Origin of the sequence: Blautia sp. OM07-19, from assembly GCF_003481595.1 — a bacterium.
GTDB lineage: Bacteria > Bacillota > Clostridia > Lachnospirales > Lachnospiraceae > Blautia_A > Blautia_A intestinihominis.
In genome coordinates this window covers 57,672-115,342 of the sequence record NZ_QULA01000003.1, presented here as the reverse complement: position 1 = coordinate 115,342, position 57,671 = coordinate 57,672, and the positions used below count along the sequence as shown (strand labels likewise).

The window sequence follows — 57,671 nt, the reverse complement described above, 5'->3', positions numbered from 1 at the left end:
CTTGCGGTATCTCCCATCACAGTCGCTGATTTGACATTCCCTTGGCAGTACGCCCACCGACAGGCTTACTGCTTTGGTAGCTTCATGATACATCTACCGGGGCAAAGCTTACCCGGCAAGGTTTCTCACATAGTCGACACCAGATTCCTGATGTGTGAGTGCATCAGGGCTGATGAGCAGCGCTTAGGCTGCTAACGCGTACTGTTCGTCTGCGTTTATATTTAGTTTCCCGGTTGATACGCAGTCCAGGAGTCTGCGGATGGCTGCCTCAACTTCAAAGCCCCCGTCGAAACCAGTACAAGCCCCAAACGTTTGGTGAAGGCTGAGCCTCCTTAGAAATACTGGTAAACAGACGATGCTCTTGTTTTGACTGTTTCTTATTATATGCAATAAAAGTTCCAGTTGTCAAGGGGAAGACAAAATTTCCGATTAAATTTCTTTCTGATAAAAAATAATCTTGACAGAAAAGGTTAGGTGATGTAAACTTTTGATAGTTGAATCGAACTAACTGAACGGACGGGAGTGATAGAATGGAAGCACTGAGAGAGATAATCTTTGAAGACGAAATGGAAACGGAAGTGAATTCCTGCCGTGATCAGCAGTATCAGCGGAGTAATATGCAGAGAAGTGCGATCATGAACAGACTTCGCCAGGCTGGCTGCAGAATTACAAAACAGAGAAAAATCATACTTGATATTATCCTGCAGGAGGAATGCACCTGCTGTAAGGAAATTTATTTTCTGGCATCAAAGAGAGATCCTAACATCGGAATGGCTACGATATATCGCATGATCAATCTCCTGGAAGAGATCGGTGCCCTCAAGAGGAAACGCGCTTACCGCATCTGCAATGAGGAATCCCCGGTACATATCTGCAGTGTCAAGCTGGATGACTACACCAGCATCCTCCTGGACGGTGAGAAACTGCGCCAGGTGATCGAGAAAGGCATGGAATCTTTTGGCTATCTGCACGACAGACGGGTACGCAGTATTTCAATGGAGAGCGGCGAATAACCGCTTTCCATGCACCTTTTTATAGGAAAGTATATAAAAATCCATCAAAAAATCCCTTATATTTTTATACATAAATGAGAAAATTTCTCAGAAGTGCAAGTTAGGCTGGACTTTTATTTGACGCATATTATAATGGTTGTAATGTCAAGGGACGGAACAGAAACCTATCATCCCGATGACAATAAAATACACTACATTAATTAGTAAATAATTTTACAACAGGAGGTATAAGTATAATGATCAAACTTAACACAAAACACAGCGGACTTTTTGCAGCAGGAGTAGTATTCGGAACAGCAGGTATCAAAGTACTTTCCAGCAAGGATGCAAAGAAGCTTTATACCAACTGCACAGCAGCCGTTCTTCGTGCCAAAGACTGCGTTATGAAGACAGTATCCAAGGTTCAGGAAAACGCAGAGGATATCTATGCAGAAGCTAAGCAGATCAACGAAGACCGTGCCGCAGCAGAGGAAGCTTTTGAAGATGCAGCAGAGGAAGAAACTGTAGAAGAGACCACAGAAGAAACTGTAGAGACTGCAGAAGAAGAGTAAGAAATATCAAAAAAGAACACCTGTGGTAATCACTGCAGGTGTTTTTTATTAACAAACATGCGAGGAAAGATTATATGAAATTCAAAATAGAGCATCAGATCAAAGGCAGAGTCAGGATCCATATCTGCCAGAAGAGAATGACCTGCCGCCAGGCAGATCAGCTCGAATATTTTCTCAGCGGCCTGGAAGGCGTAACGGCTGTCAAAGTAGTAGAGCGTAATCAGGATGCGGTCATCTGCTACAATGGAGATAAACTGGCAATTCTGAAAGCGGTACAGAAGTTTTCATACGGTGCTTCCGAGGCTCCGGAGAGCTATCTCCAGAACTCCGGCCGTGAGATGAACAGCGAATACTGGGAAAAAATGGTAAATCATGTTGTGGTTCATTACGGCAAGAAGCTGTTCCTTCCAATGCCGGTCAGAACTGTACTTACCACATTACATTCTATGAAATATATTTGGAAGGGTATCCGCACTCTTGCAAAACGCAAGATCGAAGTATCCGTACTTGATGCAACAGCGATCGGAGTATCCATTTTCCGTGGAGATTTCTCGACAGCATCTTCCGTTATGTTCCTGTTAGGCTTCGGTGAGATCCTTGAGGACTGGACACATAAGAAATCTGTAGACGACCTGGCAAGAAGCATGTCCCTCAATGTAAGCAAAGTATGGCTTGTGACAGAGGGCGGAGAAGTCCTTGTAAATTCTGACCAGATCAAACCTGGCGATGAAGTCAAGATCCATATGGGAACCGTGATCCCATTCGACGGTATCGTTACAGCCGGAGAGGGAATGGTCAACCAGGCATCTCTTACAGGAGAATCCATGCCGGTTGTAAAACGCGAAGCAAGCTATGCATATGCAGGAACTGTTGTTGAGGAAGGTGAGATCACCATCCGTGTCAAAGAAACATCCGGTTCCACCAAGTTTGAGAAGATCGTTACCATGATCGAAGAAACCGAGAAACTTAAATCAGCAGTAGAGAGCAAGGCAGAACATCTTGCAGACAGCCTTGTGCCGTACACACTTGCAGGAACAGGACTTACCTACCTGCTCACCAGAAACGTGACCAAGGCACTGTCTATCCTTATGGTAGACTTCTCCTGCGCTCTGAAACTTGCAATGCCGATCTCCGTGCTTGCAGCGATCCGCGAAGCAAATGCACACAAGATCACAGTCAAGGGCGGCAAATTCCTGGAGGCAGTTGCTGAGGCAGACACCATCGTATTTGATAAGACAGGAACATTGACCAAGGCAAAACCGACGGTAGTAGACGTTGTTTCCTTTAACGGCGAGTCCAAGGATGATCTTCTTCGTCTTGCAGCCTGCATGGAAGAGCATTTCCCACATTCTATGGCAAAAGCAGTCATGGATGCGGCTAAGGACCGCGGCCTGACTCATGAAGAAATGCACTCTAAAGTAGAATATATCGTAGCACACGGAATCTCCACGACTGTAGATGGAAGAAAAGCCATCATCGGAAGCCATCACTTCGTATTCGAAGATGAGAAGTGCACGATCCCGGAGGGCAAAGAAGAAGAATTTGCAAGTCTTCCGCCGGAATACTCTCACCTGTATCTTGGTATCGAGGGTGAGCTGGCAGCTGTTATCTGCATCGAAGATCCGCTGCGTCCGGAGGCACCGGAAGTGATCCGCAAACTGCATGAAGCAGGATTTACACAGATCGTCATGATGACAGGCGACAGCGACCGTACAGCCAAAGCGATCGCAGCCAGAGTCGGTGTAGACAAATATTATTCTGAAGTACTTCCGGAAGACAAGGCAAGATTTATCGAGGAAGCAAGAGAAAGCGGACACAAAGTCCTGATGGTCGGCGATGGGATCAACGATTCACCGGCACTTTCCGCTGCAGATGTCGGAATCGCGATCAGTGATGGTGCAGAACTTGCAAGAGAGATCTCCGATATCACGATCGGCGCAGATGATCTGTCTGTTATGGTCACACTCAAAGAGATCAGCAACGGTCTGATGACCAAGATCCACAAGAACTACAGACGTATCATGGGTATCAACGGAACCCTGATCGCACTCGGTGTGACAGGCGTGATCCAGCCGACAATGTCTGCACTTCTTCACAATACATCCACACTGCTGATCGGTATGGATTCCATGAAATCTGTCCTTTAAAAAATAGCTGAAAAAATAAAAAAGTTAAATGCAAAAAACTCTTGACAGCACAGGTGAAATATAGTACTATCATCTTAGTTAGTTAGTTAGTTAGTTAGTTCTAACCAAGAGCGTAATATTTTACGGGTATGGAGACATATCCGTAAAATTTAAAAGCTAAGTTAGTTAAAACTAATCTATTTCCTGCGCGCAAAAGCGAGAATCAGTAAATCCTTTTTCCTTGCAGGAAGCATCATGAGCGAGATGGAGGTAACCAAATGTTAGAATCAGGTATTGTTGCGCATTGCGCTCCGACGCTTGCAGGGATAAAAACGGCAAATATGTTTAACTATCTGCCGGATGATATGGAGGATCTGCCAAGAGAGGTACAGGAAGAAAACCGTAAGCTGAATGGAAAAGGGGTTTATGTGGAAATACTGAGAACAGGCGAGAAGAGAGCACTGATCTACGTCTACCGGAAAAACAAGCTGGAAGCTGATCTGAACAGGGAAGGAGCCGAGAACATCCTTCAGACCTGTGGATACGAATGCCGGGGAACGGACTGCTGTCTTCGCAAACTTCAGGACCGCTTTTTTCAGTATGAATGCTTCCCTCATGAGGTGGGACTGTTCCTGGGATATCCTCTGGATGATGTGACAGGATTTATTGAACAGAAGGGAAAAAATTACAAGTGCTGTGGGATCTGGAAGGTTTACGGAGATGAGCAGAAGACCCAGGTGATCTTCCGGAAACTGAAGAAATGTTCAGAAATCTATCAGAAATTATTTGCCGATGGCAGAAGCATCCTTCAGCTCACCGTCGCAGCATGATCAAGAAAGGACAGGTAAAAGAATATGAGTAAAGTAGCAGTTGTATATTGGAGTTCTACAGGAAACACAGAGAGCATGGCAAATGCAGTAGCAGACGGAGCAAAAGAAGCAGGCGCAGAAGTTACTGTATTTGAGACAGCAGACTTTGAGGCAGCAAAAGTAGACGAATTTGATGCAATCGCATTCGGATGCCCGGCTATGGGAGATGAAGTACTGGAAGAAGATGAGTTCGAGCCAATGTTCAGCTCCTGTGAAGAAAAACTCTCCGGCAAAAAGATCGGTCTTTTCGGATCCTACGGATGGGGCGATGGAGACTGGATGCACAACTGGGAAGCTAAATGCAAAGAGGACGGAGCTGTTCTTGTAGCAGACGGTGTGATCTGTCAGGAAGAACCAGACGATGAAGCAGTAGAAAACTGCAAAGCATTAGGAAAAGCACTGGCATAAATCTACAGATCAAGGAGTAAAAAGATCATGAACTATTTGGAAATTGAAAAAGTCATCGGCCGTGAGATCATGGATTCCAGAGGAAATCCGACAGTAGAAGCAGAAGTAACCCTGATCGACGGTACCGTAGGAAGAGGAACAGCACCAAGCGGCGCATCTACAGGTGAATTTGAGGCACTGGAACTCCGCGACGGTGACAAAGCAAGATATCTCGGAAAAGGTGTTTTGAAAGCAGTAGAAAACATCAATACAAAGATCAGCGAAGCGATCGTTGGCCTGGATGCATCTGATATCTATGCAGTAGACAAGGCAATGATCGAGGCAGACGGCACAAAAGACAAATCAAATCTTGGAGCCAATGCGATCCTTGCAGTTTCTATCGCAACAGCAAGAGCAGCTTCCCTTGCACTGGAGATCCCGCTGTATCGTTTGCTTGGAGGAATTTCCGGAAACCGTCTTCCTGTTCCGATGATGAATATCTTAAACGGTGGAGCTCATGCAGCAAATACTGTTGACGTGCAGGAGTTTATGGTCATGCCTGTAGGAGCACCTACATTCCGTGAAGCACTGCGCTGGTGTGCAGAAGTTTTCCATGCACTTGCTGCACTTCTTAAAGCAGAAGGACTTGCTACTTCCGTAGGAGATGAAGGTGGTTTTGCACCGAACCTCGCAAGTGATGAAGAAGCGATCCAGTACATCCTCAAAGCGATCGAAAAAGCAGGATACGAGCCAGGCAAAGATTTCATGCTTGCCATGGACGCAGCTTCCAGCGAATGGAAAGGTGAGAAGAAGGGCGAGTACATCCTTCCGAAAGCAGGCACCAAATTTACTTCTGAAAGTCTGATCCAGCACTGGAAACAGCTTGTAGAGAAATATCCGATCATTTCTATCGAAGATGCCCTGGATGAAGAAGATTGGGAAGGCTGGCAGCTTCTGACCAAAGAACTTGGCGGAAAAGTACAGCTTGTAGGTGACGATTTATTCGTAACCAATACAGAGCGTCTGAAGAAAGGTATTGATCTTGGATGCGGAAACTCTATTCTGATCAAACTCAACCAGATCGGTTCTGTTTCTGAAACTCTTGAAGCGATCAAGATGGCACATAAAGCAGGATATACAGCAATTTCTTCTCATCGTTCCGGTGAGACAGAAGATACAACGATCGCAGATCTTGCAGTTGCACTGAATACCTGCCAGATCAAGACAGGAGCACCAAGCCGTACAGAGCGCGTGGCAAAATACAACCAGCTTCTCCGTATTGAAGAAGAACTTGGAAGTGCTGCTGTATATCCGGGAATGGGAGCTTTTAACGTAAAACGCTGAGCATTCAGAATATAACCTGGATCTTTTGGAAGTTTTTTATAAGAATCAAGAATACTGTCGTGAGAAAATGTTGCTTTTTGTGGATACTTTTTCTCTGCGGCAGTATTTTTTTGTGATAATAGTTACTATTTGTTGGATAATCAGTGGGGAAAGCAACAAAAATGGAAAAATTTATTGATTTAGGAATTTTCAGATATTGCAATCAAACCATCATTATATTATACTGTGCGTATAAGACTGGATAATAATGTATATGAGGTGATTCTATCAGTTACCAATGGGAAGGAATTTATAGAATGAGTAGAACATATCATCAGCGTGCCAGGATTCTGGTAGTAGATAATTCAGAGATCAACAGAGAAATGCTGAACGATATTCTGGGAGAGACTTATGAGATAAGGCTGGCTGGAAGCGGTCGCGAAGCTCTCGAGATTCTTGAGAAGGAACACTGGAATCTGGAACTGGTGCTGCTGAAGCTGGAAATGCCGGATATTGACGGCTATGAGCTTCTGGAGATCATGAGAGAGAAGATGTGGCTGGAGGAATTTGCCGTGATCGCCGTGATCGCGAGCCTGACTGCCGATGTCAAGAGAGCATACAGACTTGGGGTCTGCGACTGTTTCAGACTTCCTTATGTGACAAGCATCTTAAGTCATCGTATCGAGAATGCGATCGTCACACATGAGAAGGAGTACAGAGACTATCTGACGGGAGCCTATAACCGCCGCGGCTTTATTTATATGGTAGAGAAATTCCTGAATCACTGTGAGGACAGATCCAAATACGCGATCGTATTTTTTAATATCAAGAGTTTCAAGGCGACCAATGAACTACTTGGAATCAAGGAAGGCGACCATATCCTGGACAGCCTCTATGATGAGATAGAGCAGTCTTTCCTGAAACCGATCTATGTGGGCAGGATCGAAGCAGACCACTTTGTGAGCTTTGTAGAGCGTGACCGGATTTCCGGAGAGAAGCTGGCAGATTTCTGTGATCAGGTTTTTGATGTCAGCAATAAGAAGATCCGTGTGCACTGCAGATGCGGTATCTTTTATCTTAAGGACGAGCCGATGCCGGTTTCCGGAATGATCGACCGTGCCAAACTTGCGAAGCAGTACATTGTGGATGAATATCTCAAGCCATATGCGGTTTTTGACCATAATATGGATATGGCATATATTGACAATGCAGAGATCACAACAGAATTTGAGGAAGCGATCGCAAACGAAGAACTGGAAGTCTACTATCAGCCGATCGTAGATTCTGTGACAGGCAAGATCATGTCTGCGGAGGCTCTGATCCGCTGGATCCATCCGAAGAAGGGATTTATCTCCCCGGGGATCTTTGTGCCGAAGCTGGAGGAGGATGGTTCCATTTCCAAACTTGACCGTTATGTATTCCAGAAGGTACGTGCCTATATCCGCGGCAGATATGAGAAGGGACTGGAAGTCGTTCCTGTTTCCATGAACCTTTCCTGGATGGATTTTTATGATGAGACACTGATCGAGGAGATCATTGATTTCCTGGAGCATGCGGAATTCCCGTCCAGACTGATCCGTTTTGAGATCACCGAGACTTCTTATGCGGCACTCGAGGAGAATGTCGGCAATGTCCTCAACAAGATCAAGGAAAAGGGAGCCTGGATCCTTCTGGATGATTTTGGAAGCGGTTATTCTTCCTTTAATATGTTGCAGAAATTTTCCTTCGATATTCTCAAGATCGACATGTCCTTTACAAGAGAGATCGAAGCGAACTCAAGAGCAAGGAAACTGATCCCGCTGATCATAGAAGCAGCTCATGCACTGGATGCCAGAACAGTGGCTGAGGGTGCGGAGACCAAAGAGCAGGTAGAGTTCCTTAAGGAACATGGATGTGATTATATTCAGGGATATTATTTCTACCGTCCAATGAAAAAAGACGAATTTTCTGAGAAACTGGACCAGAATTCCTGAAATCGTTCACAAAACAAACATAAATCTCTGATAAGATGATAGCATTGAAATACAACAAAAGAAATTTTTTGATTGGAGGAATCAGAGATGGAAGCCCCGAAAATTCTTGTAGTAGATGATGAAAGCCGTATGAGGAAGCTGGTGAGAGATTTCCTGGAGAAGAAGAATTTCCAGGTACTTGAGGCAGGCGACGGCGAAGAAGCAATGGATATTTTCTACGAGGAAAAGGATATCGCCCTCATCCTTCTGGATGTCATGATGCCAAAGATGGATGGATGGGAAGTGTGCAGGGAGATCCGTAAGAATTCCAAGGTGCCGATCATCATGCTGACAGCGAGAGGTGATGAGAGGGACGAGCTCCTTGGATTTGACCTCGGAGTAGATGAATACATTTCAAAACCATTCAGTCCGAAGATCCTGGTCGCCAGAGTGGAGGCGATCCTTCGAAGGACCGGACAGGACGCAGGAGGCGATGTCCTGTCGGCAGGAGGGATCGTGATCGACAAGGCGGCACATCAGGCATCTGTTGATGGTGAGCCGATGGAACTGAGCTTTAAGGAGTTTGAACTTCTGACTTATTTCCTTGAGAACCAGGGGATCGCTCTTTCCAGAGAGAAGATCTTGAATTCTGTATGGAATTATGATTATTTCGGCGATGCCAGAACGATTGATACGCACGTCAAGAAGCTGAGAAGCAAGATGGGTGCGAAGGGAGAATATATCAAGACTGTCTGGGGAATGGGTTACAAATTTGAGGTGGATGAACAATGAGATTTTTCCACAAAGATTCAGATAAGAAGCGGAAGAACAGGAAGTTCCATCCGCTGCGCCGACAGATAGCAGTCCTGTTTATTGGACTGCTTCTTCTTTCTATGGTCGTGATCACCCTGATCAATGGGTTATTCCTGGAACATTATTATATCAGCCGCAAGACAGAAGTGCTGAAGGAAGCGGTAGAGAAGCTGGAGAACCTTGAGGTTGAGACAGATTCCGATGGAAACAGCAGTGCGGAAGTCTCGGATGAGATGTTCAAGGACTGTTCTGAGAACAACCTTACCTGGGTCATGGTCACAGCAGACGGACAGACGATCTGTTCTGTTGGAAGCAATGAGGATCTTCTGCAGGCCAGACTGGTCGGATATGTATACGATCTTGATCAGAAGAAGAACAAGGAGAAAGTTCTCCAGAAAAATGACAATTATGTGATCCAGCAGGTCAGTGACCGCTTTGCCAGAATGGAATATGTGGAGAGCTGGGGAGAACTGGGGAATGGATGCTATTTCCTGATCCGTACTCCGCTTGAGAGTATCCGGGAGAGTGTCGCGATCTCCAACAGTTTTTATTTCTATGTGGGACTTGGGATTATTGCTCTCAGCGGACTGGTGGTTTGGGTGATCACGAAGCGTATCACAAAGCCGATCAGTGAACTGACACAGCTTTCTACCAAGATGAGTGAACTGGATTTTGATGCGAAATATCACAGCCAGGCGGGCAATGAGATCGATGAGCTTGGCGAGAACTTCAACCGCATGTCTGAACAGCTTGAGAAGACGATCTCCGAACTGAAATCGGCGAACAATCAGCTGCTCAAGGATATTGAGAATAAAGAAAAGATCGACCAGATGCGTCAGGAGTTCCTGAACAACGTCTCTCATGAACTCAAGACCCCAATCGCACTGGTACAGGGATATGCCGAGGGACTGAAGGAAAATATTTCCGATGACCCGGAGAGCAGGGAATTTTACTGCGATGTCATCATGGATGAAGCGGCCAAGATGAATAAGCTGGTTAAGAACCTTCTGACTCTGAACCAGCTGGAATCCGGCAGGGATGAAGTTTCCATGGAGAGATTTGATATCGTAAGTCTGATCCGCGGAGTACTGCAGTCCATGGATATCATGATCCAGCAGAAAGAAGCGAAGGTAAGTTTCGAGGCATCAGAGCCGGTCTATGTCTGGGCAGATGAGTTCAAGATCGAGGAAGTTGTGACGAACTATACCAGCAACGCACTGAATCATCTGAACGGTGAGAAGGAGATCGAGATCCGTGTGATCCCGGAGGATGACCGTGTCAGAGTGACTGTATTTAACACAGGAACACCGATCCCGGAGGAGGATGTTCCGAAACTGTGGAATAAATTTTACAAAGTGGACAAGGCAAGGACCAGAGAATACGGTGGAAGTGGTATCGGGCTTTCTATCGTAAAAGCCATCATGGAAGGCCTGCACCAGCAGTATGGTGTACAGAATTATGACAATGGCGTAGAGTTCTGGTTTACGCTCGACCGCAAAAATGATTAAAAAAGAAGCAGATGTAAAGAAACCACTTTGCATCTGCTTCTTTTTGCGGTATACTTGGACATGATGATCAACATGAATAAAGACAGGATGTGAGATACGAATGATAGGTATTATCGACTACGATGCAGGAAACATCAAAAGTGTGGAGAAAGCACTTGCCTACCTTGGCGAAGAAACCGTTGTATCCCGTGACCCGCAGGTGCTCCTTCGGGCAGACAAAGTGATCCTTCCGGGAGTTGGAAGCTTCGGCGAAGCAATGGAAAACTTACATAAATATGGTTTGGTTCCGGTGATCCAGGACATGATAAAGAAAGGAACCCCGTTTCTTGGGATTTGTCTTGGATTACAGCTTTTATTTGAAAGCAGCGAAGAGACACCGGGTGTAGAAGGACTTGGGATCCTTAAAGGCAAGATCTTGCGTATTCCGCCATCTCCGGGACTCAAGATCCCGCACATGGGATGGAATTCCCTGCACCTTCAGAATAACGGAAGACTGTTTAAGGATATCCCGGAAGATACCCATGTATATTTTGTACATTCCTATTATCTCCAGGCAGAAGATCCGCAGATCGTGAAGGCAGTGACTGAGTACAGCACAACGATCCATGCTTCTGTCGAGAAGGACAATGTATTTGCCTGCCAGTTCCATCCGGAAAAGAGCAGCAAGTACGGACTTAAGATCCTCGAAAACTTTGCGAAACTTGAGAAGGAGGGGAACTGATATGTTTACAAAGAGAATCATTCCCTGTCTGGATGTAAACAACGGACGTGTGGTAAAGGGCGTTAATTTTGTAGATCTCAAAGATGCGGGAGATCCTGTGGAGATCGCCAAAGCTTACGATGCAGCCGGTGCAGATGAGCTTGTTTTTCTGGATATCACAGCATCCTGTGAAGAACGTGACACGGTTGTGGATATGGTGCGTCAGGTTGCGGCAAATGTATTTATTCCGTTTACCGTCGGCGGCGGTATCCGTACGGTAGACGATTTCAAGAAACTTCTCCGTGAGGGTGCAGACAAGATCTCTGTCAATTCCGCAGCGATCGACCGTCCGGAGCTTATCACAGAGGCAGCAGAGAAGTTCGGAAGCCAGTGTGTTGTCGTGGCGATTGATGCCAAACGAAGAGAAGACGGCGGCTGGAACATCTACAAACACGGTGGACGTCTGGATACCGGCATTGATGCCATTGAATGGGCCAAAAAGGTCGAGCGTCTCGGTGCAGGTGAGATCCTTCTTACCAGCATGGACTGTGACGGGACCAAAGCAGGATACGATATTGAACTGACCAGAGCGATCGCAGACGCAGTTTCTATTCCGGTCATTGCATCTGGCGGTGCAGGAACTCTGGAACATTTTTATGATGCACTGACAGAGGGCGGTGCAGATGCCGCGCTGGCAGCATCTTTATTCCATTACAAAGAACTGGAGATCCGTCAGGTGAAGGATTATCTGGCAGAGAGAGGGATTTCCGTTCGAAGATAAGAGGTGATAATACATGGCTCCTTTATCGGGAGAATGGCTGGAAGCATTAAAGGATGAATTCCATCAGCCATATTATGCAAAATTATATAAGACAGTTATGCAGGAGTATCAGACACGGAAGATCTTTCCTCCGGCAGATGATATGTTCAATGCATTTCATTTTACACCGCTGAGCCAGGTGAAGGTCGTGATTCTTGGACAAGACCCGTACCACAATGACGGACAGGCGCACGGACTGTGCTTTTCTGTCAAAAGGGATGTCGAGGTTCCGCCGTCACTGGTGAATATTTATCAGGAATTACACGATGATCTGGGATGCTATATCCCGGACAATGGATATCTGGAAAAATGGGCAAAGCAGGGCGTGCTTATGCTGAACACCGTTTTGACTGTCCGCGCACATCAGGCAAATTCCCACCGTGGGATCGGATGGGAGCAGTTTACCGATGCTGCGATTCGGATCTTGAATGAGCAGGACCGTCCGATCGTTTTCCTTCTCTGGGGACGTCCGGCACAGATGAAGAAATCCATGCTCAACAATCCGAAGCATCTGATCCTGGAGGCACCGCACCCAAGCCCGCTGTCCGCGTACAGGGGATTTTTCGGATGCCATCATTTCAGTAAGACAAATGAATTTCTGGTTCAGAACGGACTGGACCCGATCGACTGGCAGATCGAAAATAAAGCAGAACAGGAAAATAAGGAGTAAAAATGAGTCAGAAGAACAATTTAGTCAAAAACGCGTCCTTTCTGATGATCGCGGCAATGATTTCCAAGGTCATCGGATTATTATATAAGAGCCCGCTTTCTTCTATTGTAGGAAATATGGGCATGGGCTATATCAGCCTTGCACAGAATGCCTACATGATCCTTCTGATGATCGCTTCTTTCAGTATCCCGCAGGCAGTTTCCAAACTGATCTCCGAGAGGATTGCTTTAAAAGATTACAAAAATGCACAGAAGATCTTTCGCGGATCCCTGATCTACGCTGCGATCGTAGGCGGGATCGTGGCACTGGTATGCTTGTTTGGGGCGAGATTCATCATCCCGAGCAACCAGCCGAATGCCGTGCTGGCACTCCAGATCCTGTCTCCAACGATCTTCCTTTCCGGAATCCTTGGTGTGTACAGAGGATATTTCCAGGCATACCGAAATATGATGCCGACTTCCATCTCACAGATCCTGGAACAGATCTTTAATGCGGCAGTCAGCCTGATCGCTGCATGGATGTTTATCAAATATTTTGCAGACGGCAGTGATGGAAGTGTCGCAAAATGGGGAGCAGCCGGTTCTACTGTGGGAACGACTGCAGGTGTTGTAACTGCGCTGATCTTTATGCTCCTTGTATACGGAGTCAACCGCAGAGCTATCAAGAGAAGAGTGGCAGGAGATCATTACCATGAAGAGGAAACTTATGGTGAGATTCTGAAACTGATCATCCTGATCGTTTCTCCGATTATCCTGAGTTCTTTTATTTACAATATCAATGGTTATCTCAATGGTGTCCTGTATTCCGAGATCATGGGAAAACATGGCGTGGATTCCGATACGATCAGTATGCTTTATGCAGAATATGCGACTTATTTTATGAGTATCATCAACATCCCGCTGACACTTTCCAGTGCAGCTCCGACATCCATGATACCGGAGGTTTCTGCCCTGTATGCGACGGGTGACATTGACGAGACCAGAAGGAGAGTTGACCAGACAGTCCAGCTTTCTATGTTTATTTCCATTCCGTGTGCAGTCGGACTTGCCGTGCTTGCACAGCCGATCGTGTCTCTGCTTTTTGGCGGAACAAACGGTGTGGCAGGAAAACTCCTGATGCTTGGATCCTTTACGATTCTTCTGAATGGAATGTCAAACATTTCCAATGGTGTCCTTCAGGGTATCGGCAAGCCGAAGATCCCGATGATGACTGCAGCAGTGGCGCTTTTGGTCGATGTGATCGTGGTTGTATTACTTTTGATGTTTACAGATCTTGGCATTTATGCGCTTCTGGTGGCGATGATCGTCTATGCGGTCGTTGTCTGCGTGATGAATGATTTCTTTATGAAAAAATATCTGGATTATAAGAATCCGTGGAAGGCAGCCTATGTAAGCCCGATCCTTGCATCGGTTGTCATGGGTGTTGTGGCAGGTGCTGTATACTACGGACTGCATGTGATCCTGCCGTCAAACTTTATCTGCCTTGGCGTATCCATCGTTCTGGCAGCGGCAGCGTATTTCCTAGCTTATATTCTGGTTGACAAGACTGCTTCCGAGCGCCTTTCCAGAATGCCGGGCGGCGCTTATCTGGTAAGGATCGCAAACAGATTCCACAGATAAAAGGATATGACATAAAATATAATATTCAGGATCAAAAGCATTTTCGGACATGGTTTCGGAGGTGCTTTTTTTCTGCTACTCGGGCAGGAGAGCAACAAATTCTTGAAGTTGGTCATTGTCATTTGTAAAACTTTGTCGTATAATGTTACGGAATTCGATTTGAAAAAACACTTTTTAATAAGAAAGAACACGTTACACATTCATATCTGTATATATACAGTTTTATGACGAGGAGGTCGATTTATTGAATACATACACATTGGGAATTGATATCGGATCTACTACAGTAAAGATTGCGATTCTTGATGAAAACGATCAGCTTCTGTTTGCAGATTACGAACGTCATTTTGCAAACATCCAGGAAACACTGGCTGATCTGTTGGAGAAAGCCCATGCAAAACTTGGAGAGATGACACTCTGCCCGGTGATCACAGGTTCTGGTGGTCTGACACTTGCGAACCATCTGGAAATCCCGTTCGTGCAGGAGGTTATCGCGGTTTCTACTTCTTTGCAGAAGATCGCACCGCAGACAGATGTTGCGATTGAGCTTGGCGGTGAGGATGCCAAGATCATCTATTTTGAGGGTGGAAACATTGAACAGCGAATGAACGGTATCTGTGCCGGAGGTACAGGTTCCTTTATCGACCAGATGGCATCCCTGCTTCAGACAGATGCTACCGGTCTGAATGAATATGCAAAAAATTACAAAGCACTTTATCCGATCGCTGCCCGCTGCGGTGTATTTGCAAAGACGGATATCCAGCCGCTGATCAACGAGGGCGCAACGAAGGAAGACCTGTCTGCATCTATTTTCCAGGCAGTTGTAAACCAGACGATTTCCGGTCTTGCCTGCGGTAAACCGATCCGTGGTCATGTAGCATTCCTTGGCGGTCCTTTGCATTTCCTTTCCGAGCTCAAGACGGCGTTTATCAGGACTCTGAAACTGGATGATGAGCATACGATCGTTCCGGAGAATTCTCATCTTTTTGCTGCGATTGGTTCTGCACTGAATGCGAAGAAAGATGTGACGGTTTCCCTGACAGATCTTAAAGACAGACTGCGTCATTCAATCAAGCTTGACTTCGAAGTAGAGCGTATGGAGCCGTTGTTTGCGACAGAGGAAGATTACGAAGCATTTAACAAACGCCAGTCTTCTTACAAAGTTGCAACAGGCGATCTGGCAAGCTATAAGGGTAACTGCTATCTTGGTATCGATGCCGGATCTACCACGACAAAGACTGCACTGGTAGGAGAGGATGGAAGCCTTCTTTATTCCTTCTACAGTAATAACAACGGAAGCCCGCTCAAGACAGCAATCCGTTCTATCCAGGAAATCTATTCCAAACTTCCGGAAGGCGCAAATATCGCCTATGCATGCTCTACCGGTTATGGTGAGGCTCTTATAAAGGCAGCGCTTCTTCTGGATGAGGGAGAGGTTGAGACTGTATCTCATTACTATGCAGCAGCATTTTTTGATCCGGAAGTAGACTGCATCCTGGACATCGGTGGTCAGGATATGAAGTGTATCAAGATCAAGAACCAGACCGTAGACAGCGTACAGTTAAATGAGGCATGTTCTTCCGGCTGTGGTTCCTTTATCGAGACTTTTGCGAAATCTCTGAACTACAGTGTGCAGGATTTTGCGAAGGCAGCGCTTTTTGCACAGCATCCAATCGACCTTGGAACACGCTGTACCGTATTTATGAACTCCAAGGTAAAACAGGCGCAGAAAGAGGGCGCGGAGGTATCTGATATTTCCGCAGGTCTTGCGTACTCTGTTATCAAGAACGCGCTTTACAAGGTTATCAAGGTTTCTGATGCGACAGAACTTGGCAGGCATATCGTTGTACAGGGTGGTACTTTTTATAATGATGCGGTACTCCGAAGCTTTGAGAAGATCGCAAGCTGTGAAGCGATCCGTCCGGATATCGCAGGTATCATGGGTGCGTTTGGTGCGGCTCTGATTGCGAGAGAGCGTTATGAGACGGGCAAAAAGACAACAATGCTTTCCATTGACAAGATCAATGAGCTGAAATATACAACATCTATGGCAAACTGCCGCGGATGTACCAATAACTGCCGTCTGACCATCAATAAATTTACCGGCGGCCGTCAGTTCATCAGTGGAAACCGCTGTGAGAGAGGTATCGGCAAAGAGAAAAACAAGGATCATGTGCCGAACCTTTATGAATATAAATACAAGAGACTGTTTTCCTATGAGCCGTTAAGCCCGGATCAGGCAACCAGGGGACAGGTGGGTATCCCGCGTGTCCTGAACATGTTTGAGAATTATCCGTTCTGGTATACATTCTTTACCAAACTGAAATATGAAGTGGTGCTTTCGCCGACTTCTACCAGAAAGATCTACGAGCTTGGCATTGAGTCTATCCCGAGTGAATCAGAGTGTTATCCGGCGAAGCTGGCACATGGTCATGTGAGCTGGCTGATCAAAAAAGGTGTGAAATTTATTTTCTATCCTTGTGTTCCGTATGAACGAAATGAGTTCCCGGATGCAGTCAACCATTATAACTGCCCGATCGTTACTTCTTATGCAGAAAACATCAAGAACAATGTGGATGAGCTCAAAGATCCGAGCATCAAGTTTATGAATCCGTTTATGGCATTTACGACCGAAGCGATCCTGACAGACCGTCTGGTACAGGTATTTAAGGATATTCCGGCAGAGGAAGTAAAGGCAGCAGCTCATGCGGCATGGGAAGAACTTGCCCAGGCACGTAAAGATGTGCAGAAAAAGGGCGAGGAGACTCTTCAGTACCTTAAGGATACCGGACGAAGAGGAATCGTCCTTGCAGGCCGTCCGTATCACATCGACCCTGAAATCCATCATGGTATCCCGGATCTGATCAACAGTTATGGTATTGCGGTATTTACAGAGGATTCTATTTCTCATCTTGCAGAAGTAGAGCGTCCAATCCGTGTCAATGACCAGTGGATGTATCATTCCCGTCTGTATGCGGCAGCAAACTTTGTCAAAAAACAGGATAATCTGGATCTGATCCAGCTCAATTCCTTTGGATGTGGTCTGGATGCGGTTACAACAGATGAGGTTTATGAGATCCTCGATGGCAGCGGCAAGATCTATACCTGCCTGAAGATCGATGAGGTGAATAACCTTGGAGCGGCAAGGATCCGTGTACGTTCCCTGCTGGCAGCACTCCGTGCAAAAGATGCACAGCATAAAGAGCGTGAGATCAAACCGTCTTCTATCGAGAAGGTTGTATTTACCAAGCAGATGCGTAAGGATTATACGATCCTCTGCCCGCAGATGTCACCGTTCCATTTCGGAATCCTGCAGGCTGCATTTAATACCTGTGGATATCATCTGGAAGTCCTTCCGAATGATAATAAGCATGCGGTCGATGTGGGACTGAAATATGTAAATAATGATGCCTGCTATCCGTCTCTGATGGTAGTCGGACAGGTTATGGATGCGCTTCTTTCCGGCAAGTATGACCTGAACAAAACGGCTGTCATCATGTCTCAGACAGGTGGTGGATGCCGTGCGTCCAACTATATCGCATTTATCCGCCGTGCACTCAAGAAGACCGGCATGGAGCAGGTTCCGGTTATTTCCATCAACTTAAGTGGTCTGGAAAGCAATCCGGGATTCAAGCTGACGCTTCCACTGATCAAGCGAGTATGCTATGGTGCAGTGTTTGGAGATATCCTGATGAAATGTGTTTACCGCATGCGTCCGTATGAGGTGGAAGAGGGAATCGTCAACCGTAAGCATAAGATCTGGGAGCAGAGGGTGATCTCCTTCCTGACGGGAAGCAGTGTCAGCCACAGCCAGTTCAAGAAGATGTGCCATGAGATGGTACATGAGTTTGATATGATCCCGATCACCGGTGAGAAGAAGCCGAGAGTTGGTATTGTTGGTGAGATCCTTGTCAAGTTCCTTCCGGCTGCGAACAATCATCTGGCAGAACTTCTGGAAGCAGAAGGTGCCGAGGCAGTCTGCCCGGATCTGATCGACTTTATCAATTACTGTTTCTATAACCAGAACTTTAAGTGTGAGTTCCTTGGATTTAAGAAGAATACGGCTACGATCGCGAACTGGGGCATCAAAGCAATCGAATGGCTCCGTAAGCCGATGAATGAGGCACTGGCGCAGAGCCGTCACTTTACTCCGTCTGCGAATATCGCGGATCTGGCGAAGATGGCAGAGCCGATCGTATCTCCTGGAAACCAGACTGGTGAGGGATGGTTTTTGACTGGCGAGATGATGGAGCTGATCCATGGCGGTGTGCCGAATATTGTTTGTATCCAGCCGTTTGCTTGTCTGCCGAACCATATTGTGGGTAAAGGTGTTATCAAGGAGATCCGGAGGGAGCATCCGGAGGCTAATATTGTGGCAATTGATTATGATCCGGGTGCGAGTGAAGTTAACCAGCTGAATCGTATTAAATTGATGCTTTCTACGGCGCAGAAGAATCTCAGGGAGAAGCCCTGATGCCCATACTTTTGGAAAAGTATAAAACTTTTTGGTGTTAAATTTTTGGTTTTTTGATATTTGGGAAATATGAAAACCCTTAGGGGGAGCATCTCAGAGTCTGCGAAGGCCGAAGCTCCCCCTAAGAACCCCCTCCTTGGCCACGCGGTTTTGGCGTGGGGACGGGCGTGCGCGTGTCGCGCGCGTCGCCTTGGGTGTTGGTTTGAATAAAGTTAATAAAAAATGGGAGAGCACGCAGCCTATGGCTGCGATGGTCTCTCATTTTTGGTTGGAAAAGAGTTATGTCTCGAACCTCGCCCCACCCCGCACACCTCATCTCCGTAACATACATACCATCCACCCATCCAAACATTCCCCTTTACCATTTTCCTTCTGTCTGGTATACTTAAAATCAAATGCAAATCATACAGAAAGAGGAACAAAAATGGCAAAATATACATTAATGAAAACGGAGGGGCGTGCGAAGAGGGCTCAGTTTGAGACTGTGCATGGTACGATCCAGACACCGGTGTTTATGAATGTGGGTACGATCGGGGCGATCAAGGGAGCTGTTTCTACGCAGGATCTTTATGAGATCGGAACACAGGTGGAGCTTTCCAATACTTATCATCTCCATGTACGTCCTGGTGACAAGATCGTGAAGCAGCTTGGAGGACTTCATAAGTTTATGAACTGGGAGCGTCCGATTCTGACGGACTCCGGCGGATTCCAGGTGTTTTCCCTTGCAAAACTCCGCAAGATCAAAGAAGAAGGCGTACATTTCCAGTCACATATTGACGGACACAAGATCTTTATGGGACCGGAGGAGAGCATGCAGATCCAGTCCAATCTGGGATCTACGATCGCCATGGCATTCGACGAATGTCCGAGCAGCGTGGCAGACAGAGACTATGTACAGAAATCTGTAGAGCGTACCACACGCTGGCTGGCAAGATGTAAGGCAGAGATGGCACGTCTGAACAGCCTGCCGGATACCATCAATAAAGAACAGCTTCTGTTTGGCATCAACCAGGGAGCTGTTTACGAAGATATCCGTATCGAACATGCAAAAGAAATCGCCAAGATGGATCTTGACGGCTATGCGGTCGGCGGACTGGCAGTTGGTGAGACACATGAAGAAATGTACCGTATCCTTGATGAAGTCGTACCGTATCTTCCGCAGGACAAACCAACCTACCTCATGGGTGTCGGAACACCGGCGAATATCCTGGAGAGCGTAGAGCGAGGAATCGATTTCTTTGACTGCGTATATCCGAGCCGTAACGGTCGCCATGGTCACGTATATACCAACCACGGCAAGATGAACATGTTCAATGCCAAATACGAGCTGGATACCCGCCCGATCGAGGAGGGATGCGGTTGCCCGGCATGCCGCCATTACAGCAGAGCCTATATCCGCCACCTTCTCAAAGCAAAAGAAATGCTCGGAATGCGTCTCTGTGTTCTGCATAACCTGTATTTCTACAATCATATGATGGAAGAGATCCGCGATGCACTGGATGAAGGCAGATTTGCTGATTACAAAAAAATGCGTCTGGAAGGATTTGCAGCAGGAGAACAGAAATAACACACAAAATGCAGAAAAATACTTGAAGTAAAAGGCTTTTTTGTGTATGATAGTGTATAGTGTTCCTGAATAGCAGGAATGTAAGTTAGAACAGGAGGAATCATAAATGAGCAGCACAGCAAGCAGTACCGCAAGCATGGGTATGATGATTTTATGGATGGTTGTTATCTTTGGAGTAATGTATTTCCTGATGATCCGTCCTCAGAAGAAAGAGCAGAAGAGACTTCAGGCAATGCTCAACAGCATGGAAGTCGGTGACAGTATCGTTACCACAAGCGGCTTCTATGGAGTGATCATCGACATGACAGAAGAAGATGTGATTGTAGAATTCGGCAATAACAAGAACTGCCGTATCCCAATGAGAAAACAGGCTATTGCAGAGGTGGAGAAGGCAGAACAGGCATCCGCATAACTGCAAATAAGAAAGTAAGTGCTGCGTCAGATGCGGCACTTCTTTTTTTATAAAAATCGTTTACTTTTATAACACGTTCTAACTTTTACGTAGTAAAGGGTTGAAAAGTGCCAGAAAGTGCGTTATTATAATAACAATATCCATGAGGAAAGGACTCTGCGCAAGATTCGTGTGATGCAGAGAGAGGAAATGAAAAGATGGAATACAAGATTGCATTGATTCCAGGAGATGGAATCGGACCGGAAATTGTCAGTGAAGCCAAAAAAGTTCTCGATAAAGTATGTGAGAAATACAACCACACCTTTACTTATTCAGAGGTACTGCTTGGAGGCGCATCTATTGATGTCCACGGCGTACCGCTTACAGATGAGGCAATTGCTACAGCCAAAGCCTCTGACGCAGTTCTGATGGGCTCTATCGGCGGTGATGCAAAGACATCCCCATGGTACAAACTGGAGCCGTCCAAACGTCCGGAAGCAGGACTCCTTGCTATCCGTAAAGCGCTGAACCTTTTTGCAAACCTTCGTCCGGCATACCTTTACAAAGAACTCGAAGAAGCCTGCCCGATCAAAAAAGAAGTGATCGGAGACAACGGATTTGACATGATCATCGTCCGTGAGCTGACCGGCGGTCTTTACTTCGGCGAAAGAAAGACCATTGAAGAAGACGGTGTAAAGAAAGCAATCGATACACTTTCCTACAATGAAAATGAGATCCGCCGTATCGCGATCAAAGCCTTTGACATCGCAATGAAGAGAAGAAAGAAAGTCACAAGCGTAGACAAGGCAAACGTTCTGGATTCTTCCAGACTCTGGAGAAAAGTCGTAGAAGAAGTTGCAAAGGATTACCCGGAAGTAACTCTGGAGCATATGCTGGTTGACAACTGTGCAATGCAGCTTGTACATGATCCGGCACAGTTCGACGTTATCCTGACAGAGAACATGTTTGGCGATATTTTATCTGATGAGGCAAGTATGGTGACAGGTTCCATCGGAATGCTTTCTTCTGCAAGCCTCAATGAGACCAAATTTGGTCTGTATGAGCCAAGCCACGGATCCGCACCGGATATCGCAGGACAGAATAAAGCAAACCCGATCGCAACGATCCTTTCCGCAGCAATGCTGCTCCGTTACTCACTCAACCTTGACGAAGAGGCAGACGCAGTAGAGGCAGCTGTACAGAAAGTCCTGACAGACGGATACCGTACAGGTGACATCATGTCCGAAGGATGCAAAGCTGTCGGAACAAAAGAAATGGGAGATCTGATCGCAGCAGCGGTGTAAGATACCAGGAGTGCTATGCACGGAACAATCCGTAGGTATCGTATAGATTGAATAAAGAGGAGATAATAAAATGAGAAGTGATTCAGTAAAAACAGGCTCACAGCAGGCACCTCACCGTTCCCTGTTTAATGCCCTTGGATTAACAAAAGAAGAGATGGAACGTCCGTTAGTCGGAATCGTAAGTTCCTACAATGAGATCGTACCTGGCCATATGAACCTTGACAAGATCGTAGCAGCCGTAAAACAGGGGGTTGCAATGGCTGGCGGTACACCGATCGTATTCCCGGCGATCGCTGTCTGTGACGGTATCGCAATGGGACACATCGGAATGAAATACTCTCTGGTAACAAGAGATCTGATTGCAGACTCTACAGAGGCAATGGCAATGGCTCATCAGTTTGATGCCCTTGTTATGGTTCCGAACTGTGACAAAAACGTACCTGGACTTCTGATGGCAGCAGCCAGGATCAACGTTCCGACTGTATTCGTAAGCGGCGGTCCGATGATGGCAGGTCATATCCACGGACACAAGACAAGCCTTTCCAGTATGTTCGAAGCTGTTGGATCTTATGCAGCAGGCAAGATCACAGAAGACGAACTGACAGAATTCGAGAACAAAACATGTCCTACATGTGGATCCTGTTCCGGTATGTACACTGCAAACTCCATGAACTGTCTGACTGAGGTTCTTGGTATGGGACTTCGTGGAAACGGAACCATTCCGGCAGTATATTCCGAACGTATCCGTCTTGCAAAACATGCAGGTATGCAGGTTATGGAAATGTACCGCAGAAACATCCGTCCGAGAGACATCATGACAAAGGAAGCAATCCTGAATGCCCTGACGGTAGATATGGCACTTGGATGTTCTACCAACAGTATGCTTCATCTTCCGGCGATCGCTCATGAAGTCGGAATGGACTTTGATATCAGTTTCGCAAACGAGATCAGTGCAAAGACACCGAACCTCTGCCACCTTGCACCGGCAGGCCCGACTTACATGGAAGATCTCAATGAAGCCGGCGGTGTTTACGCAGTCATGAACGAGCTGAACAAAAAAGGACTTCTCCATACAGAATGCATGACAGTAACAGGCAAAACAGTAGGCGAAAATATCAAAGACTGTGTAAACCTCAATCCTGAAGTTATCCGCCCGATCGACAATCCATACAGCCAGACCGGTGGACTTGCAGTCCTCAAAGGAAATATCGCTCCTGACGGCGGTGTCGTAAAACGTTCCGCAGTCGTAGAAGAAATGATGGTACACGAAGGACCGGCAAGAGTCTTTGACTGCGAAGAAGATGCGATCGCAGCGATCAAAGGCGGCAAGATCGTAGCCGGAGACGTTGTAGTCATCCGTTATGAAGGACCAAAAGGCGGTCCTGGAATGAGAGAGATGCTGAATCCGACATCTGCGATCGCAGGTATGGGACTTGGATCTTCTGTAGCTCTTATCACAGACGGACGTTTCAGTGGTGCATCCCGTGGAGCTTCCATCGGACATGTTTCACCGGAGGCAGCCGTAGGTGGACCAATCGCCCTGATCGAAGAAGGCGACATCATCAGCATCAACATTCCGGAACTCAAACTGGAAGTCAAAGTATCTGATGAAGAGATGGCAGCAAGAAAAGCAAAATGGCAGCCACGTGAACCAAGAGTCACAACCGGATATCTTGCAAGATATGCTGCAATGGTTACCTCAGGCAACAGAGGAGCGATCCTTGAAGTGCCGAAAGCAAAATAACTGAAATCATTCATTTTATATACACAGGAGGAAACACAATGCAGCTTACAGGTGCAGAGATCATCATTGAGTGCCTTAAGGAACAGAAAGTAGATACTGTTTTCGGTTATCCGGGAGGCGCGATCCTCAATGTCTATGATGCTCTCTATAAACACAGTGATGAGATCCACCACGTTCTGACTTCTCATGAACAGGGTGCATCTCATGCGGCAGACGGTTATGCCCGTGCTACAGGCAAAGTCGGAGTGTGCCTGGCAACCTCCGGACCTGGAGCTACAAACCTGGTTACCGGTATCGCGACCGCATACATGGATTCTGTTCCAGTCGTAGCGATCACCGCTAACGTAGGCAAACCACTTCTCGGAAGAGATTCTTTCCAGGAAGTTGATATTGCCGGTATTGTAATGCCGGTCACAAAACACAGTTTTATCGTAAAAGACATCTCCATGCTGGCAGACACACTCCGCAAGGCATTTTATATTGCCAAGAGCGGACGTCCGGGACCAGTACTGGTGGATGTGACCAAAGATGTAACAGCAGCAACTTATGAATATTCCCTGCGCCGTCCGGCTACGATCAACCGTGAGACTGAGACGATCCGCAGAGAAGATCTGGAAACTGCTGCACAGATGATCGAGGAAGCAAAGAAGCCGTATATTTTTGTCGGCGGCGGATGTGTGATCTCCGGAGCTTCCAAGGAGATCAGCGAACTGGCACATAAGATCCAGGCTCCGGTCTGCGATAGCCTTATGGGCAAGGGCGCTTTTTCCGGAGAAGATCCTCTGTATACAGGAATGCTTGGCATGCATGGAACCAAGACTTCCGACCTTGGCGTGACACAGTGCGACCTTCTGATCGTTCTGGGTGCACGTTTCAGTGACCGTGTCACAGGAAATGCCAAGACCTTTGCAAAACAGGCAAAGATCCTGCAGATCGATGTCGATGCGGCAGAAATTAACAAGAATGTTGTGGTAGATGCGTCTGTAATCGGAGATGTAAGAGAAGTTCTCCGCAGACTTCTGGAAATGATTCCGGAAAAACAGCATCCGGAGTGGATCGAGCATATTCAGGAGATGAAAGCCAAATATCCTCTGAGTTATGATCATTCCCAGCTCACAGGACCATACATTATAGAGAAACTCTACGAAATCACAGGTGGAGATGCAATTATCTCAACAGATGTCGGTCAGCACCAGATGTGGGCCGCACAGTACTTCAAGTACAAAGAACCTCGTACCTTCCTGACTTCCGGTGGCCTCGGAACGATGGGATACGGACTTGGAGCTGCAATCGGTGCCAAGATGGGAAGACCGGACAAAACAGTTGTCAACATCGCTGGAGACGGCTGTTTCCGAATGAACATGAATGAGATCGCGACAGCAGTACGCTGCCATAAACAGCTTTTACAGATTGTCATGAACAATCATGTACTGGGTATGGTACGTCAGTGGCAGACCTTATTCTATGAACACAGATATTCACACACCGTTCTTGACGATGCCGTGGATTTTGTGAAAATATCTGAGGGCATGGGAGCGAAAGCGATCCGTGTTACGAAGATGGAAGAAGTAGAGCCGGCGATCCGCGAGGCTCTCGCAACAGACGGACCTGTAGTACTGGACTGCTGGATCGATCAGGATCTCAGCGTGTTCCCGATGGTACCGGCAGGCGCAAGTCTGAATGAAGTTTTTGACGAGGAGGATATGAAGAACAATGAGCAGAGTGTATAATTTTTCTGCAGGACCGGCCGTACTGCCGGAACCTGTGCTGAAAGAAGTAGCAGATGAGATGATGGATTATCAGGGAACAGGCATGTCCGTAATGGAGATGAGCCACAGAAGTCCTGAATTCCAGAAGATCATCGATGATGCAGAGCAGGATCTCAGAGACCTGATGAACATCCCGGATAACTACAAGGTATTATTCCTTCAGGGTGGTGCTTCTCAGCAGTTTGCCATGATTCCGATGAACCTTATGAAAAACGGAGTAGCTGACTATATCGTTACCGGTCAGTGGGCAAAAAAAGCATATCAGGAAGCACAGAAATACGGAAAGGTAAACAAGATCGCCTCTTCCGAAGACAAAACCTTCTCTTATATCCCGGACTGCAGCGATCTTCCGATTAGCCCGGATGCAGATTATGTATACATTTGTGAAAATAATACAATTTACGGAACAAAATTCAAAACTCTTCCGAATACAAAGGGAAAAACTCTGGTAGCAGACGTTTCTTCCTGCTTCTTATCTGAGCCTGTAGATGTAACCAAATACGGCATCATCTACGGTGGTGTCCAGAAAAATATCGGACCTGCAGGTATGGTAATCGTCATCATCCGCGAAGACCTCATCACAGAGGATGTCCTTCCGGGAACACCAACCATGCTTACATATAAGACACATGCAGATGCAGGTTCCCTGTACAACACACCGAACGCTTACTGCATCTATGTATGCGGCAAAGTCTTCAAATGGCTCAAAGCTATGGGCGGACTGGAGGAAATGCAGAGAAGAAACATCGAGAAAGCCAAGATCCTCTATGATTTCCTGGATCAGAGCAAACTCTTCAAAGGCACAGTAGAGCCGGCTTCCCGTTCTCTGATGAATGTTCCTTTCGTTACAGGTGACAAAGACATGGATGCCAAATTCGTCAAAGAAGCAAAGGCAGCAGGTCTTGTAAACCTCAAAGGACACAGAACTGTAGGCGGTATGCGTGCAAGTATCTACAATGCAATGCCAAAAGAAGGCGTAGAAGCCCTTGTTGCATTCATGAAAAAATTCGAGGAGGAAAATGCATAATGTTCCAGTATAAATGCCTCAATCCAATCTCCCAGACAGGTCTCGGCCTGTTTGGAGATGATTACAAACAGACAGAAGAAATGAACGATGCCGATGCAGTCCTGGTAAGAAGTGCTAAGATGCATGACATGGAACTTCCGGAAAATGTCAAAGTCATCGCCCGTGCAGGTGCAGGTGTCAACAACATCCCGGTTGATGTATGCGCAGAAAAAGGTATCGTAGTATTCAACACACCAGGTGCAAACGCAAACGGTGTTAAGGAGCTTGTTCTTGCAGGAATGCTCCTTGCTTCCCGTGATATCGTTGGTGGTATCGAGTGGGTAGCACACGAAGAAGACAAAGAACACATCGACAAACTGGCTGAGAAACAGAAAAAACAGTTTGCAGGATGTGAGATCAGCGGTAAGAAGCTTGGTATCATCGGACTTGGTGCGATCGGAGCCATGGTTGCAAACTCTGCAACACATCTGGGAATGGAAGTTTACGGATATGACCCATTCATCTCCATCGATGCAGCATGGAACCTTTCCAGAACCATCAAACACAGCAAATCCCTGGATGAGATCTACAGCCAGTGCGACTACATCACCATCCATGTACCGCTTACAGACAACACACGCAAGATGATCGACAAAGAAGCTTTCACAAAGATGAAAGACGGTGTCGTTCTTCTGAACTTCGCAAGAGACCTTCTCGTTGACGAGGATGCCCTTGTAGAAGCTCTTGACAGCGGCAAGGTTAAGAAATACGTAACAGACTTTGCAAATGCAACCGTAGCAGGCAGACCGGGAATCCTCGTAACACCACATCTTGGTGCATCCACAGAGGAATCTGAAGAAAACTGTGCAGTTATGGCAGTCAAAGAAGTCAGAGATTTCCTCGAAAACGGAAATATCAAAAACTCCGTAAACTTCCCGAACTGCGACATGGGAACCTGCGTGGCAGTCGGACGTATCACCATCGCTCACAAAAACATCCCGAATATGATCAGCCAGTTCACCAAGATCCTCGGAAGCGAGGGACTGAACATCGCGGATATGACCAACAAGAGCCGTGGTGGATATGCATACACCATCATCGACCTGGAAAGCGCAGCATCCAAAGAAGCTCTGGATGAACTCAGAGCAATCGAAGGCGTGTCCAAAGTACGTGTGATCAAATAAGAATATACAGACAAAAGAATCCCGGATGATCCGAAATGGACCGTCCGGGATTCTTTTGTATATAAATGGCGTTAAAAATTATTTACGGCTTGCGATAAAGCTTTCCACTTCCTCACGTGTCGGCATAACTCTCAGGGCACCTTTGCGTGTGGTGATGAGGGATGCGGCTGCGTTTGCGAAGGTGAGAAGTTCTTTGAGGTTTTCTTCTGTGAGGTTCTCAAGGCCGTGGTCGAGAACGTAGTTCAGGGTGCTTGCGCAGAAAGTATCTCCGGCACCGGTGGTCTCGATGGTGTTTTCCTGGAGGAAAGGAGCTGCCTCTACGATCATGTCCTTGTAGTATGCGCGGCTTCCGTCCTTGCCCATGGTGATGAGGATGAGCGGGATGTTGTATTTTTCCTGGATCATGGCAGCACCCTTGTCATAATCTGTGGTTCCGCACATGAACTCTACCTCATTGTCAGAAATCTTTAATACATCACATTTGGACATGCCATATTCGATCTCCGCACGGGCATCCTCGAGAGATTTCCAGAGAGGCGGACGCAGGTTCGGGTCAAAGGTGATGATGCATCCGGCTTCTTTCGCAAGATCGATCGCGTGGCGTGTAGCTTCACGTACACCCTCATGAGTAGAAGAAAGTGTTCCAAAGTGGAAGATACGGGAAGCTTCGATCAGATCCTTCTGAACTTCTTCTTTGGTGAGCATCATATCTGCGCCCGGATCACGATAGAAAGAAAAGTCACGGTCACCATCCGGATAAGTATGTACGAAAGCGAGCGTGGTGTGGCAGTTTTCATCCATGATAAGGTTACGGGTGTCAATGCCGACTTCCTCAACAGCAGTCTTTAACTGTGTACCAAACATGTCTTTGCCGACTTTGCCGATGAAAGCAGTCTTTTTGCCAAGACGTTCCAGCATGGCGAGCACGTTACATGGAGCACCGCCAGGGTTTGCTTCCATCAGGGGATTGCCCTGAGAACTGTTTCCGTTTTCTGTAAAGTCGATCAGTAATTCACCGAGAGCGGTTACGTCAAATGTTTTGTTTTCCATAACGAAAAACCTCCTTGGATTTCTGAAATTTGTTTCCTGGATATCAGAAAAACTCTAGTTTCAATTTATCGTACCAGAGCAGTTTTGTCAAACAAATTTCGTTCTATTCTTTATTTTTATTGGAAAAAATGATAAACTATTATCAAAGAGATGACATTTGCAGAAACGTTTGACAGCAGCATCTCAGAATGGAGGCAGTAGTTATGGAAAGCAAAGCATACGAATATATGGACTGGCCGAGAATTGAAGCAGTGGTTTACGGAGAGGAAGCATCCCCGAAGGATGTCATGGCTCCGCGTCTTACGACAGACGGCGTTCTGATCCAGGGATTTTTCCCGGAGGCAGATAAAACAGAAGTTCTGGTCGGCTCCCGCAAATATGAAATGGAACAGGAAGACGAAGCAGGCTATTTTGCAGCAATGATCCCGGGAAGAAAGATCCCGGATTATAAATATCGCGTCACCAAAGGAGAAGAAACAAAGGAATTTGCAGATCCTTATGCATTCTCCGGCCAGATCACAGAAGCAGAGGAAAAAGCTTTCTGCGCTGGTGTTTATTATCACGCGTATGAGAAACTGGGCGCACATCCCATGGAGATTAATGGTGTTAAAGGAACCAGCTTTGCAGTATGGGCACCGAACGCGATGCGTGTCAGTGTTGTAGGTGATTTCAATGCGTGGGACGGAAGATGCCATGCGATGCACAGAATGCCGATGTCCGGTATCTTTGAACTTTTTATCCCGGGTGTGAAAGCAGGGGATATCTACAAATATGAACTGAAACTCAAGGGAAACAGGATCGAGCTGAAATCTGATCCATACGCAGCATGCACCGAGGTTCCACCGGCAAATGCATCTGTTGTGACAGATACCAGCACTTTCCAGTGGGAAGATGAGATCTGGATGAAAGAGCGTAAGAAATTCAGCGACCGCAAACAGCCAATCTCCATTTATGAAACTTCTCTTACAGAATGGAAAGATGCCACAGAGCTCGCAGATTTTGTAAAGAAACTGAACTATACCCATGTAGAACTGCATCCGGTCATGGAATACCTTGATGACGAAGCAGGAGAATACAGCACATTTGCTTATTATGCACCGACCAGAAGATTTGGCACGCCAGAGGATTTTCAGAAGGTTGTCAATGAACTTCACAAGGCAGGGATCGGTCTGATCCTTGACTGGACACCGTCTCATTTCCCGAGAGTGGAGGGAGGTCTTGAGCTTTTTGACGGAACACCGTTGTATGAGAATCCAGATCCGTCCATGGCGATCCATCCGATCTGGGGAACCCTTCTTTACAATTTCGACAGCCCGATGGTTAAGGATTTCCTTCTGGCAAACGCTTTTTACTGGCTGGAAGTTTATCATGTAGACGGACTCCGCCTGGACGATGTAGATTCCATGCTGTATCTTGATTTCGGCAGGGAATACGGACAATGGAAGCCGAACATCTACGGAACAAATGAAAACCTGGAAGCAGTAGAATTCCTGAAACATCTGAATTCCATCCTTGATAAGAAACTTCCGGGAACCCTCACGATCGCACAGGAGGACGGCCTCTGGTCCGAACTCACCGGAAGCGTGGAGGATGATAACATCGGCTTTGATTACAAATGGAACAACAACTGGGCAGGAGATTTTCTTGCTTACCTTTCCAAAGATCCGATCGAGAGAAAATATGTCCACGATCAGCTCACTCTGTCCATGATCTATGCTTACTGTGAGCATTACGTACTGCCGCTTGGAAGCCGTGAGGCAGGAAATCTCGCTGAATTTATGGAGAAACTTCCGGGAGATGAGGCACAGAAATTAAGTCAGGTCCGTGCGGCATATGCTTATATGATGATGCATCCGGGCTGTACCATGATGGCTCCGGGCAAAGAACTTCCAGAGGAGATGGAGAAATTTATCCATGACCTCAATGAGCTGTACCGCACCCATCCGGCACTGATCCAGAAGGATGATGAGTACGATGGATTTGAATGGATCCAGCTTATGAAATATGAGGAAAACGTCCTGACTTTCATGAGAAAGACAGACAAGCCGGAAGAAACGCTTCTCGTTGTATGCAACTTCGCGGCTGTTCCATATACAGACTATAAAGTAGGCGTTCCGTTCTTCGGCAAATACAAAGAAATCTTCAACACCGACGCCAAAGAATATGGCGGACAGGGAACGGTAAATCCGAGAGGAAAGACTTGCAAGCAGGATGAGTGCGATGAGAGAGAGTATTCCATCAAACTCAAAGTTCCTGCACTTGGCGTGACAGTATTTTCCTGCACACCGACCAAGAAAAGAGAAGCAGTCTCTGCCCCGGTGAAGAAAACTGAGAAAAAACCTGTGGCAAAGAAACCTCGCGTTTCCAGAAAATCTTCCAGGGCCGCTGTCAAGGAACCGGCGGCTACAGTGAAAGAGGAGAAGAAAGTTCTTGTAAAAGAAGCAGTTACTGCACCAAAGAAAACCAGAAAAACTGTAGCGAAAGAAACAGCATAAAAAATAATTCGCTGTAAATGAAGTTACAGCATAAAAATTAAAATTTGTTCTTGATTTTTCTGAGAAATCAGGTATAATAATGGTTGTGTTTCAGACACAGGCTGGAATAGCTCAGTCGGTAGAGCACTTCACTCGTAATGAAGGGGTCGTGAGTTCGAGTCTCATTTCCAGCTTGCCATTATTGAATCCGGATACTTTGAACAGAGTATCCGGATTTTTGCGTTATCCGGCGTTTTTTTTGTGATTTTTCAGTGCTTGCATTGCTGAAAATTTATGTTATCATAAGGGGATAAAGGTTTATTGCTTTTATAACGTATTAACTTATGAAAGTGAAGGCTTTTGATCCATGCTCTATACCTGAGAAAGCTGTACAGATTTTGATGGATATAGAGGATATCAAGAGAGGATGTTAAACAAATGTTAGATAAAACAGAAGAAAAGATTCTTCAGAGAATTGATGCATACAGAGAGCAGATCATAAATTTTGCAGAAGATATCGCTTCACATCCGGAACCGGGATTTGAAGAGATACGGACAGCACAAAAAACAGCAGAGTGTCTCAGACAGCTGGGATATGAGGTGACGGAGCATCTTGCACGGACTGGTGTACGTGGTGACAGTCATCCTGCAGAAGGCCCGCATCTGACGATCATCGGAGAGATGGATGCAATCGGCTGTAAGGCACATCCTGTGTCGGATCCTGTCACCGGTGTGGCACATGCCTGCGGGCATCACGCACAGATGGCAGCAATGATAGGCTGTGCAGCGGCACTGGCAGATACAGAAATTCAGAAAGAGCTTGGCGGAAGCCTTTCTTTTCTTGCAGTTCCTGCTGAGGAATATATTGATGCAGATAAACGTGTCCGTCTTCAGAAAGAAGGAACAGAATTCTGCTGCGGCAAGAGCGAGATGATCCGCACAGGAGTTTTTGATGATACGGATATTGCGCTGACGACCCATGTGCATATGGTTCCGGTCGAGGAGGATTTTTACCTGGGAAATCCGGCGTGCAACGGTTACAGTGCAGAACGAGTCACTGTCAGAGGCAAGGCCGCACACGGGGCGATCGATCCGTGGAACGGTGTCAACGCCCTCAGCATCACGACCAGCGCGATCCAGATGATGGGACTGATGCGTGAGACTTTTCGGGAAGAAGACCATGTACGTCTCCACAATGTGATCCGCAAGGCAGGCGATGTCATCAACAGCGTGCCGGATGAAGCAGTCATAGAGACGAAGGTGCGGGCGGCTTCCCTTGAGAAGATCGAGGAGATCACCGACATGGTCAACCGTGCCTACGACGGGGCTGCTTATGCATTCGGCGGCAGGATCGAGCGGGAAATACTCCAGGGCTACATGCCGATCCTTCCGAGAGAGGCAGACACGGCACTTCTGGAGGCGGCGGAGGATCTGGACCTTGATTATCGCACCGTGCAGAAGGGCGACTTCAACAATGCCTGCACGGATGTAGGCGATCTGAGCCATCTGATGCCGGTCGTGAATTTTACATTCAAGGGCTTTGAAGGCAAACTCCATGGGGCAGACTTCCGTATCACAGATCCGGAAAAGGCATACATCCTTCCGGCAAAACTGCTTGCCCTGACCATGTACAAACTCTTAAGAAACGATGGAGAGCAGGCCAGAAAGATCTGCACAGAGTTTACCCCGGTTTTTGACAGAGAAAGTTACACGGCTTATATCAGAAAGCAGACAGACCAAAAATAAAACAGCAGGAGGACAGGCAGAAAAATGGCAGAAACATGTTTGGAATTAAAAAAGATCAAGAAATCCTTTTCAAAGGATGAAACCGTTCTCAAAGAGATCAGTCTTTCCATCGGAAAGGGTGAATTTATCACACTTCTGGGATCTTCCGGATGTGGCAAGACGACAACCTTACGTATTATCGCGGGCCTTGAGACACCGGATTCCGGTCAGGTATTTCTGGACGGCAAAGATGTGACAGATCTCGCACCGGAAGCGAGAGACGTAAACACAGTATTTCAGAATTACGCCCTGTTTCCGCATATGACCGTTGCAGACAATATCGGCTACGGACTGAAACTTAAGAAAGTTCCGAAAGCCGAGATCAGAAAACGTGTCGCCGAAATGCTGGAACTGGTACAGCTTCCGGGATATGAGAAGCGTAAACCGTCAGAGCTCTCCGGTGGACAGAGACAGCGAGTTGCGATCGCACGTTCTCTGGTAAATAATCCGAAGGTCCTTCTTCTCGATGAGCCTCTGGGAGCATTGGATCTCCAGCTCCGCCGCGCGATGCAGCTGGAACTTAAGAAATTACAGAAAAAACTTGGCATCACGTTTGTCTACATCACACATGACCAGGAAGAAGCGATCAATATGTCAGACCGTATCGCAGTCATGAACCAGGGAAGATTTGAGCAGATCGGTTCCCCGGATGAGATCTACAATCATCCAAAGACCAGCTATGTGGCAACTTTTGTCGGAAATGCAAACATCCTTAAGGGAACTGTAGAAGCAATGGAAAGCGATCAGGTGCGCGTAAGCCTTGCAGGAGGAACTGTTCTGGCAGCGGCAGACGGCAATGTTTTACAGGCAGGAACACCGGTGACACTGGCAGTCCGGAGCGAAAATATCGTTCTTGACGAAACCTGTCAGAAAGGTCTTGACGCAGAAGTAGTCGAGAAGAGTTTTGCCGGAGGTCTTCTCCGCGTTGTACTGAAACTTACCGACGGAACAGAAGTGATCGCAAGCAGATACGGCATCGATGCGAGCGTGCAGCCAGGACAGAAAGTAACCTGTTTCTTTGAACCGGAGAATGCCGTTCTGGTAGATCTTGACACAGAAAGCGGGGCAGAATCATGAAAAAAAAGAAATCCGGCTCTGTCTGGATGATCCTGCCGTTATACATCTTTACGATCATTTTTGTGGCAGGACCGCTGCTTTATATGCTGGCACTGAGCTTTGCACAGCCAAAAGCAGGACACGGCGTGGAGTGGACATTTACACTTGCAAATTATAAAAAGATCCTTGACCCTGTCTACATGCAGACCTTTACAGGATCTTTCCAGCTTGCCCTGACCAGTACCCTGATTATCTGCCTGGTCGGATATCCGTTTGGATATTTTATGGCAAAACTTTCCGACAAATGGAAAAAACGCGCGATGATCTTTCTGATGCTGCCGTTTTGGGTAAACTCCCTGATCCGACTTTACGGATGGATGATCATCCTTCAGACCAAAGGGCTTCTGAACCATGTGCTCAAAAGCCTTGGGCTGATCGAGAAGCCGCTTCGTATCCTTTACAGCTATCCGGCGATCGTGATCGGTATGACCTATGTGCTGCTTCCGTTTATGATCCTTTCTGTCTATTCCAGCGCGGAGAAACTGGACTGGTCGCTCGTCGAGGCGGCAAGAGATCTCGGAGCGAGCCCGTTTAAGGCTTTTTGGACAGTATCTTTCAAACTGACTCTGCCAGGTCTTCTTTCCGGTGTGATCCTGACATTTATCCCGTCCATGGGACTGTTTTTCATCGCAGATATCCTGGGTGGAAACAAGATCGTGCTTGTTGGAAGTCTGATCCAGGAACAGATGACAAGAGGAAATAACTGGCCGTTCGCGGCGGCACTGGCTGTGGTATTGATGATCCTTACGACACTGATGATCATGCTGTACCGCAAAGTCACAAATGCAAAAGAATTGGAGGGTGTGGGATGAAAAAGAATTCAAAACTCTCCAGGTTTTACCTTGGATTGATTTTTGTACTGATGTATCTGCCGATCGCAGTCGTCATCGTATTTTCTTTTAATGAATCAAAACTTCCGGTGCGTTTTACCGGATTTTCCCTGAAATGGTATCAGGAGCTTTTTTCTGACAGCGCAATGATCGAGGCACTTGGAAATAGTTTGTTCCTTGGAGTGGTAAGCTGCTTTGTATCGGCGGTGATCGGAACTCTTGGGGCAGTCGGGCTTTCCAGGATCCACTGGAAGACAAAGGGAATCTTGGAATATATTTCCATCCTGCCGCTGATGATCCCGGAAATCATCCTTGGTATGGTCCTGATGGCTTTTTTCTATATGATGAATCTGCCGTTTGGTATGCTGACGCTCCTGATCGGACACACCGTTTTCTGCGTGCCGTATATTCTTATGGAAGTAAAAGCACGCCTTGCGGGAATGGACCCGTCGCTTGAGGAAGCGGCGAGGGACCTTGGTGCAGGACCGTTTCGGGCATTTTGGGATATTATCCTTCCGCTCATCATGCCGGCGGTAATGTCAGGTTCCCTTCTGGCATTTGCAATGTCCATGGATGATGTGGTCATCAGTATTTTTATTAACGGACCGCGTCTTTCTACTCTGCCGATCAAGGTCTACACACAGATCAAGACAGGCGTGACCCCGGAGGTCAATGCACTCTGTACGATCATGCTGGCGGTGACCCTTCTGATCCTGCTCGTTTATACCGCAATAGGAAAGTTTACAGGCAGAAATCAGAAAAAGAATTAAGAAAGTCTTTTCAATGAAACAAAAGTAAGATATACTAAACATGTCTGGAGTTTGTTAAAATCGAAACAAGACAAGAAGAGGAGAAAAAGTTATGAAAAAATTAGTGGTATGTGCATTATGTGCGGCACTCGTAGTTCCAACACTCGCAATTTCTGTTCAGGCAGATGACTCCAAAGAACTGGTGCTCTACACATGGGAGAACATGTTCCCGCAGGAAGTTCTTGACGGATTCGAAGAAGAAACAGGAATCAAGGTCGTTTATTCTAATTTTGATACAGATGAAAACATGCTGGAGAAACTTTCCATGGCAAAAGGCGGAGATTATGATGTTGTCGTAGCAGATGACTATATCATCCAGACTGCCATCGAGGAAGGCCTGGTGGAGAAACTTGACACATCCAAGCTGTCAGGATGGGGAAACATCAACCCGCTTTATCAGGGACAGTTCTATGATCCGAACGATGAATATACAGCACCGTACGGCGCAGGTATTCCGCTGATCGTTTATGATCCGGATCTGGTTGACATTGACATCAAAGGATACAATGACCTCTGGGATGCATCCTTAGAGGACAGCATTGCGCTGACTGCAAACTACCGTGTGATCAACGGTATCACAAACCTTGCTCTTGGTCAGGATTTCAATGACCAGAACACAGATGATATCGCAAAAACAGGAGAAAAACTTCTGGAACTTGCGCCGAACGTGCGTCTGATCCAGGATGACAATACACAGGATTCTCTTCTCAACGGAGAGGCAGGCGTTGCATTTCTTTATACTTCTCAGGTAACAGCAGCCCTTCAGGAAAATCCGGATCTCAAAGTGGTATATCCGGAAGAGGGACTTGGCTTTGGCGTTATGGGAATGTTCATCCCGAGCCAGGCACCGGACAAGGATGAGGCTTATCAGTTCATGGACTACATCCTTCAGCCGGAAAACGCAGCAAAATGTTTCGATTATATCGGATATTACTGCACAAACAAAGCAGCAGATTCCCTGCTTGAGAATCAGGACCTTGTTGTTCCGGATTCTGTAACAGAAGGATCAGCAGTAGAAAACATCAGCGCGGAGGCAGATGAGGCCTACAATAAGAACTGGACGGAGTTCAAGGCTGCCTGCAACTGATAGAAACAAGGGGGAAGCAGGATGGAAATCTACAAAGGTATTGCTACCTTTTCGGGAATTGCCATCGGAAAAATCTTATATTACAGCAGAGGGGAATATCAGATACGTCAGTGTCTGGTAAGCAACATCAAAAAAGAGATCGAGGATTTTCGTAAAGCGAAGGAGCAGGCGGTAGCGAAGCTCAAAGAACTTTACGAAGCCAATAAATCTCTGAATGAGCAGGAGGCCAGGACTTTCCTTAATCAGGCAAAGCTCCTGGAATCCGGAAGCTTCCAGAATGCGATCGAGAGCAGCATTGCCAACGAAAAGGTCAATGCTGCTTATGCAGTTATGACAAACCGTGATGAGCTGGTAGAGACCTTCCGCAACCTGGAAGAACCGGTGATCCGTAAGAGGATTTCAGACATTCAGGAAATATCCAACCGTCTGATCCAGATTCTCGGCGGAGCGGCGATCCGGATCAATCTGGGAGAGGAACCGGTGATCCTGGTGGCAGAGGCTCTGTCACCGACTGAGATCATGGAGATGGACAAGGAGAAACTTCTTGCCGTTGTCATGCATCATGGATCAGCCGTTTCTCATGCCTCCATTATGACAAAGACAATGGAGATCCCAACTCTGGTAGACATTGCACCGGATGACGAGTGGGATGGTATGACCGCGATCGTGGATGGTTATACAGGAACCATGTATCTGAATCCGGATGCAGAGATCAAGAAAGAATACGAGATCCGTCTTGAGGCGGATCGAAGAGAACGAGAAGAACTTCTCAAACTCAAGACACAGAAGGATGAGACGAAGGATGGAACAAAGATCGGTCTGTACGCAAATATCGGCAACATGAGCGATCTGAGCAGTGTCCTTTTTTACGGGGCTTCCGGCATTGGGCTCCTTCGAAGTGAATTCCAGTATCTTGGAAGGGAAAACTATCCGAGGGAGAATGAGCTGTTTCATGCGTATAAGAAGCTGGCAGAGACGATGGGAGAGCGTACAGCAGTGATCCGTACCGCCGATCTCGGAGCTGACAAGCAGGCTTCTTATCTGGATATTCCGGCGGAGACCAACCCGATCATGGGAAACCGTGGCATCCGTCTTTGTCTTGACCGTAAGAAGATGTTCAAGGCACAGCTTCGTGCGATCTACCGTGCCAGTGCCTATGGTAATCTTGCGATGATGTATCCGATGATCGATTCCGAAGAAGAGATGGATCAGATCGAGGAGATCATTCAGGAGGTCAAGGCAGGACTCGATGAAAAAGAAATTCCTTACCGTAATATCAGGACAGGTATCATGATCGAGACACCGGCAGCGGTTATGATCAGCCAGGAACTGGCAAGGAGAGTCAACTTCCTGAGCATCGGAACAAATGACCTGACACAGTATACACTTGCTATGGATAGGCAGAATCCTCTGCTCAAGGACAAATACAACGATCATCACCCGGCGGTGCTCCGTATGATCAAGATGGTAGTGGAAGCTGCACATCAGGAGAACCGTCAGGCAGGGATCTGTGGTGAGATCGCAGCAGATACGGAACTGACAGAAACCTTCCTTCAGATGGGGGTTGATTTCTTGTCTGTAGTGCCGGCGTGCATCCTTCCGGTCAGAAAGGCGATCCGCGAGACAGATCTGAGTTCTCAGCGAGGGTGATTATGAATAAAAAAAGCAAAGTGATCCTTCTTCCCTGTAATTCTTACAGGGAAGAACTTGTTTATGAGAATCTGGAGACCGGCCTTGAACTTCTGGGCAGTCTCGAATCTATTGTCGGCAAAGAAGAATCGGTTCTTCTGAAACCTAACCTTCTCAAGAAAGCAGAAGTTGATAAAGCTGTTATCACACATCCTGTGATAGTTGGCATGTTTGCGAGGCTGATGCGGGAGAAGGGGTATCAGGATATTATTCTGGCAGATTCGTGCGGCAATGGAACAACAACGAAAGTCATTCACGGAACAGGTATGGATACCTATCTTGATAAATTTGATATTCCGGCGATCGACTATACCAAGGGGGTCCATGTGGAGAATCCGGATGGGATCCAGGCGAAAGAGTTTGTCCTTCCTGCGGAACTTCTGGAGAGGGACTGCGTGATCTCTCTGTGCAAGATGAAGACGCATGCACTGGAACGTATCACAGGGGCGGTCAAGAACAGTTATGGATTCATCTATGGATTTCACAAGGCGAAGGGGCATACTCTGTATCCGAGCGCGGACAGTTTCGCCAGAATGCTGGTGGATCTGAACCAGTATGTGAAACCACGGCTGTATATCATGGATGGAATTGTTGCGATGGAGGGGAACGGACCTGGCTCCGGCGATCCGGCTCCGATGAATGTGATATTGATGTCGCAAGACCCGGTCGCACTGGACAGTGTGTTTTGTCATCTGATCCATCTGAAACCGGAGATGGTCCCGACAAATTATCACGGTGAGAAGATGGGACTTGGAACCTGGAAGGAAGAAGAGATCGAGCTTCTGACACCCGGCGGTCCGATCCGTATGGAGGATGCGGTGGCACAGTACGGGAACCCATACTTTGATGTAGACAGGAGAGTGGCGCGTTCCGGTATGTGGGAGCGTCTGGCGAAGGCTCTGAATATTTTTCAGAAGAAGCCATATATCCAGTCAGACAAGTGTATCCGCTGCGGGATCTGCGTCAAGAGCTGCCCGGTCCCGGAGAAAGCTGTGAATTTCCGAAACGGCAGAGAAAACCCGCCGGTCTATGATTACAGGAAATGCATCCGCTGCTTCTGCTGCCAGGAAATGTGCCCGGAGAAAGCGATTCATGTGAAATGAGAGGCGTGGCTGGCATGAGGCATCGGGATGCGCGAGATACTTGTGTTTGATGCCGATTATTGTTGGAGACTGGGGTGTGTGGCATCGGAATTCCTAATGCCTCCTGAACTCGATGCTGAGTGTGGGGAAATGGATGGCACTAGACATCGGATTGTGGGAAATTAGAAACAGGGAACGGGGGCTTTTGGAGCTGCAAACCACGTTCCCTGTTGATTGTATTGAATATTGAGGAGGTGCTAGTGGCGCGTCCCCAGATAGGATGATGTCCTGTGAACAGGTGCGAGTTATCGGATGCTATCGTGCAGTGCCTTGATAAATGCCGGAGTTGTTCCGCAGCATCCACCGACGACGGATGCGCCGCTTTCAATCAGAACTTTCATATAAGATGCAAAATCTTCTGCATTCATGCTGTATACGGCCTGTCCTTTGTCATCGATGGTCGGCATGCCGGCGTTTGGTTTGGCGATGACTGGGATGGATACATTTTCTTTGATGCTTCGTACGACGGATACAAGCTGGTCCGGTCCGACGGAACAGTTGATACCGACTGCGTCTGCACCGGCTGCTTCAAGAGAAACAGAAGCTTCGATAGCATTGCCGCCGCTGAAGATACTTCCATCCGCCTCTACAGTCATGGTGCACATGATCGGAAGATCACATACAGAACTTGCAGCGTCGACTGCGGCGAGAGTTTCTTCGATGTTGATCATGGTCTCTGCTGCGATCAGGTCAATGCCTGCATCGGCAAGGATACGAACCTGTTCCTGGTACATATCAAAAGCTTCTGTGTAGGTATAATTACCATCTGCAGTGATAAAAGAACCGGAAGTCGTGATATCACCGGCTACGTAGACACCATTTCCGGCGAGTTCTCTGGAATATCCGACGAGAGTACGGTTGATCTCCTCGATACGGTCTGTCAGTCCATGTTTGGCAAGATTCATACGGTTTCCGCCAAAAGTCGGAGCATAGATGACTTGGCTTCCAGCCTGGATATAGGCGCGCTGGAGATCCTGGATGACATCCTTATGGTCAATAACCCAGGTCTCGGTACAGATGCCGCGCGGCATGCCGCTCGCCATCAGATTGGAACCGGTAGCTCCATCCAGAATCAGGATATTTTCGGTCAGTTTACGGAATTCTTCTTTTGTCATGAGTTTGTTGCCTCCTTGATGAAAAATAAAATGTATAAGCAACTTACCTGGCAAGCTCCGCATTTCCGTCGGAAGGTGCTTATTTCAGTTTCCTATTATAGCATGGGATGTTTTGAATGTCGAGATGTGGTTCCTATTTACAGGTAATATCCCGCGAGGTGTTTTGCCATGAATATGACAAAATCCCGATAACGAGATGCGATATCTGTCGACATTTGTCGATGGAAAAAAGTTGCTGTTTTTATCAAAATATGGTAGCTTAAAAATATAATCTTTACCCGGCAGTTCTGTCGGTGAATTTCCCAAAATAATATTATATCAGGGTACAAAATTTCAGAGTCCATTCCTGCCTGCGGGAAATGGAAACTGGTTTTGCAGAAAAAATAAAAAGTTTATAAGGAGGCATCATGAATTTATTCGACTATACGTACTGCGGGAATTATAACCGGCAGATACAGAATCTCTCCAGGATCGTTCCGGAGAAATGGAGTTTTGGCAGCACAGAAGACAATGGAATCCTCAAAGGTTATCTGGAGCACACTTTTCAGAGGGTATATGAGGAAGGCAAAATACTGGAAACAGATAACTATGCAATTTTTAATACAGGATTATTTAATCGCTATTATCAGCCGGTCTATGTTTATTTTATCCCAAATCTTGTCCCGGACAGGCAGAGATGGTTCCTGGAGGGATTTTATACGGAATACAATCTTCTCAAAGCTGGAATTGTAGACCTTCCGGAACGTGCAGAATATGTGCAGAACCCAGCAGAGCTTGTCTTTGATATCGGACTGGATATTGTTCCACAGTATGAGCACATTTTTGAGGAAGCAGAGAATAGCCAGCGTCTTCCGGAAACGATCCGCAACAGCGTCATGAAAGTCCAGCTTTTTGACGGGGCACTGCGGCAGACGAAGCGGATGCTGGAAGCAGATTACCGCACTGCGATCCCTCAGTATTATAATCACGGCATTCAGTTTCTCATCCCTGTATGTCTGCAGGACCCTGCAAAAGCAGACCTCGCCCTCGCCTGCGTCAAGACAGAAGACGGCAATAAATACCTCGGCAGGACGTGCCTCACCCTCAAAATGGCCTATCACAACGCAAGACTTCTGGCAAAGATCCACAGCAGCTGGCTATGTCCGTAACTAAAGCAACACTGTAAAAACCACTCGTTCATAACGAACGTGGTGGCTTTTACAGTGTGCTGGCAAACAAGAGAAAGCACGTGTGAACTCCATATAAATAAAGGTTGTAAAAATATCGTAAAATCTATTGAAATCGAAATGTTTTTGTGATACAAAAGTAAAGTTACCATTCATATATTTTTCATTTCAAAAGAGGGGATATTTTTAGGGAGGAACAGCCAATGAGCAATAAGCTGATCGACTTGATCGACATTTCCAAATCCTACGGGATGCAGACAGTTCTGGATGAACTGAATCTTTATATCAGGGAGAATGAATTCCTGACACTTCTTGGACCGAGTGGATGTGGAAAAACTACCACACTTCGTATTTTGGGAGGCTTTGAGATGCCGGATAAGGGTCGTGTGATCTTTGACGGGCAGGATATCACTGATCTTCCGCCTAATAAGCGACAGCTGAATACCGTATTTCAGAAGTATGCGTTATTTACACATATGAATATTGCGGAGAATATTGCCTTTGGATTAAAGATAAAAAATAAAAGTAAACAATATATCCATGACAAGATCAAATACGCACTGAAACTCGTCAACCTGGACGGCTTCGAGAACCGTATGCCGGACTCCTTAAGTGGCGGCCAGCAGCAGCGTATCGCTATCGCAAGAGCAATCGTAAATGAGCCGAAGGTCCTTCTTCTGGATGAGCCTCTGGGCGCTCTGGACCTCAAGATGCGCCAGGATATGCAGTACGAGCTGATCCGTCTCAAGAATGAGCTGGGGATCACTTTCCTGTATGTAACACATGATCAGGAAGAAGCCCTTACCATGTCTGACACTATCGTAGTTATGAACCAGGGTTACATCCAGCAGATCGGAACTCCGGAGAAAATCTACAACGAGCCGGAGAATGCTTTCGTGGCAGATTTTATCGGTGAGAGTAATATCATTTCTGCAACGATGGTGCAGGATCGTCTTGTCAAGATCCTCGGAGTGAATTTCCCGTGCGTGGACGAAGGATTCGGACAGAACAAACCGGTTGACGTTGTTATCCGTCCGGAGGATATCGACCTTCTCAAACCGGGTGAAGGAAGCATCGACGGTGTTGTCACACACCTGATCTTTAAAGGTGTTCATTATGAGATGGAAGTCATGGCAAATAACTATGAATGGCTGGTACACAGCACAGATATGTTCCCGGTTGGAACGGAAGTCAGCATCCATGTAGATCCGTTTGACATCCAGATCATGAAAAAACCGGAATCAGAAGATGAGGAGGCGGTAAACATTGAAGAATAAGCGTCTGCTTGCCGGACCTTATCTTTTCTGGTCCGCATCTTTTGTCGTGATCCCGCTTCTGGTGATCGTTTATTATGCATTTACCAGCGATGAGGGAACTTTTACATTTTCAAACCTGGCACAGATCACGACACCGGAGAATCTGAAGGCTCTGGGAATGTCCATCCTTCTGTCTTTCTTAAGTACCGCGATCTGTCTGATCCTTGCCTATCCGCTGGCAATGATCCTGAGCCAGAATAAAGTCAGTCAGACAAGTTTTATCGTGCTGATCTTTATCCTGCCGATGTGGATGAACTTTCTTCTCCGCACCCTGGCATGGCAGACACTGCTTGAAAAAAACGGTGTCATCAACAGCGTGTTGAGTTTCCTGCATCTGTCGGCACTGGAGATCATCAATACACCGTATGCGATCATCCTTGGTATGGTGTACAACTTCCTGCCGTTCATGGTGCTTCCGATCTATAACGTACTGATCAAGATCGACAGCAATGTTATCAACGCGGCACGTGACCTGGGAGCAAATCCGGTACAGACTTTCTGCAAGGTTATTTTTCCGCTGAGTATCCCGGGCGTGATCAGCGGTATCACTATGGTATTTGTACCGGCACTGACAACATTCGTTATCTCCGACCTTCTGGGAGGCGGTAAGATTCTCCTGATCGGAAACGTGATCGAGCAGTCCTTTAAACAGAACAGCAACTGGCATGTCGGAAGTGGACTTTCTCTTGTGCTGATGGTATTCATCATTGCAAGTATGGCACTTGTGGCAAAATACGACAACGAAGACGGGGGTGCGACATTTTGATCAGAAAATACTTACAGAAAATATACCTGGCTCTTATTTTTATTTTGCTGTATGCACCGATCGTGACGCTGGTCGTGCTGTCCTTTAACCAGTCCAAGACGAGAGCGAAGTGGGGCGGATTTACCCTGAAATGGTACAAAGAACTGTTCCAGAACGAACAGATCATGAGTGCCTTTTATACGACACTGATCATTGCCTTTGTCTCAGCGGCGATCGCAACGATCATCGGAACGGCAGCAGCAATCGCCATTCAGGGAATGAAGCAGAAATGGAAGACCATGTACATGGGTCTTACCAACATCCCGATGATGAATGCAGAGATCGTTATGGGTGTGTCATTGATGCTTCTCTTTATTGCTTTTCACATGACACTTGGTTTCGGCACCATCCTGATCGCGCATATTACGTTCAATATTCCGTATGTGATCCTGAGTGTGTCACCGAAGCTGAAACAGACAAACCGTTATACATATGAAGCGGCAATGGACCTCGGGGCATCCCCGGTCAAGGCTTTCTTCAAGGTGGTTTTCCCGGATATCGTGCCGGGAGTCCTCTCCGGATTTATGCTGGCGTTTACCATGTCCCTGGATGATTTCGTTATCACCCACTTTACCAAGGGACCTGGGATCGACACACTTTCCACCAAGATCTATACAGAGGTACGAAAGGGAATCAAACCGGAGATCTATGCACTTTCCACGATCATGTTCGTGACGGTGCTTGTCCTTCTGATCCTGGTCAACTATTCTCCGAAGGAAGAAGAGGAGACCACAGCCAGAAAGAAAGTCCGCAGACCATCCAAAGTCAAGAAGATCATCATCCGCCGTGTAATCCCGGTGACGATCTGCATCCTCTTTATCGGAGGCGGATTCTACTATGCGGAAGAAAGTGGTGTCGTGAATGATGATAAACTGGTTGTTTACAACTGGGGTGAATACATCGATCCGGAAGTCCTGACCATATTTGAGGAAGAGACAGGGATCAATGTTGTTTACGAAGAATTTGAGACAAACGAGATCCTTTATCCGAAGGTAAGTTCCGGTGCAATCGCATACGACGTGGTCTGCCCGAGTGATTATATGATCCAGCGAATGATCGAGAATGACCTGCTTACAGAGATCAACTTTGACAACATTCCGAATATCAAGAATATCGGCAAGCAGTATATGGAACAGTCCAGACAGTTTGACCCGGAGAATAAATATTCCGTACCATACTGCTGGGGAACTGTCGGTATCCTTTACAACAAGACTATGGTGGATGAGCCGGTCGACAGCTGGTCGATCCTCTGGAATCCAAAATACAAGGACAACATTCTGATGCAGGATTCTGTCCGCGATGCGTTTGGTGCGACACTGAAATATCTCGGATATTCTCTGAACTCCACCGACCTTGATGAGCTGACGGAAGCTAAGAACCTTCTGATCGAGCAGAAACCTCTGGTGCAGGCTTATGTCATCGACCAGGTGCGTGACAAGATGATCGGAAACGAGGCAGCTCTTGGCGTGATCTATTCCGGTGAGGCAATCTACACACAGAAAGAAAATCCGAACCTGGAATACGTGATCCCGAAGGAAGGCTCCAATATCTGGATCGATTCCTGGGTAATTCCGAAGAATGCAGAGCACAAGGAAAATGCAGAAAAATTCATCAACTTCCTCTGCAGACCGGACATTGCGCTGATGAACTTTGAATATATCACTTACTCCACACCGAATGAGGCCGCAAGAGAGCTGATCGAGGATGAATCCATCCGAAACAGTGAGATCGCTTTCCCGGATCTTTCCAAGTATGACAATCTGGAAACTTTCCAGTATCTTGGAACAGAGGCGGATCAGGTATACGGAGATCTGTGGAACAAGGTAAAATCATCATGAAAACAAACGAAAAAGTATCCAATTATATAAAACTCTGCAGCGAATGGGCAGAGAAATTCCTTCAGATGGACAAAGAAGAATTAAAGAAAAGACTTCCTGAACTGAAAGAAGAGGACGGTTATCTCAAGATCACACACTTCGGAGTCCCGTTTGGGATCCGCCTGGATGATGGCAGGATCGACCGCTTGGATGGAAAAGGCGAAGCAAATGCGACGGAGATGCTGAACATCTATACGCTTCTCGGCTATGTCAGGGAAAATGCTTTCTTCATGGACAAGTGGGTGCCGTTTGCGGATCTCCGTGATGCGAGACCTTTTGGACCCGCATACAAGATCGGTGTGACGGATGTGTTCGCGGCGACTTTTTCCGGCCATGCGAAGAAACTTAAGGAGGCTTTTCTTAAGCTGAACGGTACAGAACTTCCGCAAGGAGATGTCGGCTACCAGATCAATGCTTTTGAATGCGAACCAATGCGGTTCTATTTCTGGGACTGTGACGATGAATTTGAGGCACAGGGAAATATCCTGTTTGATTACAGCGCGACAGATTTTAACCATGTGGAGAGCGCTGTCTCCACGGCAGAGATGGGCGTAAAGAGACTGGCAGAGCTGGCGGGACTTCCGCTTCGTGGGAAATCCTTCGGTATGCAGTAAGCTGCCATAAAATCAAGAAATATCAACAGACAAAGACACTGGAATGAAAAAAGACATTTCAGTGTCTTTTTGTGCATTATTTTGAAAAAATGTCGAGTTAACTATAACTTACCGAGTTGTTTTGTAAAATTATACAAAAAGCAACTGCAAAATCAGGACTAAAATAAGCAAAATACACAAAAAATACTTGAAATATGAAAAAACATCTTCTATAATAAAAATATATGTGGGAGCAATGCAAAAACACAGTGAACGTGAAAAGGAGGGAACTGAATGTTAGACAAATCATACTATGATAAGGCAGATGAGGTCATTGCTGTTTATGGACGCAAGCCGGATTCTCTGATCCCGATCATGCAGGATATTCAGGCTGCGTATCGTTATCTGCCGAAAGAACTTCTGAACTATGTAGCAGATGAGATCGGGGTAACCCGTTCAAGAGCATATAGTGTGGCAACATTCTATGAGAATTTTTCATTCGAAGCAAAAGGTAAATATGTGATCAAGGTATGTGACGGAACTGCCTGTCATGTAAGGAAATCCGTACCGGTCAGAGAAGCCCTGATGAAGGAGCTTGGACTGAATGACAAGAAGCACACCACAGACGATATGCTTTTTACAGTAGAGATTGTATCCTGTCTGGGTGCGTGTGGACTTGCACCAGTCATGATGGTTAATGATGACGTTCATCCGAAGATGACCCCGGATCTGGCAGTAGAGCTGATCCACAAACTGCGAGAGGGAGGTGCCGAGTAATGTTTTTACATAACAGAGAAGAACTTCAGAATCTGCGCAAAGAAGCAGAGGAACGTCTGCATGCAGCGAAGCTCCGCGTCCTGGTCTGTGCAGGAACCGGATGTATTGCCAGCGGCTCCAAGGAAATTTATGACAAGATGGTAGAACTGTCCGAGGGAAACGGACAGGTTTCTGTAGAATTTGAAGGAGAAGTTCCGCATCCTGAGATCAGAAAGAGCGGATGCCACGGATTCTGTGAGATGGGACCTCTGATGAGGATCGAGCCTCTCGGAATCCTCTATATCAAAGTCAAAGTTGAGGACTGCGAAGAAATTTATGAGAAGACGATCTGCCAGGGACAGCCGATCGAGAGACTGCTGTATCATAAGGACGGACAGGTTTACCAGAGTGAGGAATCCATTCCGTTCTATGCTGGACAGATGCGTTTGGTACTTAAGAACTGCGGACATATCGACGCAGAGAATATCGAGGAGTATATCGCTGTAGGCGGCTATTCTGCACTGGAGAAGGTACTTTTTGACATAGACAAGGATACAGCACTGGATATGATGGAAGAATCCGGTCTCCGTGGACGAGGCGGCGGTGGATTCCCGGCCGGCAGGAAATGGAAACAGGTTGCCCGCCAGAAGGAAACCCAGCGTTACGTTGTATGTAATGGTGACGAGGGTGACCCGGGTGCATTCATGGATCGAAGCATCATGGAAGGTGACCCGCACAAGATGCTCGAGGGTATGCTGATCGGTTCTTATCTGACCGGTGCACAGAATGCATACATCTATGTACGTGCCGAGTATCCTCTGGCAGTAGAGCGTTTGCAGAAGGCAATCACACAGGCAGAGGAGCATGGTCTGATCGGTGACAATGTCCTCGGAACAGATTTCTGTATCCACTTCCACATCAACCGTGGAGCAGGAGCTTTCGTCTGTGGTGAGGGTAGTGCCCTGACAGCTTCTATCGAAGGTAAGAGAGGTATGCCGCGTGTGAAGCCGCCGCGTACAGTAGAGCAGGGACTTTTTGCAAAACCAACCGTATTAAACAACGTTGAGACTTATGCCAACGTACCGATGATCATCACCAATGGTGTTGAGTGGTACAGAAGCATTGGTACAGAAGGAAGCCCGGGAACCAAGGCATTCGCACTTACCGGTAACGTAAACAATACCGGTCTTATCGAAGTTCCGATGGGAACCACACTCCGTACCATCATTTATGATATCGGAGGCGGTCTCAAGGGCGGCGGTAAATTCAAAGGTGTTCAGATCGGTGGACCTTCCGGCGGATGTCTCGTAGAAGAGAATCTGGACGTTCCGCTTGATTTTGACCAGGTTAAGAAATACAATGCGATCATCGGTTCCGGCGGTCTGGTTGTTATGGACGAGAGCACCTGTATGGTCGATGTTGCGAAATTCTTCATGGGATTCACTCAGAGAGAATCCTGCGGGAAATGCGGTCCGTGCCGAATCGGAACGAAGCGTATGCTCGAACTCCTTGAGAAGATCACAGACGGCAAGGGCGAGATGGAAGACCTTGACAAACTGGAAGAAACAGCGAAATTCATCCAGGCGCGTTCTCTCTGCGGACTTGGCAAGAGTGCACCTCTTCCGGTCCTCAGTACGCTCAAGAACTTCCGTGACGAATATATCGAACATATCGTAGAGGGTAAATGCCGTGCCCATGTCTGCGAGGCAATGAAAGTTTACGAGATCGATCCTGAGAAATGTAAAGGATGTACGAAATGTGCACGTAACTGTCCGGTTGGTGCGATCGCAGGCGAGAAGAAACAGCCGCACAAGATTGATCCGTCCAAATGTATCAAATGCGGAAGTTGTATGGACAACTGCCCGTTTGGTGCGATCGGCGTGAAATAAACAGATGCAGAAAAGGAGGGAACGACATGATTCATTTGACGATTGATGGCAAGCCTGTTGAAGTCGAGAAGGGTACGACCATCCTTCACGCAGCCAAGAAGGTAGGGATTACGATTCCTACTCTGTGCTATATAGAAGATCTACTGCCGGACGGTTCCTGCCGTTTATGTGTAGTTGAAGTAAAGAATAATGGAAGAACAAAAATAGATACCGCCTGTACGATGCAGGTTTCTGAGGGTGACGAAGTTTTCACCATGTCAGAAAAAGTAGTCGAGTCAAGAAAACAGACACTGGATCTGCTTCTGTCCGACCACAACACTCACTGTTTCTCCTGTCCGGGCAACGGTGACTGTAAACTCCAGGACTATGCTTATGAGTATGGTGTAGAAACATCAAGTTATACAGGAGCGAAGAGCGGTGGAGAGATTGATGATTCCAACAAATTTTTTACCTATGATCCAAGCCTCTGTATCCTGTGCCACAGATGTGTCAACACCTGTAACCAGATCGTAGGAAGAGGCGCGATCGCAACTCTGGAACGTGGTTTCCAGTCCGTGATCGGAAACGGTGAAGGTCTCTGGGCAGACGGCACCTGCGAGTCCTGCGGAAACTGTGTACAGGCATGTCCGACCGGTGCGCTCACCATGAAACGAAGAAAGAAATACCGTGCATACCAAATCGACAAGAAAGTCCTTACTACCTGCCCGCACTGTGCGACAGGATGTCAGTATTACCTGCTTGTCAAGGACGGTAAGATCGTAGATACAGAAGCTTATGACGGACCGTCAAACAAAGGACTTCTCTGTGTTAAGGGACGAAGCGGAAGCTTTGACTTCGTACATCATCCGTCCAGGATCACAGATCCGCTGATCAAGAACAAAGAAACCGGTAAATTTGAGAAAGCAACCTGGGACGAGGCTCTTGATCTGGTTGCATCCAAATTTATGGAGATCAAGAAGAAATATGGTTCCGAATCTCTGGCTGGTTTTGCATGCTCCCGTTCACCGAACGAGGATATCTACATGGTCCAGAAGATGGTCCGTACCTGCTTCGGAACCAACAATACCGATAACTGTGCACGTGTATGCCACTCCGCATCTGTAGCAGGTCTGGCGATGACACTTGGTTCCGGTGCAATGACCAACCCAATCGAGGATATTACCAAGAAACCAGATGTGATCATGCTCGTAGGTTCCAACCCGGAAGAAGCACATCCGGTTGTAGGTATGCAGATCCGTCAGGCAGTACAGCGTGGCTGCAAGCTGATCGTTGTTGACCCGCGTGACATCGATCTTGCAAAACATGCAGACATCCATCTGAAACTGAAACCAGGTACCAACGTTGCATTTGCAAATGGTATCATGAACGTTATCATTTCCGAAGGACTCCAGGATGACAAATTCATCGCAGAGAGAACCGAAGGTTATGAGAAGATCAAAGAGATCGTTAAGGATTACACACCGGAGCGTGTAGCCCAGATCTGCCACATCGATGCAGACGACTTAAGAAAAGCTGCGATCATGTACGCAAAAGCCGACAAGGCTCCGATCATCTACTGTCTTGGTGTAACCGAGCATTCCACTGGTACAGAGGGCGTTATGTCCATGTCCAATATGGCACTTCTGGTTGGTAAACTTGGCCGTGAGGGCTGTGGTGTCAACCCGCTCCGTGGTCAGAACAACGTACAGGGAGCCTGCGATATGGGTGCATCTCCTGGAGACTTCCCGGGATATCAGAAAGTAGCCAACCCGGAAGTAATTGCCAAATTTGAAAAAGCATGGAACACCAAGCTGAACACGAATCCGGGACTTCATGCAACAGAGGTATTCCCGGCAGCGATCAAGGGCGACATCAAAGGCCTTTATATCTATGGAGAGGACCCGGTTGTTACCGACCCGGATACACATCATATCATCAAGGCACTGGAAAGCCTGGAATTCTTTGTGATCCAGGAACTCTTCATGACAGAGACCGCAGAATATGCAGATGTCATCCTTCCAGGTGTCAGCTATGCAGAAAAAGAGGGAACCTTTACAAATACAGAGCGTCGTGTACAGCGTGTGCGTAAAGCAGTGACAATTCCAGGAAATGCAAGATTGGATACCGATATCCTTATTGATCTGATGAACCGTATGGGATATCCGCAGCCGCACCTGACTTCCGCCCAGATCATGGATGAAATCGCATCTGTAACACCATCCTTCGGCGGAATCAGCCATGCACGTCTGGACAGCGAAGAAGTAGGCGGCAAGGGCCTCCAGTGGCCATGCCCGACCAAGGATCATCCTGGAACACCGATCATGCACGTCGGCAAATTTGCGAGAGGACTTGGATGGTTCTATCCGGCAGAGTACATTCCGTCAGCAGAGCTTCCGGATGAAGAATATCCGATCATCCTTATGACCGGACGAATCCTGTATCATTACACAACAAGAGCAATGACAGGAAAGACACCGGAACTGATGGAAATCGAGGGCAGATCCTTCATCGAAATGAATGAGCAGGATGCTGAGAAACTGGGAATCAAGAACGGCGACAGAGTACGTGTGACCTCCAGACGAGGACAGATCGAATCCACCGCCCGTGTGGGAACCAAAGTATCCAAGGGAGAATCCTGGATGCCATTCCACTTCCCGGATGGAAATGCAAACTGGCTGACAAATGCAGCACTTGATAAATATGCAAGAATCCCGGAATACAAAGTATGTGCGATCCGAATTGAAAAAGCATAAGATCAGATGTTATAAATGATTCAGAACAGAGGATATTTTCAGAGACCGGAGAGGTGTCGAAAATATCCTCTGCTTTTTTGTTCAAAAGAAGCGAAAAGGTTGAGCTTTTTTTGTCTATATGTTACAATAAATCGAAAACAGGATTGTGACATTTTGTTGAGAAAAAATATCATTAATCAGACACCAGTTTGGAAAACGATGTTTGAAGGACAGGGGAGAAATGTTTTGGAAAATCTCAGGGTAGAAGAAGCAATTGAGCAATTGCTGATGTATACGAAAGCGGTACAGGAAGCGGAAACTGTGTCTTTACTTTCAGCAAACGGCAGGATACTGGCAGAGGACATGAAAGCAGAGAGAGACAATCCTCCATTTGACCGTGCACCGGTAGATGGCTATGCCTGTAAGGCTGAGGATCTGGCGGGAGCACTGCCGGAAAAGCAGGTCACACTCAAAGTGATCCGGGAAGTTGATGCCGGAGAATATTTTGACGGAACCGTGCAGCACGGGGAAGCGGTACGTATTATGACAGGTGCGGCGATTCCGGCAGGATGTAACTGCTGCGTCAGACAGGAAAATACGGATTATGGAGAGGATACCGTACAGATCTACAAGAGCATGGAACAGTGGGAGGACTACTGTTTTCAGGGTGAAGACTTTAAGAAAGGTACAGTTTTACTGAAAAAGGGTACAAAACTCAGTTTTATAGAGATAGGAATCCTTGCCAGCATGGGTGTGGCAGAAGTTCCTGTTATAAGACGGGCGAGAGTTGCGGTCCTGACAACCGGTGATGAAGTGATGAAGCCGGGAGAAGAACTGAAACTGGGCAAGATCTATGACTGCAACCAGAGTCTCCTTGCAGCGAGACTGATGGATTTTGGCGCAGAACTGACACGGATCGATAAGATCCCGGACAACCCGCAGGATATGGCAGAGGCAGTCAGAGAAGCGGCGGAGGTTTCAGATCTGATCATTACAACGGGCGCGGTATCCGTAGGCAAGAAGGATATCATGCACGAGGTAGTCCGGATCCTGGGAGCACAGAGGATTTTTTGGCGGCTTGAGATGAAGCCGGGAATGCCGACGCTTTTTTCTGTCTATGAAGGCACACCGATGCTCAGTCTTTCTGGAAATCCTTTTGGGGCGGCGGTATCTGTGGATCTTCTGATCCGTCCGATGATCCAGAAGCTGACACAGGACGACACACTTCGTCCGGTAAGGAAGAAATGTACTCTGACGAATGATTTTGGTAAGAGTGTCGGAGGACGCCGTTATGTACGTGCGGTCACAGACGGAGAAACCGTGACGATCCCTACCAAGATCCATTCGAATGGAATCCTTTCGACCATGGCAGGATGTAACTGTCTGATCGAGATGCAGAAGGGAAAGACCGGAAGTCATGCAGGAGAAGAAGCGGAAGTTCTTCTTCTGTGACAGGATGAGCGAAATGAAAGAACAGAAGGGTCAGCTGATACTGGCGGTAAGCGGAGTCAAAAATTCGGGAAAAACAACATTGATCGCATCACTTTTGTCGAAGCTGAAACAAAAAGGTCTTAAAGCTGCTGTGATCAAGCATGACGGGCATGAGTTTGAAGCGGATATACCGGGGACAGACACCTGGAGATTCGGGGAAGCCGGAGCCTGCGGGACGCTTGTTTTTTCCGGGACAAAATATATGATGGTCAAATATCAGCCGTCACCAGAGACGGACGAACTGATCGCCTGCTTTCCTGAGGCAGATGTGGTCTTGCTGGAGGGTTTTAAATATTCGGAATACCCCAAGATCGAGGTCATACGACGGGGAAATTCTTCGAGATCTGTCTGTGATCCGAGATTCCTTCTGGGAATCGTGACGGATCTTCGAAGGGAAGAACTGGATGCGGCGGGAAGCGCTTTGCTGGAAGAATTGCCATTTTTTGACCTGAATGAAACAGAAGTTCTGTCGGATTGGATTTATTGCTTATGGAGACAGAGACAGACCGGACGGCAATGACCAGCACAGCAAAAATGAGGAGTAACAAAACGCGGAATGAGTGAAAAAACAGAGAATATTACAACGGAGCAGCAGAACGAGGACGCAGTGCTTGGCATAAAGACCAAGATCGTTCTGTCGAAGAATATCGATTTTTTTGGACCGGGGCTTTTTCATCTTCTTCAGTATATTGATGAAGAAGGGACGATCCATGCGGCATCCAAGAAGATGGGAATGTCCTATTCCAAATGCTGGAAGCTTCTGAACCGGGCGGAGGAACAGATGGAATTTACTTTTCTTGACCGCTATAACGGCGGACCGCACGGAGGAAATTCAAGGATCACGGAAGAAGGCCGTGAGTTTATGAGACGCTATGAAGCATTACTGGAAGAAATGAAAGAAATAAGCCAGAAGGCTTTTGAGAAATATTTTAAGGAATATTTTAAGGAATATTTGTAGCTATGAGGATGCGGCAGGATGTTTCGTTTCGAACAGAAGCATCCTGTCGCAGTTTCTGCACAGATAAGAAAGATCAGACCTGACTGAAGACTTTCATCCGGTCTCTTCTGGCGGCACAGACGAGGGTCAGGCGATAGGCTTTGGCAAGTTCGATCGCCTCTGTGGTAGGAGATGCCTTGCTGGAAAGCACCGGAATTCCGGCATAGATCGCTTTCATTGCCATATCGGTCGGGATCCTTCCGCTGGAATAGACCATGCATTCCGTAAGGTCGATCTGATGACGGAGAGCATAGCCGATCACTTTGTCAAGTGCGTTATGCCGTCCGATGTCCTCACAGGAAAAAAGAATCTCGTCTCTGCGGGCAAGGAGACAGCTGTGGGTGGCGAAGGTGACACCGTGAAGCGGCATCCCATCGGCAAAGGTGTCTGCCATGTGGAAGATCCATTCCGGTTTCCATTCGATCGGGGTGACAGGAACCGGCGGATAGTCAGATGAGAAATAATCATTCAGGATGTGGTTGCCGGTGCAGCAGGTAGGGGTGGTCTCTACGAAGGAAGTGTTTTTCTTTGCATCGGTTGTTTGAGACTGTTTGAGATAAACCTTGGCGCGCTTGCCGTACTCGCAGATGTAGATCTGCTCGACATCGTCGATGGACTGGATGATATGTTCCGTCAGGAGCCGTCCTAGGACGAGTTCTGTGAGATGCTGCGGGAGACAGATCAGTTTCATGGTAAGCTGGTCATTGAGATAGACATCGATCAGATGCTCATTGAGGACCTGTTCTTCTTTGGTAAGGATCTCACCTTCCCTGCCGATGAACTGATAGGTTTGTGTTTCCAGTAATGGAAGATCGTGGTATTGTTCGTTAATATGCATAATTTCTCCAATGCTAAAAAGTTTTTATTGTATATATTTATAGATAAGTATAGCAGAAGTCAGAGGATTTCAAAAGAACAAATTAAGATATAAAACAATAAAAGCCTTTTTAAAGTGGGGTAGACAAAATAAAAAAGGAACGGAGAAAATTTAACTATGAAAGACAGATATGGACGTGAGATCGATTATCTTCGGATTTCGATCACCGACAGGTGCAATCTCAGATGCATTTACTGTATGCCGGAAGAGGGAATCTGCCAGATCTCACATGGAGAGATCCTGACCTACGATGAGATCCAGAGAGTCTGCCGCTGTATGACAACTCTGGGGATCAAAAAAATAAAACTGACCGGCGGCGAGCCTCTGACAAGAAAGAACAGTGCCGCACTGGTACGGATGCTCAAAGAACTTCCGGGAATAGAGAAAGTAACGCTGACGACAAATGGTGTCCTTCTGGGGGAGCAGATCAGTGAACTGGCAGAGGCAGGGATCGACAATATCAATATCAGCCTGGATACGCTGAATGAAGAGGCATTCGGAAAGATCACGCGAAGAGAGGGCCTTCCTAAAGTTCTGGAGAGCATGAAGGAGGCTCTGAAATATCCACAGATCGGTCTCAAGATCAACTGTGTACCGGTGATCGATGATCCGCAGAATCTGGTGGAAGTCGCCAGGATTGCGAGAGACCATCCGATCCATGTGCGCTTTATCGAGATGATGCCGATCGGATACGGCAAAGAGTTCCGTTTCCGGGGAGAAGATGAGATCTGTTCGATCCTTGAGAGTGCTTATGGCAAGATGACACCGGTTATAGAGCACTACGGAAATGGTCCGTGCCATTATTACGAAATCGAAGGCTTTCAGGGAAAGATCGGTTTTATCAGTGCGATGACACACAAATTCTGTTCGCAGTGCAACCGTGTCAGAATGACCTCAGAGGGCTATCTCAAAGCCTGTCTGCAGTATCAGACCGGAATAAGCCTCAAGACACTGATGAGAAACGGATGCACCGACGAGGAGCTGACTGAAGCGATCCGCAGAGTGATCTGGGAAAAACCGGGTGAGCATCATTTTACTTCACAGGCGATCGACGAGGATGAACTTAAGCTGATGTCACAGATCGGCGGTTGAAAAGGAAACAGGGGGATGTATATGGAAGAAAACAAACTTGCAATGATCGTTCTGGCAGGAGGAGCCAGCAGCCGCATGGGAAAAGAAAAGAGTGATCTTAAGCTTGACGGGAAATCTTTTCTGGAGATCCAGATCCAGAAGGGAAGAGACCTGGGTGTTGGCAGGATCTACGTCTCAGGCTATCGCGGCGCACACTGCACAGAAGAGATCGTTATGGACAGGATCAAAGAAAGAGGACCTCTCGGCGGTCTCGAAGCCTGTCTTAATAAAGCAGCCCAGGATGGAGCAGAGCACTGCCTCGTTCTTGGCGTAGACACCCCGCTGGTGCCGGTATCCGAACTCCAGAACCTCATTCAGAGCGCCAGTGCAGATGATCAGAACCGAGTCACTCTTCTCCGTCACAATGGCAAAGAAGAATCCCTGATGGCAGTCTACGAGATCAGTTTATCAAGTGACATCCGCGCCTTTCTGGAACGCGAGCAATCTTCGGTTTTCCGTTTCCTCAATGAGATCGGTTATTCCTGCTATGACACGCAGGAAGATGACAGGTATTTTACGAACATTAACGATCCAAAGGTATATGAAGAAGTATCTAAAGAAAATTTTCAGGCATAGAAGATATCTGGGAGAATAATAAAATGAATGAGTTATCATTGGTTTTTGACGGACCGGCAGGAGCATGGAATGAGGCACTTCCTCTGGGGAACGGTTCTATGGGAGCGATGTCATATGGATGGCTTCGGGAGGAAAAGATCGAGCTGAATCTGGATACACTCTGGTCCGGGACCGGAAGAAGCAAAGAAAACAAAAATACAGATGTGGACTGGGATCTTTTGCGCCAGAAGATCTTTGCCGGAGAGTATGAAGAGGCGGAATCCTATTGCAAAGAGAACATCCTTGGCGACTGGACAGAGAGCTATCTTCCGGCAGGAAATCTGCATATTGATGCAAACATACCTGAGTTAAAAGAGCATGGGGCATACCAGAGACAGCTTTCACTTAAGGATGCGCTGGAACAGGTTGTATATTGTCAGGACGGACAGGGATATCAAAGAGAATTTTTTGTAAGTATGTCAGAACCGGTCATGGCGCTTCATTATAAGGCCGACGCAGGCAGCAGTCTGGAACTGCGTATTTCTCTGGACAGTCAGATAAGGCATGCATGTTCTGCTTTTGGGACAAGTGGACTTGTGCTGGAGGGACAGGCTCCGGTC

The 57,671-nt window shown here is 47.0% G+C and carries 46 protein-coding genes, 1 tRNA gene and 1 other RNA gene (2 of these 48 cut by a window edge); 44 read left to right on the top strand and 4 right to left on the bottom strand.

The window, feature by feature from the left end; translation table 11 throughout:
• Positions 1-305: a transfer-messenger RNA gene (gene ssrA / locus DXC01_RS04075) on the bottom strand (it extends 44 nt beyond the left edge of the window).
• A gap of 225 nt (positions 306-530) precedes the next feature.
• Between ssrA and DXC01_RS04070 the strand changes: the two genes are divergently transcribed.
• From DXC01_RS04070 to DXC01_RS03960, 21 genes are all read left to right on the top strand, one after another.
• A complete protein-coding gene (locus DXC01_RS04070) occupies positions 531-1,013 on the top strand; it encodes a transcriptional repressor (protein WP_118698327.1) in 483 nt (160 codons plus the stop codon).
• Between the two features lie 236 nt (positions 1,014-1,249).
• Positions 1,250-1,564 carry a DUF6110 family protein gene (locus DXC01_RS04065; protein WP_022214552.1) on the top strand — a complete coding sequence of 105 codons (315 nt, stop codon included), beginning with the start codon at positions 1,250-1,252 and terminating at the stop codon, positions 1,562-1,564.
• 74 nt (positions 1,565-1,638) lie between these two features.
• Entirely contained in the window at positions 1,639-3,711 is a 2,073-nt protein-coding gene (locus DXC01_RS04060; RefSeq protein ID WP_022214553.1) for a heavy metal translocating P-type ATPase, read from the top strand.
• A 257-nt stretch (positions 3,712-3,968) separates the two neighbouring features.
• Complete coding sequence (locus DXC01_RS04055; RefSeq protein WP_118251353.1) at positions 3,969-4,520, top strand: DUF3793 family protein; 552 nt, start codon at positions 3,969-3,971, stop codon at positions 4,518-4,520.
• A 24-nt stretch (positions 4,521-4,544) separates the two neighbouring features.
• On the top strand, positions 4,545-4,967 hold the full coding sequence (locus DXC01_RS04050) for a flavodoxin (protein WP_022214555.1): 423 nt from the start codon (positions 4,545-4,547) through the stop codon (positions 4,965-4,967).
• Between the two features lie 27 nt (positions 4,968-4,994).
• Entirely contained in the window at positions 4,995-6,290 is a 1,296-nt protein-coding gene (gene eno / locus DXC01_RS04045) for a phosphopyruvate hydratase (protein ID WP_022214556.1), read from the top strand.
• A 296-nt stretch (positions 6,291-6,586) separates the two neighbouring features.
• Complete coding sequence (locus tag DXC01_RS04035) at positions 6,587-8,242, top strand: putative bifunctional diguanylate cyclase/phosphodiesterase (RefSeq protein WP_118251355.1); 1,656 nt, start codon at positions 6,587-6,589, stop codon at positions 8,240-8,242.
• Positions 8,243-8,329: 87 nt separating this feature from the next.
• Positions 8,330-9,013, top strand: coding sequence for a response regulator transcription factor (locus tag DXC01_RS04030; protein WP_118698325.1), 684 nt, complete (start codon positions 8,330-8,332; stop codon positions 9,011-9,013).
• On the top strand, positions 9,010-10,542 hold the full coding sequence (locus DXC01_RS04025; protein ID WP_022214559.1) for a sensor histidine kinase: 1,533 nt from the start codon (positions 9,010-9,012) through the stop codon (positions 10,540-10,542). Before DXC01_RS04030 ends, DXC01_RS04025 begins: the two co-directional genes overlap by 4 nt.
• Before the next feature lie 100 nt (positions 10,543-10,642).
• Entirely contained in the window at positions 10,643-11,263 is a 621-nt protein-coding gene (gene hisH, locus DXC01_RS04020) for an imidazole glycerol phosphate synthase subunit HisH (RefSeq protein WP_022214560.1), read from the top strand.
• 1 nt (position 11,264) lies between these two features.
• Positions 11,265-12,023, top strand: coding sequence for an imidazole glycerol phosphate synthase subunit HisF (gene hisF, locus DXC01_RS04015; protein ID WP_118698324.1), 759 nt, complete (start codon positions 11,265-11,267; stop codon positions 12,021-12,023).
• Positions 12,024-12,036: 13 nt separating this feature from the next.
• Positions 12,037-12,732, top strand: coding sequence for a uracil-DNA glycosylase (ung, locus tag DXC01_RS04010; protein WP_022214562.1), 696 nt, complete (start codon positions 12,037-12,039; stop codon positions 12,730-12,732).
• 2 nt (positions 12,733-12,734) lie between these two features.
• Positions 12,735-14,351 (top strand): putative polysaccharide biosynthesis protein, encoded by a 1,617-nt coding sequence (locus DXC01_RS04005; RefSeq protein ID WP_118698323.1) that lies wholly within the window; start codon positions 12,735-12,737, stop codon positions 14,349-14,351.
• 244 nt (positions 14,352-14,595) lie between these two features.
• On the top strand, positions 14,596-18,825 hold the full coding sequence (locus DXC01_RS04000) for a 2-hydroxyacyl-CoA dehydratase (protein ID WP_118698322.1): 4,230 nt from the start codon (positions 14,596-14,598) through the stop codon (positions 18,823-18,825).
• Positions 18,826-19,249: 424 nt separating this feature from the next.
• Positions 19,250-20,392: a tRNA guanosine(34) transglycosylase Tgt gene (gene tgt, locus DXC01_RS03990; RefSeq protein ID WP_118698320.1), complete on the top strand. Its 1,143-nt coding sequence runs from the start codon at positions 19,250-19,252 to the stop codon at positions 20,390-20,392.
• Positions 20,393-20,498: 106 nt separating this feature from the next.
• Positions 20,499-20,804: a preprotein translocase subunit YajC gene (gene yajC / locus DXC01_RS03985; protein ID WP_022214566.1), complete on the top strand. Its 306-nt coding sequence runs from the start codon at positions 20,499-20,501 to the stop codon at positions 20,802-20,804.
• 197 nt (positions 20,805-21,001) lie between these two features.
• Positions 21,002-22,087 carry a 3-isopropylmalate dehydrogenase gene (leuB, locus tag DXC01_RS03980; RefSeq protein WP_022214567.1) on the top strand — a complete coding sequence of 362 codons (1,086 nt, stop codon included), beginning with the start codon at positions 21,002-21,004 and terminating at the stop codon, positions 22,085-22,087.
• A gap of 70 nt (positions 22,088-22,157) precedes the next feature.
• Positions 22,158-23,831 carry a dihydroxy-acid dehydratase gene (gene ilvD, locus DXC01_RS03975; RefSeq protein ID WP_022214568.1) on the top strand — a complete coding sequence of 558 codons (1,674 nt, stop codon included), beginning with the start codon at positions 22,158-22,160 and terminating at the stop codon, positions 23,829-23,831.
• 38 nt (positions 23,832-23,869) lie between these two features.
• Positions 23,870-25,561 carry a biosynthetic-type acetolactate synthase large subunit gene (gene ilvB, locus DXC01_RS03970; RefSeq protein ID WP_118251357.1) on the top strand — a complete coding sequence of 564 codons (1,692 nt, stop codon included), beginning with the start codon at positions 23,870-23,872 and terminating at the stop codon, positions 25,559-25,561.
• The gene (gene serC / locus DXC01_RS03965; RefSeq protein WP_118251358.1) at positions 25,545-26,627 is read left to right on the top strand and encodes a 3-phosphoserine/phosphohydroxythreonine transaminase; all 1,083 of its coding nucleotides are present in this window, start codon (positions 25,545-25,547) and stop codon (positions 26,625-26,627) included. The genes ilvB and serC overlap by 17 nt, the downstream gene beginning before the upstream one ends.
• The gene (locus DXC01_RS03960) at positions 26,627-27,790 is read left to right on the top strand and encodes a phosphoglycerate dehydrogenase (protein WP_022214571.1); all 1,164 of its coding nucleotides are present in this window, start codon (positions 26,627-26,629) and stop codon (positions 27,788-27,790) included. The genes serC and DXC01_RS03960 overlap by 1 nt, the downstream gene beginning before the upstream one ends.
• A 78-nt stretch (positions 27,791-27,868) precedes the next feature.
• On the opposite strand, the gene DXC01_RS03955 is transcribed toward DXC01_RS03960, so the two are convergent.
• Complete coding sequence (locus DXC01_RS03955; RefSeq protein ID WP_118698319.1) at positions 27,869-28,840, bottom strand: carbohydrate kinase family protein; 972 nt, start codon at positions 28,838-28,840, stop codon at positions 27,869-27,871.
• A 203-nt stretch (positions 28,841-29,043) separates the two neighbouring features.
• Between DXC01_RS03955 and glgB the strand changes: the two genes are divergently transcribed.
• The 9 genes from glgB (at position 29,044) to DXC01_RS03910 (ending at position 39,733) form a co-directional block, all read left to right on the top strand.
• Positions 29,044-31,335, top strand: a complete 2,292-nt coding sequence (gene glgB / locus DXC01_RS03950) for a 1,4-alpha-glucan branching enzyme (RefSeq protein WP_118698318.1) — start codon at positions 29,044-29,046, stop codon at positions 31,333-31,335.
• Positions 31,336-31,435: 100 nt separating this feature from the next.
• Positions 31,436-31,508, top strand: a tRNA-Thr gene (locus DXC01_RS03945).
• A 244-nt stretch (positions 31,509-31,752) separates the two neighbouring features.
• Complete coding sequence (locus DXC01_RS03940; protein WP_118698317.1) at positions 31,753-33,060, top strand: amidohydrolase; 1,308 nt, start codon at positions 31,753-31,755, stop codon at positions 33,058-33,060.
• A gap of 24 nt (positions 33,061-33,084) precedes the next feature.
• Positions 33,085-34,176: an ABC transporter ATP-binding protein gene (locus DXC01_RS03935; RefSeq protein WP_022214577.1), complete on the top strand. Its 1,092-nt coding sequence runs from the start codon at positions 33,085-33,087 to the stop codon at positions 34,174-34,176.
• A complete protein-coding gene (locus tag DXC01_RS03930; RefSeq protein WP_022214578.1) occupies positions 34,173-35,027 on the top strand; it encodes an ABC transporter permease in 855 nt (284 codons plus the stop codon). Before DXC01_RS03935 ends, DXC01_RS03930 begins: the two co-directional genes overlap by 4 nt.
• Positions 35,024-35,815: an ABC transporter permease gene (locus DXC01_RS03925; RefSeq protein WP_022214579.1), complete on the top strand. Its 792-nt coding sequence runs from the start codon at positions 35,024-35,026 to the stop codon at positions 35,813-35,815. The genes DXC01_RS03930 and DXC01_RS03925 overlap by 4 nt, the downstream gene beginning before the upstream one ends.
• 91 nt (positions 35,816-35,906) lie before the next feature.
• Positions 35,907-36,941 carry a polyamine ABC transporter substrate-binding protein gene (locus DXC01_RS03920; RefSeq protein ID WP_118698316.1) on the top strand — a complete coding sequence of 345 codons (1,035 nt, stop codon included), beginning with the start codon at positions 35,907-35,909 and terminating at the stop codon, positions 36,939-36,941.
• 21 nt (positions 36,942-36,962) lie between these two features.
• Positions 36,963-38,591, top strand: a complete 1,629-nt coding sequence (gene ptsP, locus DXC01_RS03915) for a phosphoenolpyruvate--protein phosphotransferase (RefSeq protein WP_022214581.1) — start codon at positions 36,963-36,965, stop codon at positions 38,589-38,591.
• 2 nt (positions 38,592-38,593) lie between these two features.
• The gene (locus DXC01_RS03910) at positions 38,594-39,733 is read left to right on the top strand and encodes a DUF362 domain-containing protein (RefSeq protein WP_022214582.1); all 1,140 of its coding nucleotides are present in this window, start codon (positions 38,594-38,596) and stop codon (positions 39,731-39,733) included.
• A 284-nt stretch (positions 39,734-40,017) separates the two neighbouring features.
• Here DXC01_RS03910 and DXC01_RS03905 read toward each other — a convergent pair whose 3' ends face one another.
• A complete protein-coding gene (locus tag DXC01_RS03905; protein ID WP_118251368.1) occupies positions 40,018-40,887 on the bottom strand; it encodes a homocysteine S-methyltransferase family protein in 870 nt (289 codons plus the stop codon).
• Positions 40,888-41,294: 407 nt separating this feature from the next.
• Here DXC01_RS03905 and DXC01_RS03900 point away from each other — a divergent pair, with 407 nt between their 5' ends.
• From DXC01_RS03900 to DXC01_RS03850, 11 genes are all read left to right on the top strand, one after another.
• Complete coding sequence (locus tag DXC01_RS03900; RefSeq protein WP_022213565.1) at positions 41,295-42,035, top strand: DUF3825 domain-containing protein; 741 nt, start codon at positions 41,295-41,297, stop codon at positions 42,033-42,035.
• Positions 42,036-42,256: 221 nt separating this feature from the next.
• On the top strand, positions 42,257-43,330 hold the full coding sequence (locus DXC01_RS03895; RefSeq protein ID WP_118251369.1) for an ABC transporter ATP-binding protein: 1,074 nt from the start codon (positions 42,257-42,259) through the stop codon (positions 43,328-43,330).
• A complete protein-coding gene (locus tag DXC01_RS03890) occupies positions 43,320-44,135 on the top strand; it encodes an ABC transporter permease (RefSeq protein ID WP_022215665.1) in 816 nt (271 codons plus the stop codon). The genes DXC01_RS03895 and DXC01_RS03890 overlap by 11 nt, the downstream gene beginning before the upstream one ends.
• Positions 44,132-46,012, top strand: a complete 1,881-nt coding sequence (locus tag DXC01_RS03885) for an extracellular solute-binding protein (protein WP_118698315.1) — start codon at positions 44,132-44,134, stop codon at positions 46,010-46,012. Before DXC01_RS03890 ends, DXC01_RS03885 begins: the two co-directional genes overlap by 4 nt.
• Positions 46,009-46,665, top strand: a complete 657-nt coding sequence (locus DXC01_RS03880) for a DUF3786 domain-containing protein (protein ID WP_118698314.1) — start codon at positions 46,009-46,011, stop codon at positions 46,663-46,665. The genes DXC01_RS03885 and DXC01_RS03880 overlap by 4 nt, the downstream gene beginning before the upstream one ends.
• Positions 46,666-46,938: 273 nt before the next feature.
• Positions 46,939-47,421: a complex I 24 kDa subunit family protein gene (locus tag DXC01_RS03875; RefSeq protein WP_118698313.1), complete on the top strand. Its 483-nt coding sequence runs from the start codon at positions 46,939-46,941 to the stop codon at positions 47,419-47,421.
• Complete coding sequence (locus DXC01_RS03870; RefSeq protein WP_118698312.1) at positions 47,421-49,289, top strand: NADH-ubiquinone oxidoreductase-F iron-sulfur binding region domain-containing protein; 1,869 nt, start codon at positions 47,421-47,423, stop codon at positions 49,287-49,289. The genes DXC01_RS03875 and DXC01_RS03870 overlap by 1 nt, the downstream gene beginning before the upstream one ends.
• 26 nt (positions 49,290-49,315) lie before the next feature.
• Entirely contained in the window at positions 49,316-52,021 is a 2,706-nt protein-coding gene (fdhF, locus tag DXC01_RS03865; protein WP_118698311.1) for a formate dehydrogenase subunit alpha, read from the top strand.
• Between the two features lie 225 nt (positions 52,022-52,246).
• Complete coding sequence (locus DXC01_RS03860) at positions 52,247-53,452, top strand: molybdopterin molybdotransferase MoeA (RefSeq protein ID WP_118698357.1); 1,206 nt, start codon at positions 52,247-52,249, stop codon at positions 53,450-53,452.
• A gap of 13 nt (positions 53,453-53,465) precedes the next feature.
• The gene (gene mobB, locus DXC01_RS03855) at positions 53,466-54,011 is read left to right on the top strand and encodes a molybdopterin-guanine dinucleotide biosynthesis protein B (protein ID WP_118698356.1); all 546 of its coding nucleotides are present in this window, start codon (positions 53,466-53,468) and stop codon (positions 54,009-54,011) included.
• Between the two features lie 36 nt (positions 54,012-54,047).
• Positions 54,048-54,449, top strand: coding sequence for a winged helix-turn-helix domain-containing protein (locus DXC01_RS03850; protein ID WP_022215657.1), 402 nt, complete (start codon positions 54,048-54,050; stop codon positions 54,447-54,449).
• A 73-nt stretch (positions 54,450-54,522) separates the two neighbouring features.
• Here DXC01_RS03850 and fdhD read toward each other — a convergent pair whose 3' ends face one another.
• Complete coding sequence (gene fdhD / locus DXC01_RS03845; RefSeq protein WP_022215656.1) at positions 54,523-55,326, bottom strand: formate dehydrogenase accessory sulfurtransferase FdhD; 804 nt, start codon at positions 55,324-55,326, stop codon at positions 54,523-54,525.
• A gap of 156 nt (positions 55,327-55,482) precedes the next feature.
• Here fdhD and moaA point away from each other — a divergent pair, with 156 nt between their 5' ends.
• The 3 genes in view from moaA to DXC01_RS03830 are tightly spaced (at most 23 nt apart) and all read left to right on the top strand, a layout consistent with a single transcriptional unit that may run on beyond the window.
• Entirely contained in the window at positions 55,483-56,457 is a 975-nt protein-coding gene (gene moaA, locus DXC01_RS03840) for a GTP 3',8-cyclase MoaA (protein ID WP_118698310.1), read from the top strand.
• 21 nt (positions 56,458-56,478) lie between these two features.
• Positions 56,479-57,072, top strand: a complete 594-nt coding sequence (mobA, locus tag DXC01_RS03835) for a molybdenum cofactor guanylyltransferase (RefSeq protein ID WP_158583615.1) — start codon at positions 56,479-56,481, stop codon at positions 57,070-57,072.
• Positions 57,073-57,095: 23 nt separating this feature from the next.
• Positions 57,096-57,671 carry the start of a glycoside hydrolase family 95 protein gene (locus DXC01_RS03830; protein WP_118698308.1) on the top strand. Its footprint extends 1,674 nt past the window's final position, so 576 of the gene's 2,250 nt are visible here — the first part of the coding sequence; its start codon is at positions 57,096-57,098; its stop codon lies off the right edge, out of view.

What these genes read in the sequence shown, in the direction of transcription:
- DXC01_RS04070 (WP_118698327.1), top strand. Translation starts at nt 531, where the DNA reads ATGGAAGCACTGAGAGAGATAATCTTTGAAGACGAAATGGAAACGGAA.
- DXC01_RS04065 (WP_022214552.1), top strand. Translation starts at nt 1,250, where the DNA reads ATGATCAAACTTAACACAAAACACAGCGGACTTTTTGCAGCAGGAGTA.
- DXC01_RS04060 (WP_022214553.1), top strand. Translation starts at nt 1,639, where the DNA reads ATGAAATTCAAAATAGAGCATCAGATCAAAGGCAGAGTCAGGATCCAT.
- DXC01_RS04055 (WP_118251353.1), top strand. Translation starts at nt 3,969, where the DNA reads ATGTTAGAATCAGGTATTGTTGCGCATTGCGCTCCGACGCTTGCAGGG.
- DXC01_RS04050 (WP_022214555.1), top strand. Translation starts at nt 4,545, where the DNA reads ATGAGTAAAGTAGCAGTTGTATATTGGAGTTCTACAGGAAACACAGAG.
- eno (WP_022214556.1), top strand. Translation starts at nt 4,995, where the DNA reads ATGAACTATTTGGAAATTGAAAAAGTCATCGGCCGTGAGATCATGGAT.
- DXC01_RS04035 (WP_118251355.1), top strand. Translation starts at nt 6,587, where the DNA reads ATGAGTAGAACATATCATCAGCGTGCCAGGATTCTGGTAGTAGATAAT.
- DXC01_RS04030 (WP_118698325.1), top strand. Translation starts at nt 8,330, where the DNA reads ATGGAAGCCCCGAAAATTCTTGTAGTAGATGATGAAAGCCGTATGAGG.
- DXC01_RS04025 (WP_022214559.1), top strand. Translation starts at nt 9,010, where the DNA reads ATGAGATTTTTCCACAAAGATTCAGATAAGAAGCGGAAGAACAGGAAG.
- hisH (WP_022214560.1), top strand. Translation starts at nt 10,643, where the DNA reads ATGATAGGTATTATCGACTACGATGCAGGAAACATCAAAAGTGTGGAG.
- hisF (WP_118698324.1), top strand. Translation starts at nt 11,265, where the DNA reads ATGTTTACAAAGAGAATCATTCCCTGTCTGGATGTAAACAACGGACGT.
- ung (WP_022214562.1), top strand. Translation starts at nt 12,037, where the DNA reads ATGGCTCCTTTATCGGGAGAATGGCTGGAAGCATTAAAGGATGAATTC.
- DXC01_RS04005 (WP_118698323.1), top strand. Translation starts at nt 12,735, where the DNA reads ATGAGTCAGAAGAACAATTTAGTCAAAAACGCGTCCTTTCTGATGATC.
- tgt (WP_118698320.1), top strand. Translation starts at nt 19,250, where the DNA reads ATGGCAAAATATACATTAATGAAAACGGAGGGGCGTGCGAAGAGGGCT.
- yajC (WP_022214566.1), top strand. Translation starts at nt 20,499, where the DNA reads ATGAGCAGCACAGCAAGCAGTACCGCAAGCATGGGTATGATGATTTTA.
- leuB (WP_022214567.1), top strand. Translation starts at nt 21,002, where the DNA reads ATGGAATACAAGATTGCATTGATTCCAGGAGATGGAATCGGACCGGAA.
- ilvD (WP_022214568.1), top strand. Translation starts at nt 22,158, where the DNA reads ATGAGAAGTGATTCAGTAAAAACAGGCTCACAGCAGGCACCTCACCGT.
- ilvB (WP_118251357.1), top strand. Translation starts at nt 23,870, where the DNA reads ATGCAGCTTACAGGTGCAGAGATCATCATTGAGTGCCTTAAGGAACAG.
- serC (WP_118251358.1), top strand. Translation starts at nt 25,545, where the DNA reads ATGAGCAGAGTGTATAATTTTTCTGCAGGACCGGCCGTACTGCCGGAA.
- DXC01_RS03960 (WP_022214571.1), top strand. Translation starts at nt 26,627, where the DNA reads ATGTTCCAGTATAAATGCCTCAATCCAATCTCCCAGACAGGTCTCGGC.
- DXC01_RS03955 (WP_118698319.1), bottom strand. Translation starts at nt 28,840, where the DNA reads ATGGAAAACAAAACATTTGACGTAACCGCTCTCGGTGAATTACTGATC.
- glgB (WP_118698318.1), top strand. Translation starts at nt 29,044, where the DNA reads ATGGAAAGCAAAGCATACGAATATATGGACTGGCCGAGAATTGAAGCA.
- DXC01_RS03940 (WP_118698317.1), top strand. Translation starts at nt 31,753, where the DNA reads ATGTTAGATAAAACAGAAGAAAAGATTCTTCAGAGAATTGATGCATAC.
- DXC01_RS03935 (WP_022214577.1), top strand. Translation starts at nt 33,085, where the DNA reads ATGGCAGAAACATGTTTGGAATTAAAAAAGATCAAGAAATCCTTTTCA.
- DXC01_RS03930 (WP_022214578.1), top strand. Translation starts at nt 34,173, where the DNA reads ATGAAAAAAAAGAAATCCGGCTCTGTCTGGATGATCCTGCCGTTATAC.
- DXC01_RS03925 (WP_022214579.1), top strand. Translation starts at nt 35,024, where the DNA reads ATGAAAAAGAATTCAAAACTCTCCAGGTTTTACCTTGGATTGATTTTT.
- DXC01_RS03920 (WP_118698316.1), top strand. Translation starts at nt 35,907, where the DNA reads ATGAAAAAATTAGTGGTATGTGCATTATGTGCGGCACTCGTAGTTCCA.
- ptsP (WP_022214581.1), top strand. Translation starts at nt 36,963, where the DNA reads ATGGAAATCTACAAAGGTATTGCTACCTTTTCGGGAATTGCCATCGGA.
- DXC01_RS03910 (WP_022214582.1), top strand. Translation starts at nt 38,594, where the DNA reads ATGAATAAAAAAAGCAAAGTGATCCTTCTTCCCTGTAATTCTTACAGG.
- DXC01_RS03905 (WP_118251368.1), bottom strand. Translation starts at nt 40,887, where the DNA reads ATGACAAAAGAAGAATTCCGTAAACTGACCGAAAATATCCTGATTCTG.
- DXC01_RS03900 (WP_022213565.1), top strand. Translation starts at nt 41,295, where the DNA reads ATGAATTTATTCGACTATACGTACTGCGGGAATTATAACCGGCAGATA.
- DXC01_RS03895 (WP_118251369.1), top strand. Translation starts at nt 42,257, where the DNA reads ATGAGCAATAAGCTGATCGACTTGATCGACATTTCCAAATCCTACGGG.
- DXC01_RS03880 (WP_118698314.1), top strand. Translation starts at nt 46,009, where the DNA reads ATGAAAACAAACGAAAAAGTATCCAATTATATAAAACTCTGCAGCGAA.
- DXC01_RS03875 (WP_118698313.1), top strand. Translation starts at nt 46,939, where the DNA reads ATGTTAGACAAATCATACTATGATAAGGCAGATGAGGTCATTGCTGTT.
- DXC01_RS03870 (WP_118698312.1), top strand. Translation starts at nt 47,421, where the DNA reads ATGTTTTTACATAACAGAGAAGAACTTCAGAATCTGCGCAAAGAAGCA.
- fdhF (WP_118698311.1), top strand. Translation starts at nt 49,316, where the DNA reads ATGATTCATTTGACGATTGATGGCAAGCCTGTTGAAGTCGAGAAGGGT.
- mobB (WP_118698356.1), top strand. Translation starts at nt 53,466, where the DNA reads ATGAAAGAACAGAAGGGTCAGCTGATACTGGCGGTAAGCGGAGTCAAA.
- DXC01_RS03850 (WP_022215657.1), top strand. Translation starts at nt 54,048, where the DNA reads ATGAGTGAAAAAACAGAGAATATTACAACGGAGCAGCAGAACGAGGAC.
- fdhD (WP_022215656.1), bottom strand. Translation starts at nt 55,326, where the DNA reads ATGCATATTAACGAACAATACCACGATCTTCCATTACTGGAAACACAA.
- moaA (WP_118698310.1), top strand. Translation starts at nt 55,483, where the DNA reads ATGAAAGACAGATATGGACGTGAGATCGATTATCTTCGGATTTCGATC.
- mobA (WP_158583615.1), top strand. Translation starts at nt 56,479, where the DNA reads ATGGAAGAAAACAAACTTGCAATGATCGTTCTGGCAGGAGGAGCCAGC.